This window comes from Brevibacillus sp. FIR094 (assembly GCF_050477165.1).
In the GTDB taxonomy this organism is placed as follows: Bacteria; Bacillota; Bacilli; order Brevibacillales; family Brevibacillaceae; genus Brevibacillus.
The window spans coordinates 173,015-229,345 of sequence record NZ_JBEAES010000007.1 but is presented as its reverse complement, the minus strand read 5'-3'; the positions used below and the strand labels follow the sequence as shown (position 1 = coordinate 229,345).

The 56,331-nt window shown below is 46.2% G+C and carries 56 protein-coding genes and 2 pseudogenes (2 of these 58 only partly in view); 40 read left to right on the top strand and 18 right to left on the bottom strand.

Features of this window, described 5'->3' with window-relative positions; translation table 11 throughout:
- The 3 genes from ACQ5DJ_RS08215 to ACQ5DJ_RS08205 form a co-directional block, all read left to right on the top strand.
- On the top strand, window positions 1-165 hold the 3' portion of the coding sequence (locus ACQ5DJ_RS08215) for a lipoprotein BA_5634 family protein (protein ID WP_429842002.1). 423 nt of this gene lie to the left of the window's left edge; 165 of the gene's 588 nt are visible here — the last part of the coding sequence; the start codon falls outside the window, past its left edge; its stop codon occupies window positions 163-165.
- Window positions 166-565: 400 nt separating this feature from the next.
- On the top strand, window positions 566-1,456 hold the full coding sequence (locus ACQ5DJ_RS08210) for a GNAT family N-acetyltransferase (RefSeq protein ID WP_429842001.1): 891 nt from the start codon (window positions 566-568) through the stop codon (window positions 1,454-1,456).
- A gap of 212 nt (window positions 1,457-1,668) precedes the next feature.
- A complete protein-coding gene (locus tag ACQ5DJ_RS08205; RefSeq protein ID WP_429842000.1) occupies window positions 1,669-2,706 on the top strand; it encodes a glycosyl hydrolase family 18 protein in 1,038 nt (345 codons plus the stop codon).
- A 123-nt stretch (window positions 2,707-2,829) separates the two neighbouring features.
- On the opposite strand, the pseudogene ACQ5DJ_RS08200 reads toward ACQ5DJ_RS08205, so the two are convergent.
- Window positions 2,830-2,934: pseudogene (locus ACQ5DJ_RS08200) on the bottom strand (TetR/AcrR family transcriptional regulator); the annotation flags it as partial.
- Window positions 2,935-3,113: 179 nt separating this feature from the next.
- The gene (locus ACQ5DJ_RS08195) at window positions 3,114-3,689 is read right to left on the bottom strand and encodes a DUF4269 domain-containing protein (RefSeq protein WP_429841999.1); all 576 of its coding nucleotides are present in this window, start codon (window positions 3,687-3,689) and stop codon (window positions 3,114-3,116) included.
- 108 nt (window positions 3,690-3,797) lie between these two features.
- On the opposite strand from ACQ5DJ_RS08195, the gene ACQ5DJ_RS08190 reads away from it, so the two are divergent.
- Entirely contained in the window at window positions 3,798-4,283 is a 486-nt protein-coding gene (locus ACQ5DJ_RS08190; protein WP_429841998.1) for a DUF456 domain-containing protein, read from the top strand.
- Window positions 4,284-4,333: 50 nt separating this feature from the next.
- Here ACQ5DJ_RS08190 and lexA read toward each other — a convergent pair whose 3' ends face one another.
- Entirely contained in the window at window positions 4,334-4,957 is a 624-nt protein-coding gene (gene lexA, locus ACQ5DJ_RS08185; protein ID WP_007718939.1) for a transcriptional repressor LexA, read from the bottom strand.
- A 159-nt stretch (window positions 4,958-5,116) separates the two neighbouring features.
- Between lexA and yneA the strand changes: the two genes are divergently transcribed.
- The 4 genes from yneA to ACQ5DJ_RS08165 all read left to right on the top strand — a co-directional run bounded on the left by yneA (window position 5,117) and on the right by ACQ5DJ_RS08165 (window position 8,479).
- Window positions 5,117-5,455: a cell division suppressor protein YneA gene (yneA, locus tag ACQ5DJ_RS08180; protein ID WP_429841997.1), complete on the top strand. Its 339-nt coding sequence runs from the start codon at window positions 5,117-5,119 to the stop codon at window positions 5,453-5,455.
- A 76-nt stretch (window positions 5,456-5,531) separates the two neighbouring features.
- Entirely contained in the window at window positions 5,532-5,729 is a 198-nt protein-coding gene (locus tag ACQ5DJ_RS08175; RefSeq protein ID WP_007718933.1) for a DUF896 domain-containing protein, read from the top strand.
- Between the two features lie 96 nt (window positions 5,730-5,825).
- Complete coding sequence (crcB, locus tag ACQ5DJ_RS08170; RefSeq protein WP_017249166.1) at window positions 5,826-6,191, top strand: fluoride efflux transporter CrcB; 366 nt, start codon at window positions 5,826-5,828, stop codon at window positions 6,189-6,191.
- 38 nt (window positions 6,192-6,229) lie between these two features.
- Window positions 6,230-8,479: a HelD family protein gene (locus ACQ5DJ_RS08165; protein WP_429841996.1), complete on the top strand. Its 2,250-nt coding sequence runs from the start codon at window positions 6,230-6,232 to the stop codon at window positions 8,477-8,479.
- Window positions 8,480-8,542: 63 nt separating this feature from the next.
- On the opposite strand, the gene ACQ5DJ_RS08160 is transcribed toward ACQ5DJ_RS08165, so the two are convergent.
- Entirely contained in the window at window positions 8,543-8,845 is a 303-nt protein-coding gene (locus ACQ5DJ_RS08160) for a HesB/IscA family protein (protein ID WP_429841995.1), read from the bottom strand.
- Between the two features lie 124 nt (window positions 8,846-8,969).
- Here ACQ5DJ_RS08160 and ltaE point away from each other — a divergent pair, with 124 nt between their 5' ends.
- The 3 genes from ltaE to ACQ5DJ_RS08145 all read left to right on the top strand — a co-directional run bounded on the left by ltaE (window position 8,970) and on the right by ACQ5DJ_RS08145 (window position 12,209).
- Entirely contained in the window at window positions 8,970-9,995 is a 1,026-nt protein-coding gene (gene ltaE, locus ACQ5DJ_RS08155) for a low-specificity L-threonine aldolase (protein ID WP_429841994.1), read from the top strand.
- Window positions 9,996-10,224: 229 nt separating this feature from the next.
- Window positions 10,225-11,868 (top strand): peptide ABC transporter substrate-binding protein, encoded by a 1,644-nt coding sequence (locus ACQ5DJ_RS08150; protein WP_429841993.1) that lies wholly within the window; start codon window positions 10,225-10,227, stop codon window positions 11,866-11,868.
- A gap of 143 nt (window positions 11,869-12,011) precedes the next feature.
- Window positions 12,012-12,209 carry a hypothetical protein gene (locus ACQ5DJ_RS08145; RefSeq protein WP_376899127.1) on the top strand — a complete coding sequence of 66 codons (198 nt, stop codon included), beginning with the start codon at window positions 12,012-12,014 and terminating at the stop codon, window positions 12,207-12,209.
- Window positions 12,210-12,212: 3 nt separating this feature from the next.
- Here the strand turns inward: ACQ5DJ_RS08145 and ACQ5DJ_RS08140 are convergent, their stop codons facing one another.
- Entirely contained in the window at window positions 12,213-12,947 is a 735-nt protein-coding gene (locus tag ACQ5DJ_RS08140; protein WP_429841992.1) for an alpha/beta hydrolase, read from the bottom strand.
- 327 nt (window positions 12,948-13,274) lie between these two features.
- Here ACQ5DJ_RS08140 and pdhA point away from each other — a divergent pair, with 327 nt between their 5' ends.
- From pdhA to ACQ5DJ_RS08115, 5 genes are all read left to right on the top strand, one after another.
- Entirely contained in the window at window positions 13,275-14,360 is a 1,086-nt protein-coding gene (gene pdhA / locus ACQ5DJ_RS08135; RefSeq protein WP_069844732.1) for a pyruvate dehydrogenase (acetyl-transferring) E1 component subunit alpha, read from the top strand.
- Between the two features lie 3 nt (window positions 14,361-14,363).
- Window positions 14,364-15,344 carry an alpha-ketoacid dehydrogenase subunit beta gene (locus ACQ5DJ_RS08130; protein WP_015891587.1) on the top strand — a complete coding sequence of 327 codons (981 nt, stop codon included), beginning with the start codon at window positions 14,364-14,366 and terminating at the stop codon, window positions 15,342-15,344.
- A 102-nt stretch (window positions 15,345-15,446) separates the two neighbouring features.
- Window positions 15,447-16,838 carry a dihydrolipoamide acetyltransferase family protein gene (locus tag ACQ5DJ_RS08125; RefSeq protein WP_429841991.1) on the top strand — a complete coding sequence of 464 codons (1,392 nt, stop codon included), beginning with the start codon at window positions 15,447-15,449 and terminating at the stop codon, window positions 16,836-16,838.
- A 6-nt stretch (window positions 16,839-16,844) separates the two neighbouring features.
- Window positions 16,845-18,254: a dihydrolipoyl dehydrogenase gene (gene lpdA, locus ACQ5DJ_RS08120; RefSeq protein WP_429841990.1), complete on the top strand. Its 1,410-nt coding sequence runs from the start codon at window positions 16,845-16,847 to the stop codon at window positions 18,252-18,254.
- A gap of 121 nt (window positions 18,255-18,375) precedes the next feature.
- Entirely contained in the window at window positions 18,376-18,537 is a 162-nt protein-coding gene (locus ACQ5DJ_RS08115) for an aspartyl-phosphate phosphatase Spo0E family protein (RefSeq protein ID WP_137028553.1), read from the top strand.
- Here the strand turns inward: ACQ5DJ_RS08115 and ACQ5DJ_RS08110 are convergent.
- Window positions 18,532-19,287 carry a hypothetical protein gene (locus tag ACQ5DJ_RS08110; RefSeq protein ID WP_429841989.1) on the bottom strand — a complete coding sequence of 252 codons (756 nt, stop codon included), beginning with the start codon at window positions 19,285-19,287 and terminating at the stop codon, window positions 18,532-18,534. The genes ACQ5DJ_RS08115 and ACQ5DJ_RS08110 overlap by 6 nt on opposite strands.
- A 129-nt stretch (window positions 19,288-19,416) precedes the next feature.
- Window positions 19,417-19,566, bottom strand: a complete 150-nt coding sequence (locus ACQ5DJ_RS08105) for a hypothetical protein (protein WP_015891582.1) — start codon at window positions 19,564-19,566, stop codon at window positions 19,417-19,419.
- 234 nt (window positions 19,567-19,800) lie between these two features.
- On the opposite strand from ACQ5DJ_RS08105, the gene ACQ5DJ_RS08100 reads away from it, so the two are divergent.
- The gene (locus ACQ5DJ_RS08100) at window positions 19,801-20,658 is read left to right on the top strand and encodes a hypothetical protein (RefSeq protein ID WP_429841988.1); all 858 of its coding nucleotides are present in this window, start codon (window positions 19,801-19,803) and stop codon (window positions 20,656-20,658) included.
- 38 nt (window positions 20,659-20,696) lie between these two features.
- Window positions 20,697-22,268: an ABC-F family ATP-binding cassette domain-containing protein gene (locus tag ACQ5DJ_RS08095; protein ID WP_429841987.1), complete on the top strand. Its 1,572-nt coding sequence runs from the start codon at window positions 20,697-20,699 to the stop codon at window positions 22,266-22,268.
- A gap of 43 nt (window positions 22,269-22,311) precedes the next feature.
- On the opposite strand, the gene ACQ5DJ_RS08090 is transcribed toward ACQ5DJ_RS08095, so the two are convergent.
- Both ACQ5DJ_RS08090 and ACQ5DJ_RS08085 read right to left on the bottom strand, forming a co-directional pair.
- Window positions 22,312-22,827 carry a DUF6886 family protein gene (locus ACQ5DJ_RS08090; protein WP_429841986.1) on the bottom strand — a complete coding sequence of 172 codons (516 nt, stop codon included), beginning with the start codon at window positions 22,825-22,827 and terminating at the stop codon, window positions 22,312-22,314.
- Window positions 22,828-22,862: 35 nt separating this feature from the next.
- Window positions 22,863-23,927 (bottom strand): phosphodiester glycosidase family protein, encoded by a 1,065-nt coding sequence (locus tag ACQ5DJ_RS08085; RefSeq protein WP_429841985.1) that lies wholly within the window; start codon window positions 23,925-23,927, stop codon window positions 22,863-22,865.
- A 135-nt stretch (window positions 23,928-24,062) separates the two neighbouring features.
- Between ACQ5DJ_RS08085 and ACQ5DJ_RS08080 the strand changes: the two genes are divergently transcribed.
- The 3 genes from ACQ5DJ_RS08080 to ACQ5DJ_RS08070 all read left to right on the top strand — a co-directional run bounded on the left by ACQ5DJ_RS08080 (window position 24,063) and on the right by ACQ5DJ_RS08070 (window position 25,793).
- Window positions 24,063-24,206 (top strand): hypothetical protein, encoded by a 144-nt coding sequence (locus ACQ5DJ_RS08080; protein WP_007718864.1) that lies wholly within the window; start codon window positions 24,063-24,065, stop codon window positions 24,204-24,206.
- 150 nt (window positions 24,207-24,356) lie between these two features.
- Complete coding sequence (locus ACQ5DJ_RS08075) at window positions 24,357-25,601, top strand: DEAD/DEAH box helicase (protein WP_429841984.1); 1,245 nt, start codon at window positions 24,357-24,359, stop codon at window positions 25,599-25,601.
- 36 nt (window positions 25,602-25,637) lie between these two features.
- A complete protein-coding gene (locus tag ACQ5DJ_RS08070) occupies window positions 25,638-25,793 on the top strand; it encodes a hypothetical protein (protein WP_429841983.1) in 156 nt (51 codons plus the stop codon).
- Window positions 25,794-25,826: 33 nt separating this feature from the next.
- On the opposite strand, the gene ACQ5DJ_RS08065 is transcribed toward ACQ5DJ_RS08070, so the two are convergent.
- Complete coding sequence (locus ACQ5DJ_RS08065) at window positions 25,827-26,669, bottom strand: serine/threonine protein kinase (RefSeq protein ID WP_429841982.1); 843 nt, start codon at window positions 26,667-26,669, stop codon at window positions 25,827-25,829.
- 110 nt (window positions 26,670-26,779) lie between these two features.
- On the opposite strand from ACQ5DJ_RS08065, the gene ACQ5DJ_RS08060 reads away from it, so the two are divergent.
- The 3 genes from ACQ5DJ_RS08060 (at window position 26,780) to ACQ5DJ_RS08050 (ending at window position 29,503) form a co-directional block, all read left to right on the top strand.
- Window positions 26,780-27,895 (top strand): DUF3900 domain-containing protein, encoded by a 1,116-nt coding sequence (locus tag ACQ5DJ_RS08060; RefSeq protein WP_429841981.1) that lies wholly within the window; start codon window positions 26,780-26,782, stop codon window positions 27,893-27,895.
- A 20-nt stretch (window positions 27,896-27,915) separates the two neighbouring features.
- The gene (locus ACQ5DJ_RS08055; RefSeq protein WP_429841980.1) at window positions 27,916-28,509 is read left to right on the top strand and encodes a DUF1444 family protein; all 594 of its coding nucleotides are present in this window, start codon (window positions 27,916-27,918) and stop codon (window positions 28,507-28,509) included.
- 64 nt (window positions 28,510-28,573) lie between these two features.
- Window positions 28,574-29,503 (top strand): sugar phosphate isomerase/epimerase, encoded by a 930-nt coding sequence (locus tag ACQ5DJ_RS08050; protein ID WP_429841979.1) that lies wholly within the window; start codon window positions 28,574-28,576, stop codon window positions 29,501-29,503.
- On the opposite strand, the gene ACQ5DJ_RS08045 is transcribed toward ACQ5DJ_RS08050, so the two are convergent.
- The 3 genes from ACQ5DJ_RS08045 to ACQ5DJ_RS08035 form a co-directional block, all read right to left on the bottom strand.
- Window positions 29,470-30,414 carry a hypothetical protein gene (locus ACQ5DJ_RS08045; RefSeq protein ID WP_429841978.1) on the bottom strand — a complete coding sequence of 315 codons (945 nt, stop codon included), beginning with the start codon at window positions 30,412-30,414 and terminating at the stop codon, window positions 29,470-29,472. The genes ACQ5DJ_RS08050 and ACQ5DJ_RS08045 overlap by 34 nt on opposite strands.
- Before the next feature lie 20 nt (window positions 30,415-30,434).
- Window positions 30,435-31,490: a DUF2515 family protein gene (locus ACQ5DJ_RS08040; protein WP_429841977.1), complete on the bottom strand. Its 1,056-nt coding sequence runs from the start codon at window positions 31,488-31,490 to the stop codon at window positions 30,435-30,437.
- A 62-nt stretch (window positions 31,491-31,552) separates the two neighbouring features.
- Window positions 31,553-31,693 carry a hypothetical protein gene (locus ACQ5DJ_RS08035; protein WP_007718846.1) on the bottom strand — a complete coding sequence of 47 codons (141 nt, stop codon included), beginning with the start codon at window positions 31,691-31,693 and terminating at the stop codon, window positions 31,553-31,555.
- A 103-nt stretch (window positions 31,694-31,796) separates the two neighbouring features.
- Here ACQ5DJ_RS08035 and ACQ5DJ_RS08030 point away from each other — a divergent pair, with 103 nt between their 5' ends.
- On the top strand, window positions 31,797-32,105 hold the full coding sequence (locus ACQ5DJ_RS08030) for an iron-sulfur cluster biosynthesis family protein (RefSeq protein WP_429841976.1): 309 nt from the start codon (window positions 31,797-31,799) through the stop codon (window positions 32,103-32,105).
- Here the strand turns inward: ACQ5DJ_RS08030 and ACQ5DJ_RS08025 are convergent, their stop codons facing one another.
- Entirely contained in the window at window positions 32,106-32,555 is a 450-nt protein-coding gene (locus ACQ5DJ_RS08025) for a DUF441 domain-containing protein (protein ID WP_429841975.1), read from the bottom strand.
- 163 nt (window positions 32,556-32,718) lie between these two features.
- Window positions 32,719-33,030: a YfhH family protein gene (locus tag ACQ5DJ_RS08020; RefSeq protein ID WP_048033314.1), complete on the bottom strand. Its 312-nt coding sequence runs from the start codon at window positions 33,028-33,030 to the stop codon at window positions 32,719-32,721.
- Window positions 33,031-33,132: 102 nt separating this feature from the next.
- On the opposite strand from ACQ5DJ_RS08020, the gene ACQ5DJ_RS08015 reads away from it, so the two are divergent.
- Entirely contained in the window at window positions 33,133-33,897 is a 765-nt protein-coding gene (locus ACQ5DJ_RS08015) for an SDR family NAD(P)-dependent oxidoreductase (RefSeq protein ID WP_429841974.1), read from the top strand.
- Window positions 33,898-34,206: 309 nt separating this feature from the next.
- Here ACQ5DJ_RS08015 and ACQ5DJ_RS08010 read toward each other — a convergent pair whose 3' ends face one another.
- Both ACQ5DJ_RS08010 and ACQ5DJ_RS08005 read right to left on the bottom strand, forming a co-directional pair.
- Window positions 34,207-34,830: a cell wall hydrolase gene (locus ACQ5DJ_RS08010; RefSeq protein WP_429841973.1), complete on the bottom strand. Its 624-nt coding sequence runs from the start codon at window positions 34,828-34,830 to the stop codon at window positions 34,207-34,209.
- Window positions 34,831-35,056: 226 nt separating this feature from the next.
- Window positions 35,057-35,752: a peptidylprolyl isomerase gene (locus ACQ5DJ_RS08005; RefSeq protein WP_429841972.1), complete on the bottom strand. Its 696-nt coding sequence runs from the start codon at window positions 35,750-35,752 to the stop codon at window positions 35,057-35,059.
- A gap of 126 nt (window positions 35,753-35,878) precedes the next feature.
- Here ACQ5DJ_RS08005 and ACQ5DJ_RS08000 point away from each other — a divergent pair, with 126 nt between their 5' ends.
- The 8 genes from ACQ5DJ_RS08000 (at window position 35,879) to ACQ5DJ_RS07965 (ending at window position 43,474) form a co-directional block, all read left to right on the top strand.
- A complete protein-coding gene (locus ACQ5DJ_RS08000; protein ID WP_429841971.1) occupies window positions 35,879-37,036 on the top strand; it encodes a trans-sulfuration enzyme family protein in 1,158 nt (385 codons plus the stop codon).
- A 137-nt stretch (window positions 37,037-37,173) separates the two neighbouring features.
- Window positions 37,174-37,728, top strand: coding sequence for an RNA polymerase sigma factor (locus ACQ5DJ_RS07995; RefSeq protein ID WP_017249140.1), 555 nt, complete (start codon window positions 37,174-37,176; stop codon window positions 37,726-37,728).
- Entirely contained in the window at window positions 37,725-38,801 is a 1,077-nt protein-coding gene (locus tag ACQ5DJ_RS07990) for a TolB family protein (protein WP_429841970.1), read from the top strand. Before ACQ5DJ_RS07995 ends, ACQ5DJ_RS07990 begins: the two co-directional genes overlap by 4 nt.
- 14 nt (window positions 38,802-38,815) lie before the next feature.
- The gene (locus ACQ5DJ_RS07985; protein ID WP_429841969.1) at window positions 38,816-41,044 is read left to right on the top strand and encodes a hypothetical protein; all 2,229 of its coding nucleotides are present in this window, start codon (window positions 38,816-38,818) and stop codon (window positions 41,042-41,044) included.
- The gene (locus tag ACQ5DJ_RS07980) at window positions 41,038-41,970 is read left to right on the top strand and encodes an ABC transporter ATP-binding protein (RefSeq protein ID WP_429841968.1); all 933 of its coding nucleotides are present in this window, start codon (window positions 41,038-41,040) and stop codon (window positions 41,968-41,970) included. The genes ACQ5DJ_RS07985 and ACQ5DJ_RS07980 overlap by 7 nt, the downstream gene beginning before the upstream one ends.
- On the top strand, window positions 41,967-42,833 hold the full coding sequence (locus tag ACQ5DJ_RS07975; protein ID WP_429841967.1) for an ABC transporter permease: 867 nt from the start codon (window positions 41,967-41,969) through the stop codon (window positions 42,831-42,833). The genes ACQ5DJ_RS07980 and ACQ5DJ_RS07975 overlap by 4 nt, the downstream gene beginning before the upstream one ends.
- Window positions 42,823-43,035 carry a hypothetical protein gene (locus ACQ5DJ_RS07970; RefSeq protein WP_429841966.1) on the top strand — a complete coding sequence of 71 codons (213 nt, stop codon included), beginning with the start codon at window positions 42,823-42,825 and terminating at the stop codon, window positions 43,033-43,035. The genes ACQ5DJ_RS07975 and ACQ5DJ_RS07970 overlap by 11 nt, the downstream gene beginning before the upstream one ends.
- Window positions 43,036-43,174: 139 nt before the next feature.
- Complete coding sequence (locus ACQ5DJ_RS07965; RefSeq protein WP_007718819.1) at window positions 43,175-43,474, top strand: DUF1292 domain-containing protein; 300 nt, start codon at window positions 43,175-43,177, stop codon at window positions 43,472-43,474.
- Between the two features lie 68 nt (window positions 43,475-43,542).
- Here the strand turns inward: ACQ5DJ_RS07965 and ACQ5DJ_RS07960 are convergent, their stop codons facing one another.
- Window positions 43,543-43,920, bottom strand: a complete 378-nt coding sequence (locus ACQ5DJ_RS07960) for a general stress protein (protein ID WP_429842019.1) — start codon at window positions 43,918-43,920, stop codon at window positions 43,543-43,545.
- A 385-nt stretch (window positions 43,921-44,305) separates the two neighbouring features.
- On the opposite strand from ACQ5DJ_RS07960, the gene ACQ5DJ_RS07955 reads away from it, so the two are divergent.
- From ACQ5DJ_RS07955 to ACQ5DJ_RS07930, 6 genes and pseudogenes are all read left to right on the top strand, one after another.
- Window positions 44,306-46,390: a DNA gyrase/topoisomerase IV subunit B gene (locus tag ACQ5DJ_RS07955; RefSeq protein WP_429841965.1), complete on the top strand. Its 2,085-nt coding sequence runs from the start codon at window positions 44,306-44,308 to the stop codon at window positions 46,388-46,390.
- A gap of 2 nt (window positions 46,391-46,392) precedes the next feature.
- Window positions 46,393-48,936, top strand: a pseudogene (parC, locus tag ACQ5DJ_RS07950) (DNA topoisomerase IV subunit A).
- A 16-nt stretch (window positions 48,937-48,952) separates the two neighbouring features.
- Complete coding sequence (locus ACQ5DJ_RS07945) at window positions 48,953-49,273, top strand: hypothetical protein (RefSeq protein ID WP_429841964.1); 321 nt, start codon at window positions 48,953-48,955, stop codon at window positions 49,271-49,273.
- A 198-nt stretch (window positions 49,274-49,471) separates the two neighbouring features.
- Window positions 49,472-50,119 carry a nitroreductase family protein gene (locus ACQ5DJ_RS07940; protein ID WP_429841963.1) on the top strand — a complete coding sequence of 216 codons (648 nt, stop codon included), beginning with the start codon at window positions 49,472-49,474 and terminating at the stop codon, window positions 50,117-50,119.
- 173 nt (window positions 50,120-50,292) lie between these two features.
- Complete coding sequence (locus ACQ5DJ_RS07935) at window positions 50,293-50,973, top strand: metallophosphoesterase family protein (RefSeq protein ID WP_429841962.1); 681 nt, start codon at window positions 50,293-50,295, stop codon at window positions 50,971-50,973.
- A gap of 779 nt (window positions 50,974-51,752) precedes the next feature.
- Window positions 51,753-56,331, top strand: the 5' end (the start) of a protein-coding gene (locus ACQ5DJ_RS07930; RefSeq protein WP_429841961.1) for an aminotransferase class III-fold pyridoxal phosphate-dependent enzyme. The gene runs 5,306 nt beyond the window's last position; 4,579 of the gene's 9,885 nt are visible here — the first part of the coding sequence; its start codon is at window positions 51,753-51,755; the stop codon falls past the right edge of the window.

Below are 56,331 nucleotides of genomic sequence, written 5' to 3'. Positions count from 1 at the left end.
GATCTTTTCGTGATTGTGGATGATGCAGCTTGGGATCAAGTGGAGGGAACCGCCAAGAAAGTCTCGGTATGGGGATACGACAAAGATCCTAAGAATGAGATAGGTACTTTTGATGTAGAAACGGAACAGCTCATTCACATGAAAGAACAAAATAAGCGTAAATAAAAGAAAGAAATTGGATTGCTCATTTACAACTTTTTGAAAGTCAAATATAGTAAAAGTACCTAACGTGAAAAGAGGTTTTGATTGAATATGATGAAACTGATAATCGCGAAATAAAATTCAAACGAATTTTATAGGGGAAAAGGTCAAATGAAGGGCGCGCCCTTGGTTTATTTTTTGTACCTTTTTTCAAAAGCGATTAGAAGGCATTATATCTCATTCAAACAAATTTCACGTTAATGCATCATATCTATTCTAGTAGGGATAGGTATGTTTATCACAACGATAAATTTGACCATGAGAAGGGAGTTCTTCTCGTGGTCTTTTTTATTTGGAAAGAAGGGATTGCTGAAAAGGAATGGATGATGACAAAAGTACAAAACAAAAAATCGGAGGTTTGAACATGAGTGACTATTCATTGATAAGCGACTACAAGCATGTCGAAACATACAAGGAAAGCTTTAATGACCTCGCTATGCAGATCTTTCAGCTCAATTTTAAAGAATGGTATAACAAGGGCTTTTGGAACGATAACTATGTCTGCTATTCCTATCTGGATGGGGATCAGATTATTGCCAACGCTTCCGTAAGTAAGATGATCGTGAACATCAATGGTAAGGACTATAAGGCGCTTCAGGTAGGAACGGTCATGACTCATCCAGCTCATCGCAATCAAGGATTGGCAGCAAAGCTGATGAACCATATTATTCAAACGTATGGGAAGGAATACGATTTTATTTATTTGTATGCCAATGATACCGTGCTCGATTTTTATCCGAAGTTTGGATTTGAGAGCGTACAGGAAAGTAGTTTTTGTTTGTTGGCATCTGATTTGAAAAAACAAGTAGAACAAAAATCGGTCTTGCGCAAGCTGGATGTTGATAGCGAGGCTGATTATCTTGTCATGAAGGAATTTGCCGCCAAGCGAATCCCCGTATCATCGAGATTGGGCGTCAAGGATAGTGAGCATCTGTTGATGTTTTACTTTCTCCTCGCTTTTCGGGATGCGATCTATTATCTCGAAGAGGAGGATGTGATCGTATTGTTTGAACGCGAGGATGACCAGCTGCATGTATTTGATTTGGTAAGTAAAAAGCCAGTTGATATAGAAGCGGTTATTTCTCATTTGGTATCGCCTGAGACAGCGCTCATTCATTTTCACTTTATGCCGGATAGTGAGAATGAGAAGATCCAATCTGCTTTGATGACAACCACGGATGATGTCTTATTTGTTCGTCCCTCGTTCAAAATGGAGACAGAACATTTTCGTTATCCGCTAACTTCACACGCATAAAAGGTCCAAAAAAACAGTTATTACAAGAGAGAAGTTGTGATGACTGTTTTTTTGTTTTTAGGTACAACGTAAAACATAACCAAAACTCAAGAAATACTTAAACAATGTTCTTGAAAGATTAGGTAAAATGATACCGAAATACCTGTTACTATGGATGAATCCTTTTATTATTTTATCGCTGGAATCTCTAAGACTCAAAGGAGGCTATTTACATGAATGACAGAAAGGTTCAAAAAGTTATTATAATCACAACCACGCTAGCTTCTCTGTTCTTCGTTCCTGCTGCGAAATCGTATGCTGACTCTAAAATTATTCTTGGATATTATACTGGTGATTCTACAATAGAATTTCGCCAATTCCATACATACATGAATCAAATTTCTACTGATACCCTGAATACAGATAGTAACGGTAATATTGTAGGAAATGTACCAAAGCAAGCTGTCTCCTACGCAAATTCGGTAAACGTGTTACCATACGCTCTGGTGTCCAATTATAGCGCAAACGGGTGGGATAGTAACATTGCACATCAAGTGCTCACTAACTCCAAAGCGAAAAACACCCTGATAAAAAATATGCTGTCTCTTGTGAAAAAAAATAAGTACAAAGGCATTAACATTGACTTCGAAGCTGTTTTGCCAAAGGACCGTAAGGCATTGACTGCGTTCGTCAAAGAGGTTTCGAAAACGATGAGAGCCAACAACTTTCTAACGATGGTCTCCGTTCCAGCAAAATCCACAGACGATCCTTCAGATGATTGGACTGGAGCATTCGATTATGAGGCACTAGGAAATGCTGCTGATTATATACAGGTGATGACTTATGATGAGCATGGGGTTTGGAGTGATCCAGGTTCTGTAGCAAGTGCTCCGTGGATAGAATCTTCTCTTAAATTCTCTATCGACTATATTCCTTCCGAAAAGGTCATCATGGGTATTCCAGAATACGGGAATGATTGGAACTTATCTGATCCTACAAATAAAAGTAATTCCCTAGTAGAGTGGAAAAATATTTCGGATCTAATTGCTACTACAGGAGCAACACCAGTTAGGGACGAGGTTTCTGGTTCAATGTATTTCAATTACACGGATTCTGAAGGATTTAAACATGTCGTATGGTATGAAGACGAAACAAGTATAAAAAATAAGACGCATTATACTCAAACATACGAGTTAGCTGGTGTATCGACATATGCGATCGGTATGGAAGATCAAAAATTCTGGGAAGCTATCTCTTCTGGTCTAAAATAAATCCATTTGATATGGAACGAAATGAATGCATAATTTTGTCCCAGATTTAGGGCAAGATTATGCTTTCATGAACTTACGACGAAGAAAACAAGAAGAAAAATGATGAAACATAAGCTCTAGCTCTCATGAAATTAAAGTAAAACCCACTGCATACCAAGGTCCTTTAGTAAAAAGCTTCACTAATTGTTGTGCAATATATTTCGGCGAATATTTCATGTCATTTTTAACGATAGATTTCATAATTCTGTTTAATTAGGTAAGTAATGTGTAACGAATGAACTGCATTCGACTAGGTGAAACTTGAAACAAGATAAACTGAATGATAAAAATCCCGTATTTATTATTGAATACGGGATTTTCATTTCCTGTATACATTCAAGCAGTAGATTTGGCTCTTTGTTCGAAAATTAATCCTTTTGCAGGAGCTGAACTCTTTGTTGTAATTCCTGTTCGGTTAACGGTTCCAATTGCAACAAGGCCTCGTATGGATCATCACCCGGAATCTGAAAGTATCGAGCAAATGCAGGCTCTGTTTTGATGCCGCTTTGCTTCAGAGCCCTGATGTGTTGGTACGCATCCAAGCCTCCTATTTCTAACAATCGTGCTTCGATTTCCATATGACGATAGGCGTTTTGCTTTTCGACAGCTACCGGTTGAGCAAACAATTCAAACCAAAAGTCAGCTGTGAAAAACGAGATAACGCACGTGGGAATACTTTTTACATCTAGGTGTGTCACTTCAAATCCGAGCAAGTAGCCAAATGCTGTACGAGCAGCCTGCTCAAACTGTTCCAGATTATGACTCTCGCAAATAATATCCAGATCGCTTTGTTTGACGTCAATGTCCAATGGGATGGTTCCGGCAAGCACTGGACGGTAATCGGATAGTACTTTCATAATGTGCGTCTGTTGAATCGCTTCCCACGCTGCTTTTTGACGCATGGTTCCTCTGCCCAAGTAAGAGAGATCATGCCAATTTCTCATGAGACTACCTCCCTGTCTACTTTCTTTTAAAATAGTTTAGACAAAAGTGAATAAGTACGCAACGAAATCGGTAATCACTCGTATACCTAAAGGAAGGGAGTGTAGTAGATGGAAATATTTTTGTGGGTAGTGGTTGTGTTATTGTTCTTGCTAAGCATCGCAGGAATTTTCTTACCCGTTTTACCTGATACGATATTACTGTGGGCGGGCTTTTTGCTCTATCACTTTTTCATTGCAGACCCGGGAGCGGGATTGCCGGCATCCTTTTGGTGGGGAATGGTCGTTCTAAGTATTCTGCTTTACGGTGCTGACTTGCTGACGAATATGTATTTCGTGAAAAGATACGGAGGGTCCAAGTGGTCGTCCATTGCTGCTGCGGTCGGAATTGTTCTCGGGATTTTCGTTTTCCCACCGTTTGGTATGCTGATCTTGCCGTTCGTATTCGTCGTTCTCGTAGAGTTGGTGGTGCAGAAGCAGTCGATGGAGCGAGCAGTGAAAGCGGGCGTAGGCTCACTGATCGGATTTTTGGGAAGTGCAGTCGTAAAAGTGATCCTGCAAGTTACGATGATCATCTGGTTTTTTATCGCCAGATAATAGATAGAAAACGAAAAGGACAGCCTAGGCTGTCCTTTTTTACGTGGAAACTAGTGAATGAGTCGATAAACACCGATGACTTTACCGAGAATGGTGACATGCTCAAGGATGATCGGTTCCATCGTGGCATTTTCCGGTTGGAGACGGAAGTGATTTTTTTCTTTGAAAAATCTTTTAACGGTCGCTTCATCTTCTTCTGTCATGGCTACGACAATGTCACCATTGTTCGCTACGTGCTGTTGGCGAACAATGACGTAGTCTCCGTCGAGAATCCCGGCATCAATCATACTGTTCCCGGAGACGCGCAGCATATAGACCTTGTCAGAAGTCACGATATTGTCTGGAAGCGGGAAGTATTCTTCCACATCCTCAATGGCTGTAATCGGTTGTCCAGCGGTTACTTTGCCGATTACTGGCACACGGACGACTGAGTCTTCGAAATTGTCTTGAAAACGATCTTCATCTGATAGCAATTCGATGGCACGAGGTTTGGTAGGATCTCGACGAATGAGGCCTTTTTTCTCCAAGCGTGCCAAATGCCCATGTACCGTTGAGCTGGAAGCTAGTCCAACAGCCTCCCCAATTTCACGTACAGAAGGCGGATATCCTTTATCACGAACTTCCTTTCGTATGAACTCGATGATGGCTTGTTGTCTACTCGATAATTTTGACATAGAAAGACACCCCTGATTTCTCGAACATATTTTCCTATATTATACCATGGGAGCTTGCGTTCGACAAACATAAGTTCGATTCATTGTTGACATGAACATATGTTCTCATTTATTATGAGGCTACTGATCAGAACATATGTTTGTGAGGAGGCCATTATTATGAATTCATTGACAGTACGTAATCGTTTCGAGAAAAAAGAAGAACGTCTTGTTCGTTTTGGTATCACGAGAGGACAAGCTCTCTTGTTTCTTATTACATTTACTCTCTTTTTTTATTTGTTGACCGAACTAGTGTTTGCTTCTTCTCCAATAGAGGATCCACAAGGCATAGAAGTAACGGTACAATCTGGAGATAGCCTATGGTCGTTAGCAGTTCAATACAATACAGACGAGCATATGGATGTTCGCGACTATATAATAGAGATTAAGGATGCGAACGGCTTAGAGAACAACAGGATTTACCCAGGTCAGACTCTCATCCTTCCCGATACTCCGTAAGTGTTCGGCTGTCTTGCGGGATCATTCGAATGTGGTATAATGAAGCGGCACTACTACAGAGTGGGAGGAACCAGCAGTGGTATCTGACGCAGAAATTAAACGCATCAACGAATTGGTCAAAAAATCGCGCGAAGAAGGTTTGACCGAAGAGGAAAAGCTCGAACAAAAAGCATTGCGCCAAAAGTACATTGACGCCGTTAAGCTTTCATTGAGAGCAAATTTGGATTCCATCCGATATGTGGAAGACCTTGAAGAAAATAAGCCAAAACAGTAAGATAACAATTACTGATACGACAGACATCCTCGCTTGACGCTAGGGTGTCTTTTTCTGTGACAAACATAAGGCATTGATAGCAAGGGAGGGAAAGCGATGGCGTGGATAGCTGTGGCGGTTGGTGGAGCAGTTGGCTCTCTTTTGCGCTACCTATTGTCTTTGCTCGCGAATCAGCCGGGATGGCCGTGGGGAACCTGGATCGCCAATGTTTGTGGATCTTTGATCATCGGCATCTTGTTCGTGCTGGGGAAAGAACGTGGCTTTTTATCTCCGACACTCTATCTCTTATTTGCAACGGGGGTCATGGGAGGATTTACGACTTTCTCTAGCTTCTCCTTGGAAGTGGTCTCTTTTTGGGGAGAAGGCCACCTATTGCGTGGCACTTTGTACGCTCTCCTCAGTTTGGGAGTCGGTCTACTTTCTTGTGCGGTTGGAATATGGTTGGCTAGGCAATGGTCCTGATGCGTTCAATGACACGATACATGTGAGGGGGAATGAATGTGAGTACACAGCATCGTGATTATGAATTGGAACAAAAAAAGCTGGATGAAACAATTTCAGCGATCGACGAAGAAATGGAGCAGCTTCGCAATGATATTCACGAGGCAACAGATGATTATGTCAAACAGGTCGTTAACTATAAAAAGGCTAAGGAATTGCGCTACCTGGAAGATCAGGGTCGAGAGAAGCCTTATTTCGGCAGAGTGGATTTCTTAAAGGATGAAATCTACGAGCTGGATCAGGTCTACATAGGAAAACGGGGAATTGTACGCAGCGATACGTTTGATTCTGTGGTCGTGGATTGGCGCGCGCCTATCGCCAGTCTTTATTATACCGGAGAGAGCAAAGAAGCGTTTTACCGGATGGGACGCGAGATCGTGCGTGGTGAAGTTCGATTAAAGCGTAATTTTGCGATCGAAGACGGAAAGATCGTAGGCATCTATGATGGAGCGGTAAAAGAAACGATTAATCGCGAAATGGGGCATCCTGACGAATTTTTGCAAGAGGGCTTCATTGATGAATTTTTGGCAGCCAATCTGAATCAAGCGAACGATAGCAGACTAAAAGACATCGTTGCTACGATTCAATCCGAGCAAAATGATATTATCCGGGCGGAAAAAGAACGGCCCATTGTTGTGCAAGGAGTAGCGGGGAGCGGAAAAACAACGATTGCTTTGCACCGACTCTCTTATTTGATTTATAACTACCAGGATTCCATGATGTCCAAAAAGTTCATGGTGTTTGCGCCTAACCGGATGTTTCTTACCTATATATCCGAGGTTTTACCTGAGCTGGGAGTCGATGATGTTCAACAGTCTACCTTTGTAGATTGGGCAGCGCGTCTTGTGAAGCCTCTGCTGCCAAAAGGATGGAGAATCGTGAGTCCCGATAAGCCTCTTCAATTGTTCTTCGAAGAGGGGCAGGATGAGCGCCAGCAAGAAATGACGCGAAACAGACTTCGCTTCAAAGGATCGCTCGCTTGTCGGGAGGCGCTGGAGCAATACATTCGGCATATCGTCGAAACGAGAATTCCTTTCAAGAAGCTCAGCTTTTTATACAACAAAACGAAGCAAGTATTTTCCATTCCAGGTGATTTTATTCTCCAATGCTTCTTGGAGCAATTCGCAAATATGCCGTATCATCGACGGGTAGAAGCGCTTCGCAAGCATTTGAAACAAGAAATGAACAAGCAATTGTTTTCCCATTTGCGAGAGCGAAAAGTCGATTTGGACAAAGAAGGCTTGTACAAATTCGAGAAAATGCTGGAGCAAATACTGGATACGTACCTGACTTCGTTTCCAAGACTGGAAATCTTCGCAGCTTATCGCGAGTTGATTGCGGACGAGGAATTGCTGCGCAAGCTCGTACCTGCTGACATTTCAGACGAAGTTGTGCGTGATGTGACTCAGTCGAGTGCTGCACTGTTTGCAGAGGAGAGATTGGAGCCGGAAGATATCGCGCCTCTGCTATACTTGCAGCATATTGTTGAAGGAATGAATAAAGCAGAGCATTTTGATCATACGGTCGTGGATGAAGCACAAGACTTGAGTGCGCTTGAAATAGCCGTCATTGCATTGGCAACCAAGCGAAACTCGCTAACGATCGTCGGAGATATTGCGCAAGGCATTCATAGTTACCGGGGGATTCATGCCTGGGAAGAGTTGACGAAGGGGATTTTTGCACAGCTGTTTCCTTCTTATTATACGTTGTCGCAAAGCTATCGTTCGACCATTGAGATCATGCGCTGTGCCAATGAAGTGTTGCGGCAAATTGAATTGCCCGAGACGGTATTGGCAAAACCGGTTTTGCGACATGGTGAAAAACCAATCATGGTCAAGGCTCGTTCACGAGCGCAACTTTGGGAGGACATCGCTTCGCGTGTGGTTGCCTACCAGTCGGAAGGCTTCAAAACGATTGCGATCGTAGCGAAAACCATTCAAGCGAGTAAAAAAGCACATAAAGGCCTGCAAGACAAAATAGCTGATCTGACCCTGTTAGGCACCAAAGATAACCAATTTCCGGGTGGCGTAATCATCATGCCTGCTTTTTTAACGAAAGGCTTGCAGTTCGATGTGGTCATTCTACTGGATGTAGACGCCTATCAAAATAATGAATGGGACGCAAAACTGTTGTATGTCGCGATGACACGTCCAGTCCATCGCCTTGCAATGACGCAGGTTGATGACGTTTCTTCACCGTTGCTGAAAGATTTACCGACAGAGCTGTACACCTTGTCTACTGACGAATAACATTCTCATCATCAAAGAAAACCCTCTGCCTGTAAAAAAGCAGAGGGTTTATCTGTATCATGCTTAGTGGTCGCCTGTGTTACCTTTGGAAGGGTTGGTAATAACAAAACCTTCTTGTGGCAAGAAGAGGTAATCAATGATGATGCCATCCAGCAATGGCTCATCCTTTTTCACGATCACATCGATCTCTTTGTCTGTCGAGATCACAACATCTTCTTCTGTTGGCTTGTCCAGAGCGAGCCCGTAGTGTGCATGATCACCGTGAGAGTGAGTAATATAAACGCGCAGTTTCAATTCTTTGTCTTCTTCTGCCTCGATGATTGGAGCCAATTGCTTGACAGCGTTACGAGTGATTTTTAGTTTCACAGGTCAAATCCCCTAACTGTATGTAAGTTACCCCTCCATCTTAGCAAGAGGGAAATCAGGATGCAATGTTGAAAGTGTTACGATATGTCTAGAGAATGACAACAGGGTGGAAGGAGAGTCATCTATGAAAATCGATTTGCGCAGCGATACCGTGACGAAACCAACCGAGGAGATGCTTCGGGCAATGGTGGAAGCGGAGGTTGGTGATGATGTTTATAGAGAGGACCCAACTGTCGATCGTTTGGAAACGATCGCGGCTGAAATACTCGACAAGGAAGCTGCCCTTTTCGTAACAAGTGGCACGCAAGGCAATCAGGTCGCTGTTTTGACGCATTGTGTCAACGGAGACGAGGTTATTGCGGAAGCGGATTCGCACATTTTTTACTATGAAGGCGGCGCTATGTCGGCATTGGCTGGTGTACAAACAAGGACGCTGGTTGGAGAACGTGGTGCTCTGCGTGCAGAAGATGTAGAGAGGGCGATTCGGGGCAACAATATCCATTTTCCTCGCACAAAATTGATTTGTCTCGAAAACACACATAATCGCGCTGGCGGGGCGGTAATCTCTGTCGCGCAAATGAAGAGTGTCTATGATACAGCACAAAAACACGGTATTCCCGTTCATTTGGACGGTGCTCGTCTCTTCAATGCGGCTGTGGCCCAAGGTGTTGCAGTCAGTGAGCTATGCGCTTTTACCGATACCGTTCAGCTTTGCTTGTCCAAAGGGCTGAGTGCTCCAGTCGGTTCCATTTTGGCTGGAGATCGTGCGTTTATCGAAGAGGCGAGATGGTGGAGAAAAAAATTAGGAGGCGGGCTGCGTCAGGCAGGGTATTTGGCAGCACCGGGCATCATCGCTCTCACACAGATGACCGAACGATTGGCAGAGGACCATGAACGGGCACAGCAACTGGCAAAAGGCTTGCGCCAGCTATCGCTTCAGGTTGAGCGTGTCGAGACGAATATCGTGCTGGTGAATACAGACTCGATTGGACAATCAGCTGTCGCCTTTTTAGAACGCTTGGAGGAAAAAGGAGTGCTCGCTGTTGATTTTGACGAGTACGTCATTCGCTTTACGACGCATCGACACATTAGCGATCAACATATTGAGACCGTTGTGGAAGCAGTCGAGCAAATATTGGAAACGGTGTAATCGTTTCAAACGCTTGTAGCCAGTCGAAGGGAAGACTGGCTTTTTTTTTGTCTCAACATTGAATTCTAAATAGTTAGACAATTTGTACAAAATAAGAGTCTATACGCGATCTGTTTTTCGCCATACCGTTTGATTTGTTTCGTCCACACTTGCGTTATCATGGTAGTGTGATAAAGCAATAGCGTTTACTGGTGTATGGAATCGAATGGAATCAAGGGGGATGGTCTGAATGAGAAAGAGGATGAGCTTCATTTTGAGCTGCATCTTGCTGCTTCAAGTTTTAGCGGGATGTAGTACAAGCGAAACGGCGGTAACGAACAAACCGAATGATCAGGCATCTCAACCAGTGCAGCCAACAGGAAAAGAGATGGTATTGAATTGGAACGCAGACGGTGGAGAGCCTCCGACAGCAGATCCCGGACTTGCTTCCGATGGCACTTCCTTTGATGTTATTACTGCCTGCTTTGAAGGATTGACTCGCTATGGACCGGATGGGAAAATAGCCAACGCAATTGCTGACAGTTATACGGTATCCGAGGATTTGACGACGTACACGTTCAAATTGAAGTCGAATGCGCTATGGAGCAACGGAGATCCGGTAACCGCTCATGATTTTGAGTTCGCCTGGAAAAGAAACCTCGATCCGAAGACAGTATCCGAATATGCCTACATGCTTTATTTCATTAAAGGAGCAGAGGAATTCAACACAGGGAAAGGATCGCATGAGGACGTAGGAGTCAAAGCGATAGACGATTTTACACTAGAGGTCAAGCTCAATTCACCAGCTCCGTTTTTTTACGAACTGACGGCTTTCCCGACATTGTTTCCCCTACATAAAAAGACCTTGGAGGCTCATCCGAATTGGGCAGCGTCTCCAGACAACTACGTGGGTAACGGCCCATTCAAAATGGAGCTGTGGGAGCATAAAAACAAATTGGTTCTTGTGAAAAACGAGAAGTATCATGACAAAGATACCGTGAAGCTCGACAAAATCGTTTGGAGCATGATTACCGATACCAACACTGCGCAAGCGTTATTTGATTCAGGTGATTTGGATTGGGGAGGGCATCCAACCTACGTGTTGCCCGTCGATGTGATCCCTGCTTTGCAGGATGAAGGAAAAATCGCAATGGCGCCGTATCCGAATACAGTTGCCGTCACTTTTAACACAACGATGCCCCCTTTTACGAATAAAAAGATTCGACAAGCCTTCTCCTATTCGATCCAACGGCAGCCTCTCGTAGATGGAATCGTGCAGACAGGGGTGCCTGCGGCTTTTGCATGGGTTCCGCCCTCTATGCAACTCAGCGGAAATGACTATTTTCAAGAGGATGTAGCCAAAGCCAAACAGTTATTGGCTGAAGGGTTAAAGGAGCAGGGGCTTTCGACGATGCCTGAAGTGACATACACGTATGGATCAGGTGACGATCGTCAGAAAAAGCTGGCTGAAGCTCTTCAGGATCAATGGAAAAGAAGCCTAGGTGTTGATGTGAAAATCAGTGGCTTGGAGGAAAAAGTTTTTTTACAAAACAAGCGCTCCAAAAACTATCAGTTTGCCTACCGAAATTGGGGTGCTGATTTTAACGACCCCATCAATTTCTTGGAAATTTTCAAGGACAAAACAGTGGGGACGAATGACGCTGCTTGGGAAAACGCTAGATACCGAGAGTTAATCGTCCAGAGTTACTTGGAAAAAGACCCGACGAAGCGTATTGCGATCATGCGTGAGGCAGAGACCATCTTAATGGAGGAAATGCCGATTGCTCCCGTGTACTATGGCGCAAGACCGTATATAAAAAATGACAAAGTCAAAGGATTTTTGATCAACCCGTTTGGTGGTAGAGATTTTAAATATACAACGATCGAACAATAAATAAAGACGTAGTAAAGTCTTGCCGTGTCCGGAAAATTGGAGAGCGGCAAGGCTTTTTTTGGTTCCATTCGGTTGACTCACTTGTGTGTAATTCAGACCCGCCAATGAAATACTATAGCTATCCAACATAGGGGAAAAGAGGGATGGAAATGATCTCGGCTAAAGAGCGAGAACGCATTCTCAATCAAATGAAACGGGACGAGAGCAAGATTGTCAACATCGTCTTAAACGACGCCAATCAGGTTGCGGGCGAAATTGAAAAAGCCAACCACCAAGGCATTTTTCTGGTGGATGGCCGGTACTACGGGTACGAGGACATCAAAGAAATCAATGGTTCGTAATGGTTACAGACGGGGAGGAGGGAAGAAGTAGCGCAAAGCGTCAGGCAGCTCTTTTTGCCACAAACCCCAGACGTGATTCCCTGGTTTTTCTCGATAGGACAAGGTTGCTTGTTTGTCCTCAAGAATCTGTTTTGCCTCGCGATTCCATTGCACGAAATCGAAGGTACCCGCACTTGTTTCCACAGCTGTCTCATCGAGGCCAATGACCATCCAGATTCGGAGCCAGGATAGGCTGGACTGATTCAAAAGCGGGTCGAGTGTCGTTTGGAAAAACGCCCCGGACAGCGCGAGTACTTGCGGAAAGAGGCCGGGGTTTTCCAATGCGAGATGCAAAGAAACGGTTCCACCTAAAGAGTCTCCTGCCAGTACACGTGAAGCAGGATCACGGCGTACAGGATAGCGCTCCTCTATGTAAGGAATTAGCTCTTCGGTAAAAAAACGTTGATAGGCTGCGTTTCTTGACCCAGATGGAGAATACTCGCTCGTGCGCTTGTTGCGATCGACTGAGACACCGACGACGATGTATGGTTCAATACCATCTTCCAGAATCAATTGATTGGAGATGGTTGCGATACGCCCCATCGTAAAAAAGTCGTTCCCATCTTGGCAATACACAACAGGGTAAGAAAGAAGCTCATTGTACCCCGGCGGTAGGTATACTTTGACCGAGCGGGGAGTGTCCACGTGGATGCTGGGCACTTCTTCTTTCATTATGGTTCGCTTTACATAGTCAGACATCGATTCACACTCCCTGTTTGCTCAAATGAAAAACTAAGCCTTGAAAAAAACTGATACAGCTTATATAGTAAATGATAACAGAGAGGAAATAAACCCTGTAATATCAATACTGTAACACGTTAAACAGGTATTTTGACTGCAATATAACAGGGTGTTGCAAGCGGCGCTGTAAGCCCTTTCTTGCACCATGCAACTTTCTTCTGGTTTTTATCAGGGCTACTTCCGCCACGAATTGCATTCGTCGCTCATCGAGCAGATGCTCAGATTAGGCGACAAAGGGCAACTCGGGAAAAGGAAGTCCCTTATTCTAGTGACGAGGTGAATGTGATGAGCGTATCCACTGCTGTTGAACAAACAGAGAACAACGCCCCGCTGCAAATTCTTGCCCCGGATGGTACGGTTGTTCGTCCTGACTTGATGCCTAAGCTCTCCGATGATGAATTGCGTGAACTGATGCGTAAAATGGTATTTACCCGTGTATGGGACCAACGCGCGATCAGCTTGAACCGCCAAGGTCGTCTTGGTTTCTATGCACCAGTAGCTGGTCAAGAAGCAAGCATGATCGGTTCCGAGGGTGCTCTTTCTAAAGAAGACTTTGTCCTGCCTAGCTACCGTGATATTCCACAAATGGTATGGCATGGTTACCCTATGCACAAGGCATTCCTGTACTCCCGCGGACACATCGAGGGCGGCAAAATCCCTGAAGGTGTAAACGTATTGATGCCACAAATCATCATCGCGGCTCAATGTACACAAGCAACAGGTGTTGCAATGGGTTACAAGCTGCGCGGTGAAAAGAAAGTTGCGATTAACTACTTTGGTGACGGTGCGACTTCCCAAGGTGACTTCTACGAGGGTATGAACTTTGCAGGGGTATACAAGCTGCCTGTTATCTTCTTCTCCCAAAACAACGGTTATGCGATCTCTCTGCCGTTCGAAAAACAAACGGCTTCTGAAAATATCGCAGTCAAAGCAGTTGCAGCTGGTATTGCTAGCGAACGCGTTGACGGTATGGATATTCTCGCAGTTTACTACGCGGTTCAACAAGCAAAAGAGCGCGGCGTGAATGGCGAAGGTGCGACACTGATCGAAGCAATGACGTACCGTTATGGTCCTCACACCATGGCTGGTGACGACCCAACTCGTTACCGTACAGGTGAAGAGCAAAGCGAGTGGGAACTGCGCGATCCACTGATCCGCTTCCGCAAGTTCCTCGAAGCAAAAGGTCTCTGGAGCGAAAAAGACGAAGAAGCTGTAATCGAAGAAGCGAAAGCAGCTGTTGCGGACGCAATCAAAAAAGCGGACGAAACACCTAAGATGAAAGTTAGCGAACTGATCGATGTAATGTTTGAGACACTGCCGCCTGCACTCGAAGAGCAAAAGGCAGAATTCCTGGCGAAGGAGTCGAAATAAGCCATGGCACAAATGACAATGGTTCAAGCCATTACGGATGCAATGCGCGTAGAGTTGAAGCGCGATGAAACCGTTCTTGTCTTCGGTGAAGACGTAGGTAACAACGGCGGGGTGTTCCGTGCAACAGAAGGTCTGCAAGCGGAGTTCGGCGAGCAGCGCGTATTCGATACACCACTCGCTGAGTCCGGAATCGGCGGTTTGGCTGTTGGTCTTTCCATCAACGGCTTCCGTCCAGTAGCAGAAATTCAGTTCTTCGGTTTCGTATTTGAAACGTTTGATGCTGTAGCATCCCAATCTTCCCGTATGCGCTACCGTTCTGGTGGTCGCTTCTCGAGCCCAATTACATTCCGTTCCCCATTCGGTGGCGGCGTAAAAACGCCTGAGTTGCATGCGGACTCTTTGGAAGGCTTGATGCTGCAAACTCCGGGTCTGAAAGTGGTTATCCCTTCCAACCCGTATGATGCAAAAGGACTGTTGATTTCAGCGATTCGCGATAACGATCCAGTTGTATTCCTCGAGCACATGAAGCTGTACCGTTCCTTCCGTCAAGAAGTTCCAGAAGGCGAGTACACAATTCCACTCGGCAAAGCAAACGTTGTAAAAGAAGGTAGCGATGTTACCATCATCACCTATGGTGCGATGGTGCATACCAGCCTGAAAGCAGCAGAAGAAATCGAGAAAGCGCGTGGAGCAAAAGTAGAAGTAATCGACCTGCGCACCATCAGCCCACTCGATATCGATACCATCGTGGCTTCTGTGAAGAAAACAAATCGTGCAATTGTGGTTCAAGAAGCACAAAAAACGTCTGGTGTTGCGGCAGAAATCATCACGCAAATCAACGAGCGTGCGATCCTGCACCTCGAAGCACCAGTGCTGCGTATTACTGCACCTGATACCGTTTACCCGTTTGCACAAGCAGAAGATGTATGGCTGCCTGACGTAAAACGCGTAGTAGATGGTCTGACTCAAGTCCTCGATTTTTAATTGAGAAATGGACATAATGGCGGAAAAGTTGAAAGCTTTCCGCCTTCTTTTGGGAAATATAGGCTTACTACTATGGCGAAGTGTTATGAAGGAGGAGATACTGTGAGTCGTTTTACATTCAGACTCCCGGAGCTCGGCGAGGGTATCCATGAAGGCGAAATCGTCAAATGGCACGTACAGCCCGGAGATTCCGTAGAAGAAGACCAAGTCATCATGGAAGTACAAAATGACAAGGCGGTTGTAGAAGTACCATCGCCTGTTAAAGGGAAAGTTATCGACCTGAAAGTAACGGAGGGTACGGTCTCTGTAGTCGGCGATCCACTGATCGAGTTTGACGTAGAAGGCGAAATTCCGAACCTGCCAGACCATGGTCATGGCGATTCCCACGCTGCTGAAGCGGCACCAGCGCCTCAAGCTGCAGACAAAATGGAACCAGGCTGCGACATCGGTTCCCAAGTGAGTGCAAATGCGAACCAAGCTCTGGAAACGCCAATGGCACAAGCAACTGGAACTGCAGTAGCAGCACCAATTGACCGCAAGCATGTGTTGGCTACACCTTCTGTTCGTAAATACGCTCGTGAAAAAGGCGTTCAATTGGCTAATGTACCTGGTACAGGCAAATTGGGTCGTATCACACGCGACGACGTAGATCGCTTTGTATCTGGCGGAGCAGCAGCACCAACTGCACAAGCAGTAGCAGCTCCAGTAGCAACTGAGGCACCTGCAGCAGCACCTACAGGTGTAGCACAAGCAGCAGTGGCTCCAACTGTTCACCACGCACCTCAAGCAGGTGAACTTGAAGAGCGCGTTCCGCTGAAAGGTATGCGTAAAGCAATCGCGAAAGCAATGGTGAAATCTGCTTACACAGCACCACACGTAACGATCTTCGACGAAGTGGATGTTACAGCGCTTGTTGCTATGCGTAAAGATGCGAAGCCACTTGCTGAAGAGCGTGGTGTGAAGCTGACTTACTTGCCTATGATCGTGAAAGCAATTGTAGCTGGTCTGAAGAAATTCCCAGAACTCAACGCTTCTATCGACGATGAAAAACAAGAAATTATCTTTAAAAAGTACTACAACATCGGTATCGCTACCTCGACAGAAGACGGCTTGCTCGTTCCAGTTGTGAAATCCGCTGACAGCAAATCCATCTTCCAAATCGCAGGTGAAATCGGCGATCTGGCGAAGAAAGCACGCGACCGCAAAGCGACTGCTGACGAGTTGAAAGGTTCTACTTTCAGCATCACAAACATCGGTTCTGCTGGTGGTATGTTCTTCACGCCTATCATTAACCATCCAGAAGTAGCTATTCTGGGTGTTGGCCGCATTAGCGAAAAACCAGTTGTGAAAAACGGAGAAATCGTGGTTGGTCAAATGTTGCACCTGTCCTTGAGTTTTGACCACCGCTTGGTTGATGGCGAACCTGCACAGCGTTTCGTCAACTACGTGAAGCAGCTCCTGGAAAACCCAACGCTGCTCGTCATGGAGGGATAAGAGACAATGGTAGTAGGTGAATTTACTACAGAAGTAGACGTGCTTGTAATCGGTGCGGGCCCAGGTGGATATGTTGCGGCGATTCGTGCTGCTCAAATGGGCAAAACAGTAGCTGTCGTGGAAAAAGGTGAGCTGGGTGGCGTGTGCCTGAACGTAGGTTGCATTCCTTCCAAAGCAATGATTCACGCTGCACATACGTATGAGCATGCTCAACATACCGAATCCATGGGTATCACCATGGAAAATGTAAAAGTGGATTTTGCCAAAGTACAAGAGTGGAAAAGCGGCATCGTTAAGCAACTGACTGGTGGCGTAGGCTCCCTCTTCAAAGGCAACAAAATCCAGGTAATCCCTGGTGAAGCACTGTTCGTAAGTGAAAATGAAGTACGCGTATTCCACGGTTATGATGTCAACCGTTATCGCTTCCAGCATTGCATCATTGCAACTGGTTCGCGCCCAATCGAGTTGCCTGCATTCCCGTTTGGCAAACGCGTAATGTCTTCTACTGAAGCGCTATCCTTGACTGAACTGCCGAAGAGCCTCGTGGTAATTGGCGGCGGATACATCGGTATCGAGCTTGGTACGGTGTTCGCGAAGTTTGGTACAAAAGTTACGATTTTGGAAGGTTCCGATCAAATCTTGCCAGGATTTGAGCCAGACATGCCACGTTTGGTGGAACGCAAGCTGAAAAAGCTCGACGTTACCATCCATACAAAAGCACTGGCACAAGCAATGGAAGAGACAGAAAACGGCGTTATCGTGACTGCAGAAGTAAAAGGCGAGCAACAAAAAATCGAGGCGGAATACGTACTGGTTACTGTTGGACGTCGTCCAAATACAGATGAACTCGGTATTCGCGATATCGGCATGAACGTGACTGACCGTGGGTTGATTGTAGTCGACAAGCAAGGTCGCACGAGCATTCCTAACGTGTACGCAATCGGGGATATCGTAGCAGGTCCTGCATTGGCTCACAAAGCTTCCTACGAAGGTAAGGTTGCTGCTGAGGCGATTGCTGGCCATCCAGCAGAAGTAGACTACAAGGCGATTCCAGCGGTTGTATTCTGCGATCCAGAAATCGCAAGCGTAGGAATCAATGAGAAAGAAGCAAAAGAAAAAGGCATCGATTACGTTGTAGGTCGTTTCCCATTCGCAGCAAACGGTCGCGCGCTGTCTGTAAATGCAGGCGAAGGCTACGTGAAGCTGATTGCAGAAAAAGAAACGAATCTCGTATTGGGTGCGCAAATCGTTGGTCCAGAAGCATCCAACATCATCGCAGAAATCGGATTGGCGATCGAAATGGGCGCAACACTCGAAGATATCGAGCTGACCATCCACGCACATCCAACACTGGGTGAAGTAACAATGGAAGCTGCTGAATTGGCTCTGGGTCGTCCGATCCACGTCATGAAATAGAAAGTGGGAAAGCCTTGTGCCGGAATTGGGTACAAGGCTTTTTCTTCCACATCTTACCCTTTCCACCTGTTCTTATATAATGTAAAATAGTGGGAGACAACGTTAGGTGGGGGTCTGCAGCATGGAAATTACAAGTAAGATGATTGATGACTTGCGACTAAAGCTAGAGCGCGCAGCAAAAGATGCAGGTTACAATTTTCTTGACCCTGAAATCGTGAGTATCAGCCAACAATTAGATAAATTGATTGTCGCTCATATGCAACATGAAAAACGCCCTTCATGAGGGCGTTTTTGGTTGAGTGGGCACTTCCGAGATAGAATACAGCAAATGAGCATTACAGCCTTTTTTCGTAAGCGTGGGTTCTTGGGCATAATAATAGCTCGGATAAAGAATGAGATGCTGCGCATCGTAGCTTGGGCCATTACTCGGACAGGTAAGCTGATGAGTTTCTGTGTCATAGGCAATTGCGGGAGAAATGGATTGCAGATAGGTGGTAAGGGATTGGATTCCTTGTAAAGAATAATAAATCCGTTCTGCTTCACGCACAAATTTTGGAGCAATCGCCTCCCAATTCGCCTCGAAAAATAACTGCCAATAAGATGAAACGAACAGGCTAAAACGGCCTTTCACATAGTCGGCATCCTCTTCTAAATCGAAGGCAACCACAGGAGTATCGTGATGCGATATCCACTCCTCCAAGATCGGTTTCATGCTACGCACAAAATGATCAGTGGGAAGTGTTACGAAGTACTCATACTGATCATCGACAGCCATCACACCTTTTGTATGTAGGGGGTCAAATGAGTCTGGGATCCCATATCGAAAGAGGGGGACAAAATAACCCCATTCTTTTAAAAGACGGGCTGACTCAAACTGCTCTAACTTTTCTTCGGTCCAATACGCAAATCGCTCGGGAGGTGTCTCTTGGGCGAGTGTATGCAAACTAGCAGCCATCTCGTACAGCGGGGAAACACTATAGCTGATCAAATTGGAAAGAGGGCTATGGTTGCCCGGAAGTGGAATGGTGATCATCTTCACTTAACCTCCATCAAGGATACTAAATTTATCATAGTGCATCCTTGTGGGACAATTCAATCTTTTTCGATGTAAAAAAAAGGAAGGGTAGAGGCACCCAACTGCAATAGAGCCGGGTGCCATTCATTATCCTTCGCGTGTTTGAATGGAGCGAGAATGATTTTGCTGCTTCACTTTTTTAGAGCCAGGCTGGGGTTCGCCAGTCTGTTCCAGCGGTCGAGCTACATTATTGTAAGTTTGATGCGGATTTTCATCAAGAATATGGTCCTTTTCCATAAAATCAACTCCTTCTTTACCTAGTTTGGCGCAAACACATGATGACGAACCATAGGAAATGCTGGTATTCTATAATGAGGTTGTTTTGAACTCGTATGGTGAGGAAGCATGTCCACATTTAGAAGGAATTGATATGTTGTCAAAACTACAGAATGGCACGATACTGTTTATAGAACATAATATTTATTATGTAAACAATAAACGAGCTCTGCTGGTCTGGAAGGAGCGAGAACTATGCCGGTCTTAATCGCCCCCGTATTCAATACAACAACAGCACAGCCCGTTCGGATCGATTTGCCTAATTCGTACACGCTCATATCAGGCGCAAAGAGGCCATATGAGATCGCGTCTCGTTTCTTGCGCAATGAGATGGACGAGAACAAGCGGACCTTTGATTTGCGTGTAGATCCCAGCAGTTTATTTTTAGTTGGGGATCACGAAGAGATGAAAGTAACGGATGAGCGGGTGTGGATTGAAGAAATCGAAAGTAAGCTGAATCTAGCGTCCACAATGGGGACTTGTTCGATTCCTTACATCATCACCGTCAATGGCAATATGTATGGCATTACGTATTTGAAGCGATCGCTTGATGGTGACAAGTACACATTTGATGATGAAGCGGCGGGCATTTTTACTTCATTAGTTGAACAGAAGCTGCCATCCCTTGCTTTTCGTCGCTATGCACTATCGCTGGAGAAGAAAAACTACGAGGATCAGCTGTTGGATCTGTGGATTGCATTGGAATCTTTGTTCGTTCCCGATGGCAAAAAAGGCGAGATTACCTATAAATTGCGTGTCCGAATGGCGTACTATTTTGGAGAAACCGCCTTGCAGCGTGAACGGATTGCACAGTTTGTAAAAAAATCGTACAATCATCGCTCAGAGATTGTGCATAGCGGCAAGCTGTTCGGTGACAAGCTGGCTACAGAAGTCAATATTCTGAGGGCCATGACACGAGCCGCGATTTTGAACATCGCTGGGGAAGGTGTCAACCTTCAGGATATGCGTGTCCGGCTGGACGAATTGGTATTCACGGGCGAATCTTATGTGACACGGTACGCTCCTACTTTTTTTGAAAGAATTTTGTTGTAAGCCTCATAGAGGAAACAGATCAGGAGGAAGAATAGAGTATGAGTGTTTTGATTGTAGAGAATTTGTCCCATGGTTTTGGGGACCGTGTTTTGTTTCGCGATGTGTCTTTCCGTTTGCAACCGAACGACCGTGTAGGACTCGTAGGCGCAAATGGTACTGGAAAATCAACGATGATGGGGATTTTGACAGGCCAAAACTTACCTGATAACGGGCGTATTGAATGGATGCCCAAAATCGAATACGGATATTTGGATCAGCATACCAAGCTGCAAGCTGGCAAAACCATTCGTGACGTACTCAAGGACGCCTTCCTACCACTGTTGGAGCAAGAGGCTGAACTGATGACGATTGGTGAAAAGATGGCCGAGGCAACTCCTGAGGAACTGGAAGAATTGCTGGAGCGCATGGGCGAAATTCAAGACAAGCTGGAAACAAGCGGCTTTTATTTGATCGACGCGAAAGTAGATGAAATCGCCAATGCTTTGGGTTTGAGTGCAATCGGTTTGGAGCGTGACGTTGCATCCCTCTCCGGGGGTCAACGTACCAAGGTTCTTTTGGCAAAATTGCTGCTGGAAAAACCAACTGTTCTTTTGCTGGATGAGCCGACGAACTACTTGGATGAAGAGCATATTGTGTGGCTGAAAAACTACTTGAAGGAATATCCTTATGCCTTCATGCTGATTTCCCATGACACGACCTTTATGAACGAAGTCGTGAATGTGATTTATCACTTGGAATTTACCAAGCTGAATCGTTACACAGGGAACTACGAAGCCTTCCTGGCTCAGTCCGAGACGAAACGCAGCCAGCATTTTGATGCGTTCGAGAAGCAGCAGGAAGAAATTGCGAAAATGGAAGACTTTATTGCGCGCAATAAAGCACGTGCGTCTACTACTGGCCGCGCGAAGAGCCGTCAAAAGCAGCTCGATAAAATGGATCGCATCGACAAGCCGGAAACGGCTGCGAAGCCTTCGTTTATCTTTAAGGAATCCCGGGCGAGTAGCCGTTTTGTCATCGAGGCTGAAAACTTGGAGATCGGATATTCTCATCCATTGCTGCCAAAGCTGAGTGTGAAGCTGGAGCGCGGTGAAAAAGTAGCTATTGTCGGCATGAACGGTGTCGGTAAGTCTACTCTGTTGAAAACGTTGCTGGGTGTGATTCCTCCACTGGATGGAAAGCTGGAGAAAGGCGACTTCCTCCATCCTGCTTACTTCGAGCAAGAAGTGAAGGCGAAGTCAGTTACTGCACTCGATGATGTGTGGAATGATTTCCCTGCCATGAATAACCATGAGGTTCGCGGAGCGCTTGCACGTTGTGGCTTGAAAAACGAGCATATCAACCGGAATATGAATGCACTGTCCGGGGGAGAGCAAGCAAAAGTTCGTCTCTGTAAATTACTGCAGCGCGAAAGCAACTGGCTGGTATTTGACGAGCCGACGAACCACTTGGATGTTGTCGCTAAGGAAGAACTCAAACGCTCCTTGAAGGAGTTCAAAGGGACCGTTCTTCTCGTATGTCACGAACCTGAATTTTATGAGGATTGGGTTACTCAGACGTGGGATGTTGAGAAATGGAGCTTGGAACAGGCAAAAACACCGATTAAATTGTAAAAGCAAAAACAGGCAGTCACCATTGGGTGAGACTGCCTGTTTTTTATGTGAGTGACGCATTTCGCATACGGAGCATGGAAAAGTGCAGACTGCTTTGTAGCAATACATCTCGAAGCGGCAACAGGGAAGGAGTAATTCTCAACTCAATATCCGCTTGGCTAAGACAGTGGACGAGGTCTCCTAATGGCCTTACGTCTAGTGGCGCAACGGTTTCCTTTGACAAATAGTAGCCCGCGCCTTCGTCCCAGCAATAAAAAGATTCTGGTGAGAAGGTATATTCATATAGCTTTGTTTGTGTAAGCACGGGATACCATTTGCTCTCGATAGCCATAACCATGTTAGCGCTCGTCAAACCAAGAAAGCGCTCGACGTCTGCTGACTCGGAATCTGCTTTTTTGTAAAAACAAATTCTCGGGCAATCTCGCGGTAAAAAATACATCGGCGCTCGTGCTTCATCAATCGCCCACACAGTGGGAGCAAGTGTGGGGTGGGAGGGATGGGCGCGAGGCTGAAATATCGTAATAGTCGGATCTTCACTATAATGAAAAAGTCTTTGCATAAATCAGTGACCTCCTCGATCCCCTCTACACTTCCTTAAAAAACAGCCCAGGCATTTGGCAAATAGCGGCCTCGATGATAGGGGGAAGATGTCTTCGTGATAGCTTCACCGTTGTGCAGCATCATGGAGCTGGAACCGCCGTCCATGGCCATTGCGGTAACCACACCGCGCTCAGCTAATACTTCCGCCATGTCGTTCATGCTTGCACCGATCGAATGGCCGGGCTGGCGTCCGTCAATGACAGCAAATACGATCGTTCCGTCTTCTTTTTGTCCAATTGCAGTACGCGGTTGAATGCCCCAGCTCTTGGCAGGCTTTCCTTCAAACATATTTTTCCCGTTTACAATCAACTGCGGACGGAAGCTCACAGCGTCACGCACGCCCATCTTTACGAGTTGTTCAGCTGAGTAGCTGCCTGTAATGAGTTTACCGTCATAGGTAAGCCCTAACGCGGTTTCTCCGCTTCTCGGATTGTAACCCTGCAAAATCTTCCCGTCGTGGATGACAACACCGTAGGCACGCGCTCCTTTGCCGTATCCGTCTGGATCAGCGAATCCGCTCGCATTGACGATCCCGATGGCTCCTGTTTTCTTTACAAACTCATCGAGCAAATCTCCACGGTCCTTGCGATTCGTGACGACGAGCCGTACTCTGCTTGGATCGCTAATGTACATGATTTTTCCTTTAAAGTAATAACTGCCTTTCGAGACGTCAATTTCCTCAATCTCGATTAGCTCCTTTGGTTTCTCCGGAAGTGTGACGGTTACCAGATTCGATTTCGGCGGAACAGGTGGTCCTGCCGTGCCTGTGCCTTCGGAATTGATAACGGTCGGATGTGTAATTTGCTGTTTTAGTTCTTGCAGCTTTTCATCAGGTAAAAAGGTATAGGGGGCCCAGTAATCATGCTGTGTTGTCAGCAAAGTACCTGCCGCCCACTCACGTAATTCTTCTCCGTTTTTCGTTCCAAATAAAAAAATAATTCCTAGTAGAGCTAAAGTTGTACAGGTTAAGGCAGTCCCGAGCATCCATTTCTTAACCCAACGCCATGGTCTCTTGCGCTTGGCTCGCTTGTGTGTGCGAGAGCGCGATAACGTCTCCATTCCATATTCACATCCATTTGACAAATTGTTCGAGGGCTATCATTCCTATATGAAGAGACGCATGACCGGGAAAAAGGTTTCAGGAAAATAATATGTGATCACCCTGGTCAAAATAAAGGACAGGAGGTGATAGGTGTGCGTGACTATGATGAGGCGTTTCAAAAGGAAGTAGAGGAGTACATGGAAAGTCCAAAAGGGACACGTAACCAAACCACCAGCCGGGATCGTCAAGACCAGGGTGAGAAGCAGGAAACCCGTATCGATTCCAATAACGGGTAGAAGGAAGTCAGGCGAAGTCCATTTCGGATTTCGCCTGTTTTTCTCTATCTCTGACCGGCTTTACCTCACGAGGACTGGCTTACCTCTGTTTTCTACCTGCAAAGTGTGGTAAGCTTACCCAATGCACGAATTTATGCCAGGAGGGTTTTTGTGAGCACCACGTTTGCAGATTTACAAATTAGCGCACCGCTGTTGACTATATTGCGAGAGCGAAAAATGGAAACACCGACACCTGTTCAGAGTGAAGCCATCCCGTTGATTATGGCTGGTCGAGATGCCTTAATTGAATCACCGACTGGGACAGGCAAGACGTTTGCTTATCTATTGCCGATTTTATCGAAAATCAATATGGAGCAAAAAGATGTACAGGCCATTGTACTCGCACCGACCCATGAGCTGGTTGTTCAGATTGCGCGGGAAGCAGAAAGCCTTCTGCCAGGGAAGGACACGGCCGTAATGTCCATTATTGGCGGAGTCGATGTGAAACGCCAAATCGAGAAACTAAAAAAGAAGCCTGTATTGATCGTAGCAACACCAGGAAGACTGCTGGAGCTGATTGAGCAGCGCAAGCTAAAGGTCCATGAAGTGAAGACAGTAGTTGTCGACGAGGCAGACCGGATGCTGGATGCGGGCTTTGGCAAGCCAGTTCAAGAGGTCATGAAAAAAACACTGCGTGATACACAACGCCTGTTATTCTCAGCGACAATCGCAGAGGAAGTCGTACATACGGCTGAAATTTTCACAAAAGATGCTACCGTTATTCGCGCAGCAGCACCAGAAGGCGCTGCTGGAGTAGCACACATGTATTTGGTCACTGACCCACGCAAAAAGGTGGACACGCTCCGTCGTTTGCTGCGCCTCGTCAATGTTCGCTCTTCGATTGTTTTTGTCAATCAAATCGAAAAAGTGGACGAGATTGTATCGAAGCTCAACTACCACCATTTACCGTGCAGATTTCTGCATCGTGATGCTTCAAAAGAAGAGCGTGCCCGCACCCTGCAACAATTCCGGGATGGAGCATTCCCCGTGTTGATTACAACAGATGTATCGGCACGTGGTATTGATATTCCAGGTGTGGAATGTATTGTTCATTACGATCCTGCATCGGACGCTGACACGTACATTCATCGCAGTGGCCGAACTGGGCGTATGGGGCGTGCCGGACTGGTATTTTCGATCATTACGACACAGGAACGTTTTATCATCGAAAAATTTTCCAAGCAAACAGGCTTGCCTATTGCTGAAAAATTCATGACGCACGGAGCGCTGGAAGATCCGCGTCCAGTACGAAAGCCTGCGCCAGTACAAAAGTCAGGAGCTCCAGCCAAAAATACGAGCCCTGCAAAACGGAATCAAAATCGTGCACATAAGAAGGGCGGCTTTGGAACAAAGTAGGACAAGAAGTACACAACTTGTCTACAGGAGGTTTCCATGCGCAAAGATCGCTTATATGAAGAGGATTTGCTGGTAAATGGCACAGTTGGTGGAGAAGTTTTGACGAAACACGAACGACAAGTGCTGCGCCAGGAAGCAGGGGAACTGAAGGAAAAGATGGAACAGACGAAACAAGAGCCGATTGCAGAATGAATGAAGAAGAAGAGCAGGGAGAATCCGTGAAGTTTACGGATACCCTGCTCTTTTTTCTTGGTAGTGGATTAAATATCGGTCCAACTCTTTAAGCCAATCATGTACGCTTTCATAAGGGGCGTCCATTTGTAACAAACGGCGAATCATCATGCGAATGGAAGGGGATATCGAGAGTTCCTCTTCCCAGCTTTTTTCAGGTGCGTCCGGTTCCGATTCGTATCCGGAATAGAGCAAGAATAAAAAGAAATGCCCCAATGCGTACAGATCACTGGAAGGAGCCACTTCTCGCTTCAGTTGTTTTTCAGATGGGTAGGCGGAAAGGGTATCAGCTGTGTAAGTCGGGCGATCACCAACAAACCGAGCGAGGCCAAAATCGATCAGGTACGGCTTGTCCCCATTCCAGATGACGTTGGGGATGCGTACGTCACGGTGAATCACATTTTGCTCATGGAGGTAAGCCACGAGTTCCCCGATTTGGCGGATCCATTCGGCGCATTTTTGCTCATCAGCCACGATGTTTTGATCAAACAACATGTCTTCGAGTGTCGGGCCCGCAATATAAGTCATGACCATAAACGAGTCTTGCCGATACGTGAAGGAATCCAGACAGCGAGGGATTTGAGGATGCGAGAGGGACATCAGCACCTTTTTTTCATACGCTTGCATGGCTTCTCCTTTTGGAGTGTGCCGCAGGCTTGGCTTCACTTGTTTCAGCACGACCTGATTACCTGTAGAGTTGTGCGTGGCGAGATAAGCGATCCCGTAGCTTCCCATCCCTAACACTTTTGTTATTTCATACTGACCTGCTAGGTGGCCGGGCTGATACGGTTTATCGCGTATCGTTTCGTTCCACCATGACTTCATACGAGTCCACATTGTGTGATTTTCCCCTCCTCCCTTCATCTTATCATGATTTGAAAAAGCTGACCTTTTTTTCAATAGGTTTGCTATAATCAGTTCGTTACATGTAGACAGGAGCGAAGGGTATGAATTTTACAATTGACTGGTTATCCTTTTATCTAATGGAACAGCCTGAAGAAGAGGATGGCATTAAACAAGTGCGGATGACGCGCTATTTGAGTCATGATGAATATCACAGAAGCGAGTTGAAAGATTTTCTCGATGGGGAATTCGCCCGGATTGCGAAAAGAAAAGTCGAGATGAATCCGAAGACAGAAGGCACGCCGACAAAGCTGGGTCAATTTGTGCTTGAGCCTGGACATCCCTTGGACTCGAACCCCAACTATGCCCTCTTGAATCGATTGTTGGCTGCGGAAACGACAGGGGAGAGCAGAGAGCCCTGTCAGGAGCTGATTCAGTCATATTTGCGAACCTCTCAGGTGAGAGGCGGAGTCATGATTGTGGTACGGACGAGGTTAGAGCTGATTGACGAGCGCTATGTCTTTATTTTAAAATGCGATTTCGAACAAAAAACAGCGGTCATCACAGATGAGAAGAGCCTCATATCGAATGTACGCATGGCGATTAATGCCAAAAACATGAAATCGCTCATGTATCCGTACATGATCGAATCGGGGATGAATGACCCGTATCACGTGAAAATTCATCAGTTCTCCCACGCGCGGTATTTTGAGGAATTTTTGCGCTTTGTCGAGTATCCACAGACGATGACACAGATCGTCTCTGAAGAAGTTATTTCATTGGCGAGACAGCACATCGAATATACGTACCCCGAAGAGTCCGAAGAGCGGGTACGGGAAGAGGAAGCAATCGAACTCATTGCCGCAAGTCCTAAGCGGGAGCTCGCAGAAAAATGGGAGCATGAGACCGTGATGGAAGCAATGCAAATCATTACAGATCGCCAACCTGAGGTCGAGCTGAAGTTCAAGCTGGATCATATGCAGATCCGCACGTTATTGGCCGATTACGGCACTAGTCTGCATATCGCCAAAGTGAATGGGCGATATTTGGTGTTATTAGAGGGCGAGCAGCTACAGTTCGAACGTGGTATGTCCCCTGTTGAGTTTTTAAAGCCAAAGGCATTGACGGACATCGTGAAAGAAATCGAAGAGAGAAGCCAGAATGTTGCCTATACCCCGGTGAGCACGCCTACAGAGGACGATGATAATCCACCTTGGTAATAAACAAAGGGAAGGGAGTGATGGAGTTGGATCGACAACTAAGAGTAAGCGGCCAAGAGCATCACATCTATCCAGTTTTGCGTCATGCCTCTATGATCAACAAGTACCCGGAGCGGTGGGTGGTGAAGGAGCATACAGCTGATACGTTCGTACTGTACGCACTAGATCAAGGCGAAGGCTACGCATTGATTGAGAAGCGGATGCTGCAGGAAGCAGGCTGGACGAGCGAGCAGCTTCATTCATACGCGATGGAAAACTTGCGAAAGCTCCCCTTTTCAGTGAAGTCACAAGAGGTAGGGGGTCAGCGCATCCATTTTATTAGTCCGACAGATGGATATGCGGCAAGCCGAATTTTGCTTGATTCATTTCTGGCGGAGCTGGATCAGAAGAAGCAAGGAGACTCGCTTGGTGTCGCGATTCCGCATCAGGATGTTCTGATCGTGGCGGATATGACAGGAGAAGCCGGGGCCCATCTGTTAGCCCGTCTCACCTATGATTTTGCATCGAAAGGGCAAGTGCCAATCTCTGTCTTGCCTTTTTACTGGGAGGAAGGGGAACTGACCCCATTTCTCGTGGTGACACACGACTCAGGTACGAAAATTGAAAGAAAGTAGAGCAAGCGCGGGGATAGATTCCTCGCGTTTTCTATACCGCCGGAAAATAGGAGGAAACCCTCGAATGAAAAATTTCATGATTGGTCAATATGGAGGATTTGATCAAGCAAAATACGCACGAGATTTTAAGGAGGGCTTTTACGGAATAGAGGCATGCTTGTTTGATTCGGAGGAGGATATCCAACTATTACAGCGTGAATCTCAAGCAAAAGGTTTTGCGATCGGTGTTCATTTTCCGTTGCGTGCAGATCAATCCGAGCTACGGGATGCTCTATTCATGGATGCTGATGATCAGACAAGAACCGAGGCATTCGAAACAATTAAAAGGGAATTGGCGTATATGTCATTCATTCAGCCAACCTATGTCTTATTCCATTATCCGAAGCCTGTCATCTTGGATGATCGCGTCGACTGGAGTGTATGGCGATTTCATGATTCGCGAGACTATGTATGGGAGCATGCCTATACGGAAGCAGAGTTTCAATATCATAGTGAACAGCTGTTTGCGTGGTTGACTGAGAAAGGTAAGGAGTTTCGCTTCACACCTGTCCTTGAATTCGATGCACTCAACCGATATGTGTATGAGACAGAATTTTTAGAGCACTTGCTACAGAAGTATCCAACGATCAAGCTCTGTCTCGATACCGGCCGATTATTCCTGCAAGAAAAAATCGACCCGTTTTTCAATGCCCGTCAAGTCATCCAAAAGTACACGAAATATGCGTGGAGCATTCATTTGAAAAGTATGAAGGTGACTGCTGATACGGTCGGGTTCGTTCACTATCCGGTTCTTCCCGAATGCAAACCGGATGAAGGATGGGCTCCGATCGAGGATTACCTGACGATCATCCGGAAGGAAAATCCGCACGTAAAGATCGTGTTCGAGCATCGTTCTGACCAAGTAACAGACGAACAACTCGAGCGTTGCTATTGTTGGGTGAAGCAACTCCTATCTGAGCCTCATGAGTCTACTTCTAGCAACAACTCAATATAGCGTCCGGCGTCTTGAATCAGCCAGTACGGGTACCTGGGACCGTGTATGTACAAGTCTGTTGCGGTCACGAGCATCGTCTTCACCCGTGTTTTATCACCCATCAACTGCGCGCATACGCCCATCGTCATCCACGGATATAAATCACCGGTCTGAAACGTATCAAAATGTGGAAATGCGTCCGTGATCCTTTGGTAGAGCAGTGAGGCTGTGTTGGTATCTGTCATGCTGTATACAATGGGAAAAGCTTGCGAGGTGACGTCCGGGTACCATTTTCGCCAGCCAGGGTACGTGCGATCATACATTGCATACGACTTGCGAATCCGACTGTACATGCCACTGATGCCGAGCTCACAGGCTTTGGCACGTGCAGCTGCTTCCTCGGCAGCGTCCACATTTCCGATCAACGAAAATAAATACGAAGCATCTGCCAGCCCCTTGGCCACCTCACAATTGTCCATCAAATATTTGACCCGATACGAATGCTTCGCCCAGGTCAGCCCGTCTTTTTGTTGAAGACGGGCAACTGCTTGGAGAAGGGACATGAGTTTCGCGTGGTTGAGATGCAGCCAGTCCATACGTCCCGTTGCTCGTATCCATTCTGCAAGCAGGCTGAAATAAGTGGTGTGATAGCTATCTTCGCTATCATTTGTGCCGGTATCGATTTCTTTTCCGTATTCAAGTCGAAAATCATTGATATAGCCGTCCGCATTCAGGTTCCGCAAATACCAATCGAGATGTCCGCGAACGGCCTCTGCCTCCTTCATGCGGATGAGGGAAATAATTCCGAGGTTAGTGAAGTACGGATTGATTTGATCACGTTTGGGGCCAAGGCGAAAGGTACCGCTCGGCAATTGGCAGGATAGCAAAAAACTTGTTTGATTCAACGCCATTTCTTGCATCCATTTTTCCATGAGGCTGACCTCCTTCCAAGCTACGTGATTGCTGAGACGAGTTTGACTCCGTATTCGATCCAATGCAAGGAACGCACATAAGAATCACTGTCAATAGAAGGCAGTAAAGCAGGTTCTTTCACGGCCTTGTACCATTTTTCATCTCGAAACCAATCTACCCCATCTGCCGGATCGTGTCCATAATCTGCCCATGCATCTTGAAGACGTGGGCTATAAATCTTCGGACTTCCTTCTAGCAACTCATGTCCATCCAATCGCAGCTGATACTCAACCTCTGCGGTGAGCGGAGTATGAAGAGGTGTAAACAAATGCGGCCAATAATCCGCTCGTGAACCTGTATGAGGGATACGAGAACAATAGGAGAGCATTTTCTCAAAACGAAAGCGATCCCCAAACAATAGCTGATACAACGTCTTTCCGACCTGAATGCGGTACAGGACATCGGGAAAATGATGGACATTCAATCCGATCAAGCTAAGTTGGCGATCAGTTGGATGCGCTTTATAAGGAATGAGCACTTGATTCATCGAGAGAGCAGATTGGGCGACGAAAGCAAACGAAGCGAAAATACGATTCAGTGTAAACGGCTTCTGTACGACACGTTGTTCGATATATTGCTGTTCATTGACGATGAGTGCATGTGTAATGCGCGCACTGTCTTTAGATGCGAGGAACTCTTGCCAATACGATTGCATAAAGACTGAGACACCAAGTGGCGCCAAAAGCTTTGTTAAATCTCTCCCCGTTCGTTTCATCTCCGCATACAGTAGTAATTGCGGATAGGCATCGTGAAAAATCAGCCAGTTACATCTTTCCAAAAACCAAAAAAAGGGCTCGATTGCTTGTGCATCCATGATAAGCGGTAGCCATTCTCCTTTTAAATCGGTCATGTTCCACCCGCCATTTCGTGAGACCAGATGGGCCAATAACGCCCAGTGAACCTCTTGGTGTTCGAGATAAAAGGTGAGGTATGCTTGTGTGCGGGTGACATTGTTGCGATTGGCTTTGGTTGTTGCTTGTCTGATTTTAGCAACCAGGTGCTGCTCGTCAATTGTCGTTACTGTTTTGTATGTCATGGATAGCTCCTTGTGGTTTCGGGATTGAAAAAAGCAGGTCCAGTTGGCGACCCGCTTTTCATTCAACCAATCATTTCTAGTACCAGAAGCCGAACGAGTAGTTTTTCCTTGGCTTCCTCCCACGTATTCGCAAAAATGACAACGTGCTCCGATTGGAACTCCGTTTCAGCGACAAAAATCCCATCTTGCTCGTAGATGTTCATAGATGATCGTCCTTTCAGCTGCCTTTCAAGCATTGTATGCTATCATGGAAGAGATGATGCATTCAGCATATTGGAAAATCATGAGAAAGGTGGCACCAAGAACATGATCGTGAAAGTAACAAAAGAGGCAGCAGAACGCATGAGCAGTACAGACAAGCCCATTCGGATCAACGGTGAGCTAGTCGGTGGCTGCGGGATGAATGTAGAGTATGCGTTGTGGTGGGATACCCAAGGTCCAGAGGATGAAGTCTACCAAGTCGATTCTTTGACGTTTCTGGTAGATCGCGAAACGATCGCCTATATCGGGTCTGATATGCTTACGATTGATTATCGTGCGCAGCAAGGCTTTCGCATGGTTACACCACAGCAAATTTTGGCTTATGGCCTTCAGTTGAAAGAGCGCTGGAGCTAATCACTTCGGGAGAAATTGCAAAATAAAGGCGAGAATACCTGCTGCAATTAAAGGACCGACTGCAACACCGCGGAAAAAAGTGACACCTGCGATCGTACCGAGTAGCAAGCCTGTAACGATCAAAGGGTTTTGCGTCATCAAAACCGTTCCTTTTCCAGCCAGATAAGCGACAAACATACCGACGGCAACCGCAAGTAACGAATGCCAATTCGTAAAAATTTCAAGGATAGAGGACGGACTAATTTTGCCGCTAGCAAGCGGAGTCATAATTCCCACAGTCAGAACGATGATCCCGAGCTGTAGCCCATACTGTTCGAGGAGCGGGAAAAATCGATCCAGCGACAGGAGTCTCATGAGAAGAAGGAGAGCAACAGCAATGGACACAGTTGCGTTGTTTCCAATGACACCGAGTGCTACAAGGATTAAGAGAATGATACTAATCCAGTCCATATGTATTGGTCGCTCCCTTTCGTTTTTGTTAGTATATCCAAGAGAAAGCAGCTTGTGCCGGATGGACGCATTTGGTTCTGGAGGCTCGGTGAGAAGCCAAAGATTTGGTTAGCGAAATAAAAAATAGACCTCATTGAATTGAGGTCTAACAAGCTACTTTCCATTAATCAAACCATAGTTCCAGCATTCCTACTGGAAAACCTGTCTGTTCGTCCGAATCTGGGAAACGTCCCCAAGCAAATACTCCGTTGAAATAATCAATTGTAAACGGCTGATCGTAATCAGGCACGCTGTATTTGCTCCCGATTCGGAACTCACCCGTTCCTAAATAGTACGATTTCGCCATAAAGTACTTTTGTGTAATAATCGCAAGCTGTGAGTGATCACCAAGCTTCTTTTTCTCTTTCGCTTCGACGTGCAGGCGCTCCATTTCCTCCTGCAGCTCGGCGAGTGTCATTTGGCTGTACAAACGCAACGGACTGCCCCCTTTCCATACAGGTATATTGTAGCAAAAGACAAGGGAAAAGGCGATGGATGCAGAATCCTCTAAGGAAACGAAAGGGGAGTCGTTTCGAAAATGACACGTTTTGATTTGAATGGAAAGAAAGCAATCATAACAGGTGCTGGAAGAGGAATTGGGAAGGCACTAGCGTTGGGAATCGCAGAAGCAGGTGCGGAAGTTGCGGTAGTCTCGCGAACAGCTTCCGATTTGCAAGAAGTGGTATCGGAGATTGAGGCAAAAGGCGGAGTGGCTTTTCCTATTGAGGCTGACTTGACTGTGTCTGATGCAGCGGACCGTGTTGTGAAGCAAGTAGTCGAAGGGCTAGGGGGTGTTCATATCCTGATCAACAATGCAGGAATGAATATCCGCAAAAAAGCTCATGAGGTAACAGAAGAAGAGTGGGACAGAGTAATCGATTTGAATTTGAAAGCAGCATTTTTCATGAGTCAAGCTGCTGGCAAAGTCATGTGCGAGCAGCGCTATGGCAGAATCGTCAATATCGCTTCGGTCGCAGGTGTAGTAGCACTTCGCACGGGTGTCGCGTATGGTGCCAGTAAAGCAGGGCTTATCCAGATGACGCGAGTGCTGGCATTAGAATGGAGCAAGTTTGGCGTCAACGTAAATGCGATCGCGCCGTGGTATTTCCGTACACCACTAACGGAGAGCTTGCTTAGCGACGAAACGTTCGTCCAAGAGGTGTTGCAGCGAACGCCGAGTGGCCGAATCGGGGATGTTGAGGATTTGGTAGGACCAGCGATTTTCTTGTCCTCTGATGCAGCTTCATACATATCGGGGCAAACAATTTCGGTTGATGGCGGTATGTCTATATACGGCTTCTAATAAAAAAAGGGGCATTCCCAGTTGGGAATGCCTAATTATTGGGGGCGATTGAGAAAAAGAACGACTGATTGTTCTATGACTGGTTTGCTCTCACCCAAAACAGTCAATCAATCAAAGCTATTAGCATAGGCATACTCAGATTGAATAATCGATCTAAACATGCTTACGTTAAAAAGTCATCCTAAGAAGATAATCGAACTTTTTCTCAATGCGTTGAAAAAGTGCTTACACCTACAACATAGCAAGCAAAAGTAAAACATCAATAAAATAAAAATAAAGTATTATTAAATGTTCTCTGTAAGTAGCCCGTTAACGAGCAAAACGATGGTTACCGATCTCAACCGTTACAGGACGTGACCAAATCCACTTGGATGTAGCTGTATCCGGATTGAAAAAGTACACGGAACCATTGCTCGGATCCTTTCCATTCACCGCGTCCTGGACCGCTTTTCTCGTACTTTCATTTGATTTATGTGTCAAATTGCCGTCGTGGACAGGCGAAAACGCATTGGGAGCATAAATAACCTCCCGGACCGTATTTGGAAATTCATCTGAAGCAACCCGATTCAATACAACGGCAGCAATCGCTACCTGTCCTTCATACGGTTCTCCCCGGCCTTCCGCATACACTAACCGGGCGAGCAGTTCCATATCCCTCTGTGAAACCTTCACTTTTCCATTGCGAACCACTTTTGGGCGACTATCACGACTAACCTGCACAGACTCGCGTTTTACTACTGTAGCAGATGTGGTTGATTTCTTTTCCTTCTTTGAAACTTGTTCCGATGGCGCCTGTGCACTACCGAGAACAGGGAGGATCTGTACTGGCTGTGGTGCCATTGCACTTGTCGGTGTGACAAATAAGCATAACAGCATTAAGCCAAAACTGTTCAAAAAGAAGAAAAAGCGCGTTGGCGCTTCTCGTGTCAACATGGTGTGAACCACTCCTTTTCGCTTTTTGCGTTTTGATTGCGGAAGCGAATCAGGTCTTTTGCAAGTCTAGCGGTCTTGTCGGAATGGTTCAAGAGGGAATTGGTTCCATAGAACTATTTACAATATCGAGCGATTTGTGAAAGTGTTTTCATGAACGGATGTTTCCTCAAAAAAAAGCCACTTTCCCGTTGAGAAAGTGGCTTTCGTGTGCAGTTTGAGGCTGCTCTTATTTTTCCGTAATGGTAATGGATTTAATGGTAATCGTTTGCTCAGGAACACTTGGTTCACCCGTTTGTGGGTTTTTCTTGACTTTTGTTCCGGCAATTTTTTGAACGATATCCATGCCACCCGTAACTTTCCCGAAAATCGTGTAGTTCGGAGAGTTGTCCAATCCTGTCACGTCAGGTCCGGTACCAATGAAGAATTGGCTACCATTCGTGTTTTTACCAGAATTCGCCATAGCAACCACGCCTGGTTCATATTTATGGCCATTTTTCAATTCGTCTTCAAAGGTGTAACCAGGACCACCCATGCCACTACCCAATGGATCGCCTGTTTGAATCATGAAGTCTTTCATAACGCGGTGGAACGTGATGCCATCGTAGAACTTGTCCTTTGCAAGGAAAACAAAGTTATTGACTGCAATCGGGGCATCTTTTTCAAACAGATCGATCGTAATGTCTCCCATAGAAGTAGAGATTTTGGCTTGATAGTCTTTTGCTTTGTCAATCTGCATAGCCGGAGCCTTCTCGTATTTCTTCTCTCCGGTTGGACCCGGTGGGTTAGCTGGCTCTTTGGATGCTGGTTTCTCTGCTGGCGTAGTAGGCTGATTAGGAGCAGCTTCATTGCTTCCTGTAGAACAACCCGTAACCAAGGCGATTGCCGTCAGACATGTGAACAGAGTTGTCATCAATTTTCTCATCTTATGCACCTTCCTTTGTTTCATACTGTTGGGTGGTTCGGTTTCGAATTATAACACAAAACGTCGAGCATTTGCCAATCCGCTAGTTTCCTTTCCAATCTCGCATGGTATGATTGGGAGAAAAGGGTGATCGATGTGGCAGAGCGATTTGAGACCAAGACGGTACATATTGGACATGACCCTTTGCGGGGAGTAAAGAGCAAATCTACACCGATCTATCAAACCTCCGTTTTTGCCTTTGAAGGCTTGGAAGAAGTAGAACAGTACTACGTCGGCGAGGGAGAATATTTGTACACCCGAAATGGCAATCCCAACCAAGCGGAACTGGCTCGTGCAATCGCTGTTTTAGAAGGCGAAGAAGCAGGTGTCAGTGCTGCCTCCGGTATGGGCGCGATCATGGCGGGTTTACTTGCCGTTCTTTCTCCTGGGGATCACGTGCTGGCTTCCCATGAAATTTATGGTGGTACCTACGCTCTACTGCATAAGGAGCTGTCGCGATTTGGGATAGAGCTCGAGTGTATCCAGCTTGGTCAAATGACAAAGCTTGCTGATCATGTTCGCCCAACTACGCGCCTGTTTTTCTTGGAGACGATCACCAATCCGTTATTGACAGTTGTGGATTTGCCTTACTGGATCAAGGAAGCAAAAAGTCTTGGATTAACCGTCATGGTGGATAATACGTTTGCGACGCCATATTTGGTACAACCCATTTCATTCGGAGCAGATCTCGTGGTACATAGTGGAACCAAATACATAGGTGGACATAGCGATGTGACGTCAGGTGTTCTGGTTGGATCACAGGCGACAATCAAGCGTGCCACAGAAATCGTAGCGAACTACGGTGCATCGCTCAGTCCTTTTGAGGCCTGGCTGACATCACGTGGTTTGAAAACATTGGCAGTGAGAATGGAGCGTCAATGCGATAATGCCAGCCAGATCGCTGCGTTTCTTCGTGAGCACCCTGCAGTTGGACAAGTGTATTACCCATGTCCTACGGATACCTTCTTTTTTTCACGGCAAAAACAGGGGGCAATGGTATCCTTTGTTCTGGCAGATGAGACGAAGATCTACGACTTTTACCGGACACTTGACTGGATCAAGTTGGCTCCGTCCCTTGCAGGTGTGGAGACGAGTGTATCTCATCCTGTTACGACGTCCCACCGTGCTTTTTCTGAAGAGCAGCGCAAGGAAACGGGAATCACGATGGGACTGGTACGGTTATCGGTCGGAATCGAGGCCGTTCAAGACATTCAGTTAGCATTAGATGCCGCATTAGGGAAATAATTCAAAAAACTTTGCCACATTATGAAACTTTCTTCCTAAGAAATACGTAATACTTAGTTAGAGTAGTCTCAGGATGTAGTGGAGAAAGTCCATTCTGAGAGCATGCTTAAGTCTGGAAGAAACCGAGGAAAACGCAAATGGGAATGGCTATGAAGCAACCGTCGGGGCCATCATCCGGAGATTATTATGAATCTCGTCCATTTACGGAACTGTATGACGAATATTTTGATCGCGTCAACCGGTATTTACGATGCCGGGTTCAAAGTACGTGGGATGCCGATGATTTGACCACCGTGGTCTTTTTAAAAGCGCTAGAAAAATTCGAGCAATATAGCAGAACAAGTCCTTTCGCATCATGGATTTTTCGTATTGCTCACAATACATATGTGGATTTTATGCGGAAAAACAGGGAGCTACCGGTTGACCAGGAAGATTTTCTAGGAGCAGAACCGGACGACACATGGCAGCCAGAACGGCAGGCGCTGACGAATGAAGAGGTTCGTCTGCTTCGTGATCGTCTGGACTTGTTGTCTCAGGATCAACGAGACGTGTTGATGCTCCGGTACTTTGCTGACCTCAAAATCAGTCAGGTAGCTGAGGTGCTCGGCAAAACAGAATCGAGTATCAAAATGATTTCTTATCGCGGATTACAAAAACTTCAGAAGATGTATGAGAGGGGGGACTCCGAATGAGAGAAGAGGAGAAGCACCCCCAGGATCATCAATCGGATGATCAGACCGTAACCCAACTCCTAGCCCATTTGAAGCAGATGCGCGGCTCGGTTCCTGTCAATTATCAGTTAAAAACAGACCTCAAAAAACAATTGCTCCAGAAAATGAGAGAACACGAAGCCAAGCAGGCAAAAGTTCCAAATGCCGCACCCCAAAAATGGGGGAGGTTGGTTTGGAGCGGAATCGCTGCTACTGCTCTCGCCCTTGCCATAGGCGGTTTTGTGTGGTGGAACAATACCTCTCTTGCCGTTCGAGAGAATGAAATGCTTAAGCTGCCAGCACAAACAACTGTGGAGCTTGTTGATATTGATCGGAAAGCCACTCAGCTAGCATACATCAATAACAATGCAGAACTGAAAACCATTCCTATCGATAAAGAATTAAAGCCAGTCACGATCAAGCTGCCGCCAACCGAAGGAAAATACACCGGGGTAGCGTGGTCTAATTCTGGAAAGCAAATCGCAGTCGTCGAGCAGGATAAAAAATTATCGCGGATATGGATTGTGGAGATGCCAACGACTTACAGCATGGGAAGCAGCCGATTGCTGAAGGAAGAAGAAGGGGTATTATACTCTTCACCAAGCTGGTCTGAACATGATGATTCGCTTGCTTTTACTCGCTCTAAAAATGGCGTCGAAGAAATTTGGGTGAGCAGCACAGTATCGTTCCAAGAATGGAAGCTTGTAGAAGGCGCTCAGCCTAAATGGTCACCAGATGGAAGCTTGCTTGCCTTTAATAAAGCCGGTGAAGTACAGCTGATGGAAATGCGGACAGGGAAAGTTACCTCGCTTGCAGTGGGACAGTGGGCATCGTGGAGCTCTGATACGAGATTAACCTATACACACCCAAATGGAACGCTGATGGAAGTAAACGTGAGTGAAGAGCCTTTTGTGACACGCGAGCTACCATTGCGAAACCAGTCATCTGAAGAGCTGATCAAAGGCAACTGGGCAAACAAAGGTAAGCACTTACTGCTTATCTCCCGCCATGATCAGCTGCAACAACTGGTTATCTCTTTGGCGTCACGAAAATGAGCGGAGGAACAAGCATGAGATGGAAATGGGTGTTAATCTTTGTCATCACATGGCTTAGCTTTTCGATACGCCCAGCTATGGCAGAGAGCAACGTAGACATACAATTCGAAATACCATTAAGTGGTATCGTCAAATATGAATCATGGATGAGACTAAACGTTAAGGTAACCAGCCAAGAACAAGATTTCACAGGGGCTGTAGAGTTATCGCAGCGACAAGTCAAAAAAAATAATGAATTTAAGCTTCGGCGTCCAATCAAGCTTGAGCAAGGAAAGAGTACAACCGTGTATTTCGATATGCCTTCCCAAATATTGCTCGATGATTGGTACGTCCAGGTGACGCAAAACGGTCAAGTTATCAAAAGCGAAAAGCTGCGTATCCCTTACCCAACAGACGGGCGCACCATTGGGGTGATCAGCGAAGAGGGCAGTGCGTTTCATTTCCTTGCCCTCAATCAATCACAATCCAAAAGGAATCGCCCCTTGTCTGTTCAAAATCTCACGGAACAAATGTTGCCTGACCAATCGTGGATTTACGAAAACATAGACATGTTAGCCCTGGCAGGCAATAGTGGTTCCACGATTAATGATCAACAGATGGCAGCGATCAAGGAGTGGATCCAGCTTGGAGGGATCGTGGTTGTTTCCGCAGGTCCCAATCAAGATGGGATGATCCAGCGGTTCGCTGATATTCTTCCTGTGGAAGCCGGAAAAGCTGGTAATATAGAGCTACAGCAAGCATTAAGTGAGTATGACATTGCGAAAGTCGCACCAAATGGCAGTATCGGTGTATACAACCGAGACTTGCCCTTGTTTGTGTCAAAATCGTACGGAAGAGGGCTGCTGCTATTTGTCAACTATGATGTGACAGCAGAGCCGTTGGCATCGTGGCAGTTTAATGCACAACTGTGGCAGAATGCAATGATCCAGCATGGCGCCAAGAAGATTTTTGAAGAGAAGCTTTATATGGATCAAATGACACGGCCTTTTCTTGACTTGAGCAAGAAGATTCCTGAAGTACAGACTCCGCCACCGTTCTGGATGGTGGCGTTGTGGGGCGGATATGTAATTGTACTGGCACCATTGACATACTTCATTCTGAAAAGAATGAGGAAACCTGAATGGGCGTGGGGAGTCATCCCGGTTGGAGGAATTTTCTTGACCGTCGCTATATTCGCGGTTGGAAAGCCTGCAGTTGTGAAGACGAGTACCAGCTACGCCGTAACCAAGATCGATATATTAGATGAGTCTCTGGCTCATGTTCGTTCAGCCACAACGTTCTTGGGGGTGGATCAAAACGAATACGATGTTCAACTTGAACCTTCGATCGTTGCACTGCCCTTGACAGTCGGGCGAAATGATTATCGACCAGAGGGGCTAATGGATGGCGATGAGGTTCTCTCTTTCCGCAACCTCCCCTATTTGACACCGAAACAGGCAATCGGTATCGGGGTAAAGCACGACATGGGGGCTTTTGATGCTTCCTTGCGAATTAATGAGAATCGTCTGCAAGGGAACGTGAAAAACAATACGGAGTTTGCTTACGATCAGACTTATATTGAAATTGGTTTTCAGCGAATTCCGCTTGGGCCATTGAAAAAGGGAGAAGAAAAGCAGATTGACAGTGTGCTTGAGCCCTTGTTTATGCCAAGAAAACCACAAGCAACAAACGAATTGCAAACGATGGAAGAACGAATCAAAGAAATGCAGGAAAGAGTTATTGAGTATGAAGAGGGGAATCAGGTAAGTATCATCGGCACAACGACAGAGCCTCTTCCTCTGATGACAATGCAGGTGCCTCACCAAGCGCATTACTGGAATGTCATTCAGCAGCCTATTCAATTCCAGCCGAATGAACAAGGTTTGGTGACTTGTCCTTATGGCCTGCTTGATGCCGAAATGTATGAAATGACAGGGGACTTCGACAGTACCGGATATATTTGGCAGCTTGGGAAGGGCAGTATTACGTTTGAATTACGTACAGATAAAGCGGCGCTCAATATAAAGCGAATAATGGTACCGCTGAATCACAGCTCATTTAAGCCTTTCCGGATCGAATACTTCCACCAAAAGAGTGGTAGGTGGATACCTGTTGAGCGCGGGAGGAGACTTGTTCTCGATAATGAACTCCAGCAAATATTAACGCCAAATCAAACATTATTGCTTCGTTTTTCCCACAATGGAACGTCGCGATTAGCTCTACCAGAGCCAATTTTCCAGGTAGAGGGGGTGCGGAAATGGTAATCGAAACCGTTCATTTAGGAAAAAGATACGGCAATTTGCAAGCGTTGACGGATTTGAACCTTTCCATCGAGCCAGGAAAGGTGTTCGGTTTCATTGGTCCAAATGGCGCCGGAAAATCTACCACGATGCTTATCTTGTCTACCCTTCTGGAACAGAGTGAAGGGGAAGCATTTGTCTGTGGCTACAATGTTCGAAAAGATCCTGCAAGTGTTCGCCAGTCTGTTGGCTATATGCCCGATTTTTTTGGGGTATATGACAATTTAACAGCGGTGGAGTATTTGGAGTTTTATGCCGGAGCATACAAAATTCCTGCCTCCAAAAGACGGGCACTCGTCAGTGATCTTTTGGAACTAGTGAATTTGTCTCACAAAGCAGACGCTTTCGTCGATTCTTTGTCTCGAGGTATGCAACAGCGCCTGGGGTTAGCACGTTGTCTCGTACATGATCCGGCCGTGCTTATTTTGGATGAACCTGCATCAGGACTGGACCCGCGAGCCCGTATCGAATTGCGCGAAATTATGAAGCAACTACGCGAAATGGGCAAGTCGATCATTATTAGCTCCCATGTTTTGCCGGAGCTAGCCGAGCTGTGTGATGATATTGGTGTCATCGAAAAAGGCAGATTAATTGCGTACGGTTCTGTGCATGAGGTCAGCAATCGGGACACAGGACAAAGCCGGATGCAACTAAGAGCCCTGCGGAATTTGGACAAAGCGGGACTTCTATTAGCGAGCTCACCGTATGTACATCAATTGACAGACTATATGGGAGGCTTTCGCTTCTACTTTCAAGGGACGGAGCAACAAAAAGCTGATTTGCTACAAGAACTGCTGGATGAGCAGGTCGCAGTCGTCTACTATGGCGATTCCAAGAAAGATTTAGAAGATGTCTTCTTGGCGATTACGGAAGGAGTCGGTATGGAGTGAGCGACTTCTTGTTCAATCCTCTTTTGGTAAAAGAAATGCGGGAGAGATTCCGCTCGAGAAAGACCATGCTCATTTTAGTGGTTTACTTGTTTGTCATGGGGGGAATACCGATGGGCTTTTTGCTCATGGACCCCTTAAAGGCCGAATCGTTAGGGGATAACCGGGATTTGTTTCTGATATCTGCGGGGATACACTATGCGATGGTTTGCTTTGTGGCACCTGCTCTGACTGCTGGAGCGATTAGTGGAGAGAGAGAACGCCAGACCTTGCATATTTTGTTGACGACTCAGCTGTCGACGCGCACGATTATTTTGAGCAAGCTGATTACGTCTTTGGCGTTCTCCACACTGCTCTTGGTTGCCTCGATGCCTTTGTACAGTATCGTGATGCTGTACGGAAGCGTCTCCCCGGAACAAATGGCCCAGCTCGTCCTTTTTCTCGCGGTGAATATGTTTTTTCTCGGGTCGTTGGGGTTGTTCTGCTCCACCTGGATTAAACGAACGTCGATCTCGACGGTCACCACATACGGCATTGCCTTCTTTTTTGTGGTAGGCACTGGATTGCTGTTCTTTTTCATCGGTGAGTCTTTGCAACAGACGTATCCGGAACGGTACGTCAATTCAGATGTTTGGAGTATGTATGAGCTACAGATGCTGGCAGGGACGAACCCTATCATCGTTTTGTTCGATATTTTAGGCGAGTCATTCGATCAATCCGATGACATCACTTTTGCACCGTGGTTGTTCTTCTCATGTGTGTACGTGGTTCTTTCCTTTGTGCTCGTCATCTGGAGCGCTTATTTGTTAAAACCAATCCGCCGAAAATGGTGGAGTTGGAAGAAACGACCTGTTCGTGTACAATGAAAAAGGTGCATGGGAAAAGGGAGGTTTTTTTGTGAGCGAACAAGATGTACAGATCATTGATTTTGAAGAACTACTTCGTGCGATTGAGAGTCGTCTGGCATCTGCAGGGATGTATGTCAAACGCGAAGCGATCGTGACTATTCTTCAGGCAGAAGAAGCATTTTTGCTTGAAAAAGGTGTTCTTCAAGAGTATAGTGAGTAATCAGTTAACAACCTGCCTCAAGTGGTAGGTTGTTTTTTATGGACAGGGAAGGCATAAAGTCATTCGCCTGTTTGCTTCTCCCGGAAAAAAACGGTATGATGGAACAGAGTACGAATATCAGCATAAGGACGTGAACACATTGACAGAAGAGAACAAAGACCTCGAATTGGGCGATATCATTACATTGGACGATGAAAATGGTGAACCGTTGGGGGATTTCGAAGTATTGGCTATGTTCGACCTGAACGGTAAAGAATATATTGCCTTGGCTGAAGCTGTGGAAGATGAAGAAAGCGAAGAAGATGAAGAAGTGGATATCTTCGTATTCCAAGTAGACGGCGGCGAAATGGTACCATTGGAAGAGGACGAGGAGAGCACTGTTTACGCGAAGCTGAACGAAGTGCTGGAAGGCATCGAACTCATTAAAGAAGACAAGTAATTCCCGTATGAATGAAACAAGCCACTGCTGGCGTTAGAACCCAAGCAGTGGCTTTTTCTTGCGGTCGATCAGTCATTCAATTTAATAATGTTATCCTTAAGGTCTCGTACAACGAGAAGGCATGTATAGTCCGTATCTTGCAGTTCCCGAACCAATGCCGAGCACTCGTCTTTGGTAAGACCGAGCTTTTCGAGACGGGTACGGAGTTCTTTACCGCCATTGTCAAAGAAATGCGCCATGCTGTCAATGTGACCGACGGCACTTTCAAAGTGGGTACTGTATTTATAAAAATTGTTTCGTTGATTTGAGTGATTTTTATCAGGATTCCATTTCAAAACCCAGATGTCATCACTGTTGTATCCGGCAGAATTTAAGGCATGAACGTCAGAAGCTAGCTCAGCATCATACTTATGGAATTTGACAAACGGCTTGGTAGCACTGATCAAAAGTATTCCCCCCTTTTTGGCCTCAGGAATCGATGCCTTACTAGGATGCCCAAAGCCAAAGCGCGGATGAATGGAAATACCTGAGGCATATTTTCCTTGATAGGAGCAGGATTTACGCTTGTGAGGGAAGAAATAGAGAAAGGGAAACAGATGTTTTGGTTTTTCGTTTTGACCAATCTTCACCATTAGTGCTACACTAATTAATGGAATATGCATGTCAAGTACAGAACGAAATGAGAAACGAGGAATACTGAGAAGAATCGGCCATCTCGCTAGGGGCGAGGTGGCTTTTTTGCCCCATTTTGCTACTGGCGTTGAATACTATGGGAACCATACGGTACAATAGCGATTAAGTGTTCGCTTTTATTAGGAAAACGTTCCTCTCATGGGGATTGAATCATCTCGGCGTTTTTCAAAAAAGGTGATTACGACGCTAGCCATCAGTAAAAAAGGCATGATCGTTTTTCTACGTGTCCGAAGAGTAGAGGGGAGAGCGCGATTGAAGGAAACAGAAACACAGCAAACACTAACGTATACAGAAGAAGATATTCAGGTCTTAGAAGGCTTGATTGCCGTTCGAAAGCGGCCTGGAATGTACATAGGCTCCACGGGCTCGCGTGGCCTGCATCATCTGCTGTGGGAAATTGTAGATAACGCCAAAGACGAGGCGCTTGCCGGCGTTAACGATAGCATCATCGTCACTTTGTACAAGGATGGCAGTGTCAGTGTAGAAGACCATGGACGCGGAATTCCAACGGGTATGCACAAAACTGGCCGACCTGTACCAGAGGTTATTTTTACGACGCTCCATGCCGGTGGTAAATTCGGTGGTGGCGGATATAAAAAAAGTGGTGGCTTGCACGGGGTAGGCTCCAGTGTCGTTGTCGCCTTGTCCAAATGGCTTGAGGTCGAAATCCACCGGGAAGGCAAAATTCATAAGCAACGCTTTGAATATGTGGTGGATGCAAATGGAAATGAGCATGTCGGTAAACCGGTTACCGGTCTAGAAATCACAGGGAACACCAAGCGTACAGGAACAACGGTACGTTTTCTGCCGGATGACGCGGTGTTTGGCAATGCTCGCTTTGACTATGAGACGATTCGTGATCGTTTTCGTGAGACGGCATTCCTTCTGAAAAAGCTGCGCATGGTTTTGATTGACGAGCGTGGACCTGAAAAGAAACGGGAAGAGTTTTACTTCGAAGATGGCTTGAAATCATACGTTTCTTACTTGAACGAGGGGAAAAATACGCTCCAACCGATCGTTTACTTCGAAGGGGAAAAGGACAATATCTACGTCGAGCTGGCTTTTCAGTACAATGACGGCTATGCAGAGACACTGGTGTCCTATGTCAACTCGATTGTTACAACGGACGGCGGAACTCATGTCACGGGCTTCCGCAATGGTACGACCCGGATCTTTAACGAATTTGCCCGGAAAAAAGGGTACTTGAAAGAAAAAGACCCGAACTTGACTGGAAACGATTTGCGGGAAGGTTTCCTCGGTGTATTGTCATTGCAAATGGCTGACGTCCAGTTTGAGTCCCAAACAAAAGACAAGCTGGGGAACGAAGAAGCACGGGCAATCGTAGAACAGATTGTTTCCGAAAAGCTAGGCTTCTTCCTCGAGGAAAATCCGGAAATAGGCAAGCTGCTGATTGACAAGGCATTGCGTTCTGCTGAGATTCGCGAAGAGCTACGCAAACAACGCGAAGCACTGCGCGGCGACAAGAAAGGCAAAACCGCGAAAAAGCGCAAATCGATTTCGGAAAAGTTTACTCCACCACAGTACAGAGACTCCAAGCGCAATGAGCTCTTCCTCGTCGAGGGGGATTCCGCGGGTGGCTCTGCAAAACAGGCCCGGAATTCAGAGTTCCAAGCCTTGTTCAGCCTGCGCGGTAAGCCATTGAACACGGAAAAAGCAAAGCTTTCCGAGGTATTGGCGAATGAAGAGTTCCGCACGATTCTAGAGGTGCTTGAAACCGATATTGGCGAAGAGTTTTCCATCGAAAACTGTGCATTTGACAAGGTCATCATCATGTCTGACGCGGACGTTGACGGCTCGCACATTCAAACGCTGCTCTTGACCTTCTTCTTCCGCTACATGCGCCCGATGATTGCAGCTGGTCACTTATATATTGCCCAACCGCCTTTGTATCAGGTGAAAAAGCAGAGCAAGGGCAAGCAGACTGAGGCGATCTACTGTTGGAACGATCACGAGCTGGAACAGGCATTGAAAAAGACTGGACGCGGTGCTGAAGTGCAGCGTTACAAAGGTTTGGGTGAGATGAACGCCGATCAGCTCTGGGAAACAACCATGGACCCTGAGACGCGCAAGCTCATTAAGGTTGAACTGGAAGACCTCGCTCACTGTGAGAAGCTGGTAACCGTTTTGATGGGTGACAAAGTCCCGCCACGGCGTGAGTGGATCGAGAACCACGTCACCTTTGAAGTGGGGGAGGATGAATAAGCATGCTGTCCAATCAAATTATTAAACAGAGCTTCGCGGAGATTATGGGAAAGCGCTTCGGGGACTATGCCAACCTGGTTATTCTCTCACGCGCAATCCCGGATGCTCGCGATGGACTAAAACCGGTACAGCGCCGTATTTTGTATGCCATGTACCAAGAAGGCAACACGAACGATAAACCATACCGGAAATCAGCGAAAACGGTCGGGTACGTGATGGGTACCTATCACCCGCACGGAGACTCGGCGATTTACGAAACGATGGTGCGGATGGCGCAATGGTGGAAAATGCGGCAAGTGCTCATACAAGGTCACGGAAACTTTGGTAGCTTGGACGCAGACCCACCAGCCGCTATGCGTTATACCGAATCCAGACTGTCGGCATTGGCCAATGAGCTACTGCGCGATATTGAAAAGGATACGGTTACATTTATTCCGAACTACGACAACTCTGCTCAACAACCGGCAGTATTGCCTTCACGGTTTCCTAATCTTCTCGTGAATGGTGCTGCCGGGATCGCGGTTGGATTTGCAACTGACATCCCTACTCACAATTTGGGCGAAGTCATCGATGCGGCTGTTGCACAAATGAAGAACCCGAATATTTCTCTGGATGAGCTGATGCAGCACGTCAAAGGTCCAGATTTTCCGACAGGAGGCATTGTTCAAGGGCTATCCGGAATTCGCAAGGCGTTTGAGACAGGCCGTGGTCAATTCATCATTCGCGGAAAGACGCATGTAGAGGAGCCAAAAGGCGGCAAGGTCAAAAAAATCGTCATTTCCGAAATCCCTTATGAAGTGGTCAAGTCGAAGCTCGTCGGCCAAATCGATGAGCTTGTGATGGAGCGCAAAATTGAGGGGGCGCTGGCGGTTCGCGATGAAACTGGTCGCAAAGAGGCCGAGCAGAAAAAAGTCCGTATCGTAGTGGATATTCGTAAGGAAGCGGATGAGCAGGCGATTCTCAACTACCTGTACAAAAATACGGATCTGCAAATCTATTACAATTACAACATGAACGTGATTCATGAGGGGACCATCCGCCAGATGGGACTCAAGGCTTTGTTGGGTGCGTACATCGACCACCAAAAAGAAGTCGTCACGAATCGCTGCCAATATGATCTGAATCGTAAGCAAAGCCGCGAGCATATCGTGGAAGGCTTGATTCGTGCCAAGTCCATATTGCGACAGATCGTCGATACAATTATGGATTCGGAAGACCGTGCAGATGCCAAGAAAAACATCATGGAGAAATACGGCTTCACCGACAACCAAGCAGATGCGATCTTGAGCATTCAGCTCGCTTCCTTGACACGTTTGGATATCGTCAAGTTGGAAAAAGAATTGGCTACCCTCGCAAAAGAAATCGAGGAACTGAAATCGATTTTGGCGAGCGAAAAAAAGCTGATTCAAGTCATTACTGGCGAACTGAACGAGATCAAGAAAAAATACGCAGAAGAGCGTCTGACAGAAATCCAGGGCGAGATCGAGGAAATCAAAATCGATATCGCGATGCAAATCAATGCTGAGGATTGCATCGTAACTCTCACAAACGAAGGATATATCAAGCGGACGAGCCCGCGCTCCTTCAAATCAGTGGGGGGAACGCTGGAGACATGTGGGGTAAAAGAAGGTGACCGTGTCCGCTATTTCATGGAGACGAATACCTCTCACACTGCTCTCTTCTTTACCCAGGATGGTAAATACTTCGCTACACTGGTTAACGCCTTCCCAGACGATAAGTGGAAGGATATTGGTTCCGCTCTCGTCAACATCATCCCGTTGGAGAAGAATCAGCGGATCGTTGGCTTTACGATCGTAGAAAACTTCAAACAACCGCTGTATGTATACCATGTAAGCAAAAATGGTTTGATGAAAAAGACGGCGTTGTCCGAATACGAAACGAATCGTTCGAGTGCGTTGGTAGCTGCGAAGCTGAAAGCAGACAATGACGAGTTTGTGAATGTATTTGTGGCTGACGAAGCTGGGGCGATTCTCGGTGCGACAAAAGATGGCATGGGTATTCGTTTCCAGCGCAATGAAGTCAGTGCAACGGGTAGAGCGTCAAGCGGGGTAAAGGCAATCGCACTTGCTCCTGGCGACGATGTGATCACGATGCTTCCTATTGAGGAAGACGATTCTCGTGCCTTTAGCTTGTTGACGGCTGAAGGAGTTGTAAAACGCACATCCATTGCTGCGATCCCACTTCAGGCTCGTGCAGGTAAAGGCGTACAGTTGATTCGTAAACGAAAAAATAATCCGCATGAGCTCGTTGCGATGTTCATCGAGGAAACGGTTTATGCCTGGACGTCGCAGAACGAATGGACCCCAGTCGAGACAGAGCAAGTGATCGTCAACGAGCAAGGTGGCATCGGCCGACAACTGGTGGAGGGTGGGGTAAAAGCAGTTGCTTTTGAAACCGTTTTGCCGTCAGATGAACCGAAGGACGAAGCGACTGTAAAAGGCTGAGGAGACGGAGCTGGCACAGTAGGACAACAGAAAACGCCTAATGTCCAGGCTAATCTGTTCGATGGAGATCATCGTAAATAAAAGGAATGATGAATAGATGGCGTTTGAAGCCTTTGTTTCACCGCTAAGCTGGCAGCAGGTTTCTCTGCTCCTCGATACTGTGCAATATTTCGAAGACGCGCCGAAACTGCTCTCTCTTCCACAAGAGCAAGGAGCAAGTGTGTCAGTGCCGATTACGTCAGACACATTGACGACGATGCTTGGTTGTCTGGATGAAGAGGAAGCATTTAGCCGCAAAGCTTTTTCATTGAGTTGGGAAGCAGCTGAGGACGAAGGGAGTGGCTATCTCGTTGTCGAGCTCCCGAATGGAGACACCGTGAGACAGCCAGCCGTTTTATCCGCTTTTTCTCCGGTTTAACAAATAAACGCTTTGGTGTCGCGCTTGCATTCATGACAGGATGTGAGCCGTTTAGCCAAAGCGTTTTTTTGCATACAAAAAGATTGCCAGCGAATTGGAGTATGTGATACAGTTTGAACACGAGTTTTTTTGTAATAAAGTTAGTTACTTACTCAGTTACTCACTCAATTGGAAACCTTACCACTGGAGGATGGAATCATGGAAAAAGTCATCGATCAAAAGGCTTTTATGGACGTCATTCGGGAGCGTCGTTCCGTACGTCATTACGATCCAACAGCAAAAATCTCGCGGGATGAACTAAAGGAAATGCTTAAGGAAGCGACCTTGGCGCCTTCCAGCTCTAACCTCCAACCATGGCGGTTTTTGATTATCGATGAACAGCCATTGAAAGAGATGCTGCTCCCCATCGCATTTAACCAAAAGCAAGTGGTTGAGTCTGCGGCGATTATTGCAGTCCTGGCTGATTATGAGGGCTACAAGCAAGCCGGGAGTATCTACAAAAAAGCGGTAGAAGCAGGCTACATGACAGAAGAAGTAAAAGCTACACTCATCGACAACATCAACAAGCGTTATGAGAATCGGGATCGAGCAATCATCAAGGAAATTGCTTTGGTAGACGGAGGTCTCGTCTCGATGCAATTGATGCTCGTTGCCAAGGCAAGAGGGTATGACACGGTGCCAATGGGAGGCTATAACAGCGAGAAATTCAAGGAAGCTTTCCAAATCCCAGATCAATATGAAACGGTCATGTTAATTGCAGTGGGCAAAGCGGCTGAGCCTGGTCATCCGACTACTCGCCTGGATGTAGAAGAAATTACGTTCTGGAATGAGATGCCGAGTAAATAAGTACGAAGAATTGGAATAGCCTTGGCCTGATATGATTTTGGGCCTGGGCTTTTTTCACGTTTGCAAGCTTTTGTAGGACAGACATGCTGGCAATCAGGTGAAAGGGGGCGTACAATAGGGGGACATGATAGTAAAGAAAGAGAAGCCGCAGACGAGCGAAAGAAGGGTGTAGGATGAAAAGATTGTTGGCAATCAGCGATATTCATGGGGAATTGGAAAAACTGGAATCGTTGATGGAGCAAGTTCAGTACGATCCACAAAACGATCAATTGATCCTGCTAGGTGATTATGTAGACCGTGGACCAGAGTCGAAGGGGGTCGTCGACAAGGTGAAACAGCTCCATGCAGAAGGGGCAATCGTGTTGATGGGCAACCATGATCATATGATGGTTAAATCATTCGAACAAGACCCTGTCTTTATCGAGCGATGGTTCAGAAATGGCGCACAAAAGACGCTGGCGAGCTATGGTCATGTCGCAGCAGATACGGAGTCTGGTGCACCGGAGGCCTTGGAAATCACCTCATCAGTCAAAGAGCATCTGGAATTTTTGGCTGGCTTGGACAGCTATTATGAAACCGATGATTATATTTTTGTTCACGGGGGTGTACATCCCGAGACTCCAGTTGCAGAGACTGACCCATACCTGCTGATGTGGATACGTGATGAGTTCCATAAAGGCTACCAGGGTGAGAAGACCGTTGTTTTTGGTCACACGCCAACCAGTTACTTGCACGGTAAACATGATGTGTTTTACGGTGAAAATAAAATCATTGGCATTGACGGGGGTGCCGTATACGGCGGCCGTCTGCATTGCTTGGAGCTTCCCAGCCGAAAGGTTTACTCGGTTGAGTAATAGAACAAGAACGAAAGGCTTCCACCTCTCTTTACAAAGAGCGGGTGAAAGCCTTTTTCATATGCGTCAAGATAAGTTCAGAGTAACATTGTAATGAATTTTAATTTAAATAAATTGCAAAAATTAATAATTTAAGGCTTGTCTTCTAATATATGGGATAGTAAAATATTCCCAAATCACTCATATTCTTATTGTTCACCATCATATTAGCCCACGTGAATATTTGAAAATCAATGCCCAATTTCCCCTGCTACACTCGCTGCAATGTGACCGTTACTCTAATCGCCGCCCTTATCCCACTTCTAGAAAAGACAAAAGAAGCAGCCATTTTAAAAAAATCATTGATCGATATATCCATTCCTGGAAAAAGGTAAGAATCATCCATCTCATTATGGCGATGGTTTCTTACTGCTTAGCACTTCAAAAAAATCAATAAAAGGGAATCAAAGTAAGTGTTGTATATCTGTTCGTTGCATTCCGAAGTGCTGAAAGAAAAAGAATGGGATGAGCTTTTTCTTCCGGGTAAGTGGCGATATCGTTTCCGGGTAAAAGTTCCTAATATTCAGAATGAGATGACTGGTTGCTAATATCGGGTACGAGCCTATGTGCTGCCCGGAAAAGAAAACGGGAGACAGGTGATTCGTACAACGAGTCACAGCTTGGGGAAAATCACTTCTCTTGTATGCACGTGGGGAGCAAAAGGGAGCATTTGGAGTGGTTATGCTCACCAGGCAAGTACTAGAAACTATTTAAACATGGGACAAGGGAGGAACAACGCTTTGCATATTGTTCAGACATTAGTAGAAGCGCTGGAATTGTGGAAGAACGAGAACCATAAAGGCGTTACCTTCATTTTGGGAGACCAAAATGAGGTGTTTGTTTCCTATAAAGAATTGTATGAAGAAGCCCTCGGTTATTTATTTGTCCTCCAAAAAAATGGAATCAAGCCTGGTGATGAGGTCGTTTTTCAAATTGAGGATAGTAATCTCCGAACGTTTGTCTGCCTTTTCTGGGGATGCTTACTCGGTGGAATGATCGCCGTGCCTATCTCTGTAGGGGATAACGAAGAGCATCGTCTGAAGCTGTTAAAGGTTTGGAAGACGTTAATCAATCCGTATCTGATTACGACGGATAGCGTATGGAAACGACTGGAGGATTTCTTTAGTAAACACAACTACCTGACGGAAATGGAATCATTGAAGTCGAAGTCCTTCCTGCTTGATGAGACCGGGAAAAATGAAGAGAAGGGCACCATCTACTATCCTTCTGCTGATCATGTGGCCTTTATTCAATTTTCATCTGGGTCTACAGGAGATCCAAAAGGGGTTACCCTGACGCATGAAAACCTTGTCCATAATGTTCTTGCGATTAATAACAGGCTTGGAACGGATGAGTCTGACTCATTTCTAAGCTGGATGCCCTTAACTCATGACATGGGGATGATCGGGTTCCATTTATCCCCGTTATATGCAGGAGTTCAGCATTATTTTATTCATACCTCACTGTTTATCAGGCGGCCTACACTATGGTTAAAGAAAGTAAGCGAGCACAAGGCGACGATTAGTTCTTCTCCGAACTTTGGATATAAATATGTGTTGTCCAGGTTTAAACCGGAAGTGGCTGAAGAGTGGGATTTGTCTACGCTTCGCACGATTTTAAATGGAGCAGAACCCATTGCTTCGGAATTAATCCATCAGTTTTTGGATCAGATGAGCCCGTATGGATTGAAGAAAACGAGCATGCTCCCGTGCTATGGATTGGCTGAAGCCTCTGTGGGAGTAACGATTCCGGATCAGAACCTGCATTTTACAACGCTTTCTCTGGATCGCAGTTTTATCCAGGTAGGAAAGCCAATCAAGATGACGGATCATACAAATCCAGAAGCTCTCACACTGGTAGAAGTGGGTTACCCCATCGATTTTTGCGAGGTAAGAATATGTGATGACGAGGATCAAGAGCTACCAAGCGATACTGTTGGTCATATCCAGATTCGAGGAAAGAACGTAACCGCTGGATACTACAACAACCCTACTGCCACCGCAAATGTAATGACTACTGATGGATGGCTCAGAACAGGGGATCTAGGCTTTATGCGTAAGGAACGTCTTGTCATTACGGGGCGTGCGAAAGACATCATCTTCGTGAATGGCCAAAACGTTTATCCGCATGATATTGAGCGGATTGCGGAAGAAGTCGAAGGAGTCGAGCTTGGGAAGGTCGTTGCCTGCGGGGTATTCAACGAGAAAAGCAAGGAAGAAGACATTCTTGTGTTTATCCTTCATCGGAAAAGTGTAGACGAGTTCATTGCGCTTTCCAAGAAAGTGAAAACGCATTTGAACGAGCGAACCGGATGGAGAATAAGCGAGGTCTTGCCGATTCAGCGCATCCCCAAAACAACGAGTGGAAAAGTCGAACGATATAGAGTGGCTAGGGAGTATCAGTCTGGAGCATTTCGCGATGTTTCCGAGGAAATGCAACGCCGAATCAACGATGAGGTAAAAGAGGAGAGAACCGATAAATCACCTCAGTTACGTGAAGAATTAGAAAAACAATTGCTTTCGATTTGCCGCGAGGTGCTTCAATCAGACAGGTTGGGACCAAACGACAGTTACTTTGACGTTGGCGTGTCCTCTATGCAGTTGACCCAGTTAGCAGGGCGGATAGAAGAAGAGATGGGGATCACGATGGCGGTAACCGATCTGTTTGCCTATCCAACGATCTCTAAGCTTTCTCACAGTCTCTTCCACGAAGATCAAGCGACAGATCGCATAAAAGAGACAGATACGAGCCAACAGAAACAAAAGGATATCGCGATTATCGGGATTTCTTGTAAGTTCCCGCAGGCTCAGGATGTGGATCAATTTTGGCAAAACATCCGGGGGGGAAAAGATTGTATTCATGAGCTTCATGGTCAGAGACGAAAGGACACAGAACAATATGTATCACTTGTCAGAGGCGAGCAGGGCAATCATAGCCTTGTGGAGGGTGGTTATTTAGAGGAGATTGATGAGTTTGACTATTCGTTCTTCTCGATCACTCCTAAAGAAGCGAAGCTAATGGACCCGAACCAAAGGCTGTTCCTTGAAAATGCTTGGAATACGCTAGAGGATGCAGGTTATGGCGGGCACAAGCTCTCAGGGGCAAAAGTAGGGGTGTATGTCGGATTCTCCAAGTTGGGATACGATTACGAACGCCTTTTGTCAGTGGTAAGTCCCAAGGATTTGCCCTCTTATGCAGTAGGCAACCTTCCTTCCATTATTGCAAGCCGCATTTCGCACTTGCTTGATTTGCGCGGCCCTGCTGTCACTGTGGATACAGCCTGCTCTTCTTCCTTGGTTGCGGTTCATATGGCGTGCAAGGCTATCCAAAACGGTGATTGTGAGATGGCATTGGCAGGTGGAGTCAAAACCATCCTGCTGGCACTGAAGGCTGGGATTGGAATGGAATCCTCTGACAACCGTTCAAGGGCGTTTGACGATCAGTCTGATGGAACGGGTTGGGGTGAAGGCGTAGCTACAGTTCTGTTAAAACCTTTGGAAAATGCCATCGAGGATGGGGATCACATCTATGCTGTGATAAAGGGAAGCGCTGTTAATCAAGACGGCGTTACAGTCGGGATTACCGCACCGAACTCACAGGCTCAAGCAGAATTAATCGTAGACGCTTGGGAGGATGCGCAAGTCGACCCTGAAACGATTAGCTATATAGAGGCGCATGGAACGGGTACAAAACTAGGGGACCCCGTTGAGCTGGATGGGATTCAGAGAGCATTCCGACAATATACACAGAAAAAACAGTTTTGTGGAATCGGCACTGTCAAAGCGAATATTGGACATTTATATGAAGCAGCGGGAATCGCTGGCTTGATTAAGGCTGCTTTGCAGTTAAAGCACAAAGAGCTGCCAGCCCTCGTCCATTTCCAGAAGCCGAATCGGAATTTCGCATTTGAAAAGTCGCCAGTCTATGTGCAAAACAGACTGGAAAAATGGGAAACAGATGGACATCCGAGGAGATGCGGGGTTAGCTCGTTTGGGTTTAGCGGGACCAATAGCCACGTTATTTTGGAAGAGTATGTGCCGGTTAATGAAACGGAGATGACAGTCTCAGACGAGGTGCAAGTGTTTACTTTGTCAACCAAATCTGAGTCAGCCCTTCAACGTCTGATTCAAAAGTACCGGGAGTTTCTTTCTACCAGCGGACCGCTTTCTCTGTCTGATTTGTGCTATACGGCAAATACCGGGAGAGAGACGCTTCCCTATCGGATTGCACTCATTTTGCATAGTCGCAGCGATTTCGAACAAAAGCTCGACCGATTGGCGGTTCGGCTTGAAAATGATCGAGATGTTTTCGTCTACTCACCTAATAAAAAGCGCGTTCCAGAAGAAACCGTTCATCTGTTGAGTCAATCCGCTCGGGATGTGCAGGAAAAGTACCATAAGGCGAGTACAGAGATGAAGTATTCGTATGCATCGACATTATGCGATTTGTATGTACAGGGAGCTACGGTTGACTGGGATGAGTTCTACAGAGATGGCAAAAAGAGAAGAAAAATGCCACTGCCGGTCTATCCTTTTGATCAGCTTCGCTCTTGGATTACAGATGATGTGATCACCATCATTCCAGAACAGTCGAATACTATTAGCGGAAATAGAGGTGCTACTGTGTCAGAGATAGGAACTGCGCCAATCGCAAAAGTTCTGAAAGAGTTGGTTCATCATGCTTCAGGTTTTGCTGTAGATGAAATTGATCCATCCCTTCATTTTCTGGAGCTAGGCTTGGATTCTATTATGCTCGTACAAATCAATCGTGAAATTCAAGAAAAGTTTGGAGTGGTCATTCCGGCCCAAGAGTTGTATGAAACTATTACCAGTGTTGATAAGCTAGCGGCCCACATCGCTCTGGAACTATCCAGTAGCCCCGCTGTGGCTTCCGCCAAACAAATGGAATGGATGGCAATCGAGCAACCGAGAGCAAACATAGTGGTGGGACAGAATGACGTTCACAATATTCAGCAATCAGAACCGATAGAACAATCCATGAAAATGCCAGTCTCGAGAAGCGCAGGGGCGGTTGAAACCATTATCGAAAAGCAGATTTCGCTTTTGTCTGAACACCAAAACCAAATGGCTTCGCTGTTACAAAAGCAATTGGAGCTGTTGAATCAAGAACAAAGCTTTGTACCAAAGCAACAAGCTGAATCTGTGCCTGTTGCTCCCGAGAGCAACAAACCCGAAGTAAAACCACACGTCAAGGTAAATGAAGAGGAACGCCAGAAGCCATTTATACCGTATCAGCCACTGATGATCGGGGAACGAGGCAATTTTACACCGACACAAAGAGAGTATTTGAACACATTCA

Excerpts from the sequence above, each read along its gene's own strand:
- ACQ5DJ_RS08210 (WP_429842001.1), top strand. The coding sequence starts at position 566 with ATGAGTGACTATTCATTGATAAGCGACTACAAGCATGTCGAAACATAC.
- ACQ5DJ_RS08205 (WP_429842000.1), top strand. The coding sequence starts at position 1,669 with ATGAATGACAGAAAGGTTCAAAAAGTTATTATAATCACAACCACGCTA.
- ACQ5DJ_RS08195 (WP_429841999.1), bottom strand. The coding sequence starts at position 3,689 with ATGAGAAATTGGCATGATCTCTCTTACTTGGGCAGAGGAACCATGCGT.
- ACQ5DJ_RS08190 (WP_429841998.1), top strand. The coding sequence starts at position 3,798 with ATGGAAATATTTTTGTGGGTAGTGGTTGTGTTATTGTTCTTGCTAAGC.
- lexA (WP_007718939.1), bottom strand. The coding sequence starts at position 4,957 with ATGTCAAAATTATCGAGTAGACAACAAGCCATCATCGAGTTCATACGA.
- yneA (WP_429841997.1), top strand. The coding sequence starts at position 5,117 with ATGAATTCATTGACAGTACGTAATCGTTTCGAGAAAAAAGAAGAACGT.
- crcB (WP_017249166.1), top strand. The coding sequence starts at position 5,826 with ATGGCGTGGATAGCTGTGGCGGTTGGTGGAGCAGTTGGCTCTCTTTTG.
- ltaE (WP_429841994.1), top strand. The coding sequence starts at position 8,970 with ATGAAAATCGATTTGCGCAGCGATACCGTGACGAAACCAACCGAGGAG.
- ACQ5DJ_RS08150 (WP_429841993.1), top strand. The coding sequence starts at position 10,225 with ATGAGAAAGAGGATGAGCTTCATTTTGAGCTGCATCTTGCTGCTTCAA.
- ACQ5DJ_RS08145 (WP_376899127.1), top strand. The coding sequence starts at position 12,012 with ATGGAAATGATCTCGGCTAAAGAGCGAGAACGCATTCTCAATCAAATG.
- ACQ5DJ_RS08140 (WP_429841992.1), bottom strand. The coding sequence starts at position 12,947 with ATGTCTGACTATGTAAAGCGAACCATAATGAAAGAAGAAGTGCCCAGC.
- pdhA (WP_069844732.1), top strand. The coding sequence starts at position 13,275 with ATGAGCGTATCCACTGCTGTTGAACAAACAGAGAACAACGCCCCGCTG.
- ACQ5DJ_RS08130 (WP_015891587.1), top strand. The coding sequence starts at position 14,364 with ATGGCACAAATGACAATGGTTCAAGCCATTACGGATGCAATGCGCGTA.
- lpdA (WP_429841990.1), top strand. The coding sequence starts at position 16,845 with ATGGTAGTAGGTGAATTTACTACAGAAGTAGACGTGCTTGTAATCGGT.
- ACQ5DJ_RS08115 (WP_137028553.1), top strand. The coding sequence starts at position 18,376 with ATGGAAATTACAAGTAAGATGATTGATGACTTGCGACTAAAGCTAGAG.
- ACQ5DJ_RS08110 (WP_429841989.1), bottom strand. The coding sequence starts at position 19,287 with ATGATCACCATTCCACTTCCGGGCAACCATAGCCCTCTTTCCAATTTG.
- ACQ5DJ_RS08105 (WP_015891582.1), bottom strand. The coding sequence starts at position 19,566 with ATGGAAAAGGACCATATTCTTGATGAAAATCCGCATCAAACTTACAAT.
- ACQ5DJ_RS08100 (WP_429841988.1), top strand. The coding sequence starts at position 19,801 with ATGCCGGTCTTAATCGCCCCCGTATTCAATACAACAACAGCACAGCCC.
- ACQ5DJ_RS08095 (WP_429841987.1), top strand. The coding sequence starts at position 20,697 with ATGAGTGTTTTGATTGTAGAGAATTTGTCCCATGGTTTTGGGGACCGT.
- ACQ5DJ_RS08090 (WP_429841986.1), bottom strand. The coding sequence starts at position 22,827 with ATGCAAAGACTTTTTCATTATAGTGAAGATCCGACTATTACGATATTT.
- ACQ5DJ_RS08085 (WP_429841985.1), bottom strand. The coding sequence starts at position 23,927 with ATGGAGACGTTATCGCGCTCTCGCACACACAAGCGAGCCAAGCGCAAG.
- ACQ5DJ_RS08070 (WP_429841983.1), top strand. The coding sequence starts at position 25,638 with ATGCGCAAAGATCGCTTATATGAAGAGGATTTGCTGGTAAATGGCACA.
- ACQ5DJ_RS08065 (WP_429841982.1), bottom strand. The coding sequence starts at position 26,669 with ATGTGGACTCGTATGAAGTCATGGTGGAACGAAACGATACGCGATAAA.
- ACQ5DJ_RS08060 (WP_429841981.1), top strand. The coding sequence starts at position 26,780 with ATGAATTTTACAATTGACTGGTTATCCTTTTATCTAATGGAACAGCCT.
- ACQ5DJ_RS08055 (WP_429841980.1), top strand. The coding sequence starts at position 27,916 with ATGGAGTTGGATCGACAACTAAGAGTAAGCGGCCAAGAGCATCACATC.
- ACQ5DJ_RS08050 (WP_429841979.1), top strand. The coding sequence starts at position 28,574 with ATGAAAAATTTCATGATTGGTCAATATGGAGGATTTGATCAAGCAAAA.
- ACQ5DJ_RS08045 (WP_429841978.1), bottom strand. The coding sequence starts at position 30,414 with ATGGAAAAATGGATGCAAGAAATGGCGTTGAATCAAACAAGTTTTTTG.
- ACQ5DJ_RS08040 (WP_429841977.1), bottom strand. The coding sequence starts at position 31,490 with ATGACATACAAAACAGTAACGACAATTGACGAGCAGCACCTGGTTGCT.
- ACQ5DJ_RS08035 (WP_007718846.1), bottom strand. The coding sequence starts at position 31,693 with ATGAACATCTACGAGCAAGATGGGATTTTTGTCGCTGAAACGGAGTTC.
- ACQ5DJ_RS08030 (WP_429841976.1), top strand. The coding sequence starts at position 31,797 with ATGATCGTGAAAGTAACAAAAGAGGCAGCAGAACGCATGAGCAGTACA.
- ACQ5DJ_RS08025 (WP_429841975.1), bottom strand. The coding sequence starts at position 32,555 with ATGGACTGGATTAGTATCATTCTCTTAATCCTTGTAGCACTCGGTGTC.
- ACQ5DJ_RS08015 (WP_429841974.1), top strand. The coding sequence starts at position 33,133 with ATGACACGTTTTGATTTGAATGGAAAGAAAGCAATCATAACAGGTGCT.
- ACQ5DJ_RS08010 (WP_429841973.1), bottom strand. The coding sequence starts at position 34,830 with ATGTTGACACGAGAAGCGCCAACGCGCTTTTTCTTCTTTTTGAACAGT.
- ACQ5DJ_RS08005 (WP_429841972.1), bottom strand. The coding sequence starts at position 35,752 with ATGAGAAAATTGATGACAACTCTGTTCACATGTCTGACGGCAATCGCC.
- ACQ5DJ_RS07995 (WP_017249140.1), top strand. The coding sequence starts at position 37,174 with ATGGGAATGGCTATGAAGCAACCGTCGGGGCCATCATCCGGAGATTAT.
- ACQ5DJ_RS07990 (WP_429841970.1), top strand. The coding sequence starts at position 37,725 with ATGAGAGAAGAGGAGAAGCACCCCCAGGATCATCAATCGGATGATCAG.
- ACQ5DJ_RS07985 (WP_429841969.1), top strand. The coding sequence starts at position 38,816 with ATGAGATGGAAATGGGTGTTAATCTTTGTCATCACATGGCTTAGCTTT.
- ACQ5DJ_RS07980 (WP_429841968.1), top strand. The coding sequence starts at position 41,038 with ATGGTAATCGAAACCGTTCATTTAGGAAAAAGATACGGCAATTTGCAA.
- ACQ5DJ_RS07955 (WP_429841965.1), top strand. The coding sequence starts at position 44,306 with ATGGGGATTGAATCATCTCGGCGTTTTTCAAAAAAGGTGATTACGACG.
- ACQ5DJ_RS07945 (WP_429841964.1), top strand. The coding sequence starts at position 48,953 with ATGGCGTTTGAAGCCTTTGTTTCACCGCTAAGCTGGCAGCAGGTTTCT.
- ACQ5DJ_RS07940 (WP_429841963.1), top strand. The coding sequence starts at position 49,472 with ATGGAAAAAGTCATCGATCAAAAGGCTTTTATGGACGTCATTCGGGAG.
- ACQ5DJ_RS07935 (WP_429841962.1), top strand. The coding sequence starts at position 50,293 with ATGAAAAGATTGTTGGCAATCAGCGATATTCATGGGGAATTGGAAAAA.